The following is a 57,671-nucleotide window of genomic DNA, read 5'->3' on the forward strand; positions in this document are numbered from 1 at the left end:
TGGCCAGGACAATGCCGTGAACCCGCATGCAAACGCGCATGTCTGCTTCGTCGATGCCCTCGAACAATTCTCGGCGCAACTGCGTGGCGATGGTCTCGATCTGTTCGATCAACGGTCGGGCCGGGGGGCACAACACGATTTTCTTGGCCCGACGGTCTTCCGCCACGGCCTGGCGCTGGACCAGCCCCTGGGTTTCCAGGCTATCGAGCAAGCGGGCCAGGGTCGGCCCCTCGACGCCGACGCTCTGGGCCAGTTCGCGCTGGGTCGGCGCCTGTTCGAAACGGGCCAGGTGCAACAGCACCAGCCATCGTGCCTGGGACAGGCCCATCCCGGCCAGGCGGCGATCCAGCTCGGCACGCCAGCCACGAGACATTTGCGCCAGTTGCATGCCAAAGCGGTGTTGATCGGTTAACGACATAAAAAAACTCATCAGATCTGAAATAGAGAAAAACTAATTATTAGTCAGCTAAGCATGAGCTTCGGATTCAAGCAAGGCTCGTTCCGCACTGAATCGTTAAAGGAAGGTAACTGACTGATCAGACTTCAAATTCCGATTGCAACGCAGCCCTGACACAGTACAGGACCCCTTCCGGTACCCGACCGGCAAACAGCGCGGCGACTTCCGATACCGACGGCAATTCGCCCTCGCCATCCAGGAAGGCGTCCTGCACCTCGCCCAGCAGGTCCTCAGGCAGGTCCAGCGCCTGCTCCAGCGACAATTGTTGCTGGCCGATGGCGTCGGCCAGCATGGTGTAGACGTTCTTTTCCGAGCATTGCAATTGCCCGGCGATCTGCAGCGGGGTCATGCCAGCCCGGGCCAGGGTGATCAATTCGTGACGGACATCGGCCACCGCCTTCGGCGCCTCGGCCCCGCCACCCAGCACCTGGAGGAAAGCCTCGCCGTATCGCTCCAGCTTGCGTGCGCCCACACCGCTGACCCGGGCCATTTCCGCCAGGGAGGTGGGTTGGCTGCGCAACATTTCCAGCAACGTCGAGTCGGGGAAGATGACATACGGCGGCACGGCGTGCTCCTCCGCCAGCTTGCGGCGCAAGGCGCGCAAGGCTTCCCATTGATCGCGCTCCTCGCCCCGCACCAGTTGGCTGGCCTGGCTCTTGCTGCTCTTGACCGCCGTCGCCGGCTTGAGATCACGCCGCAGTTCAAGGGCCACTTCGCCCTTGAGCAAGGGCCGGCAACTCTCGCTCAGGCGCAGGCCGCCATAGCCTTCCAGGTCGATATCAGCCAGGCCGCGCGCCACGAGCTGGCGGAACAAGGAGCGCCATTCACTTTCGCTGCGGGCCTTGCCTACACCGAACACCGAAAGATGCTGGTGACCGAAGTTGCGGACCTTCTCGTTGTCCTTGCCCAGCAACACGTCCACCAGGTGGCCGACGCCATAGCGCTGGCCGGTGCGGAAAATTGCCGACAAGGCCTGGCGGGCCGGCTCGGTGGCGTCCCAGGTCTCCACGCCGTCGACGCAATTGTCGCAATGCCCGCACGGTTGGGGCATGTCTTCGTCGAAATAGGCCAGCAGGGTCTGGCGGCGGCAACGGGTTTCCTCGCACAGCGAGAGCATGGCGTCGAGCTTGTGTTGCTCCAGGCGCTTGTGCCGCTCATCGCCTTCGGAGCCTTGCAGCATCTGCTTGAGCATCACCACGTCTTGCAGGCCGTAGGCCATCCAGGCATCGGCCGGCAAACCATCACGCCCGGCACGCCCGGTCTCCTGGTAATACGCCTCGAGGGACTTGGGCAGGTCCAGGTGCGCGACGAAGCGCACGTTGGGCTTGTCGATGCCCATGCCGAACGCCACGGTGGCCACCATGATCAGGCCTTCCTCGTTGAGGAAACGCTTCTGGTGGTAAGCCCGCAGGTCGTTGGGCAGGCCGGCGTGATAGGGCAATGCCGGGAACCCCTGGTCACAGAGGAACGCCGAGACCTCATCGACCTTTTTACGCGACAGGCAGTAGACGATGCCGGCATCGCCGCGCCGCTCGCCGAGGAACGCCAGCAACTGCTTGCGCGGCTGCTCCTTGGGCACGATGCGATAGAAGATATTGGGCCGGTCGAAACTGGACAAAAACCGTTCGGCGTCCTGCAGGTGCAGGCGCTGGACGATTTCCTCGCGGGTACGCTTGTCGGCGGTGGCTGTCAGGGCGATGCGCGGCACGTCGGGGAACAGCTCGGCCAGTTGCCCCAGTTGTAAGTATTCGCGGCGGAAATCGTGGCCCCACTGGGACACGCAATGGGCCTCGTCGATGGCGAACAGCGCCACTTCCAGGCTCTGCAGGAACGCCAGCATGCGCGGCTGTACCAGGCGTTCGGGGGCCAGGTACAGCATTTTCAATTCGCCGCGCTTGATTCGCGCGGCCAGGTCACGCTGCTGTTCGGGGCTCAGGGTGGAGTTCAGCGAAGCCGCGGCAACGCCCAGTTCCTCCAGCGTCGCAACCTGGTCATCCATCAAGGCGATCAGCGGCGAAACCACCACCGCCAGGCCATTGCGCAACAACGCCGGCACCTGGTAGCACAAGGACTTGCCGCCGCCGGTGGGCATGAGCACCAAGGCATCGCCACCGCTGGCCACGCGCTCAATAATGGCACCCTGGCGGCCACGGAAACTGTCGTAGCCGAAGATGTCCTTGAGGACGCGTTGAGCCTGTTCGAGCATAGAAACTCCAAAAATCACCGAAACATCCCTGCAAGGCTGGCTCAGAATCACAAACGCTGTGCCGGCAAATCGTAAGCGCGCATTTCGATCCGCCGGGACGCCGCAGGGCATCACAAAACGCGGCAGTATACCCGAGGCCTTCGTTGCAAAGGGTGATGCTGACCAGAGGTGTTCAAGCCACTGAACCCGTGCAGAAGGCAAATACACCACGCGGCTGGCCTGGGCGCTCAAGAAAGCCTAGAATTCCTGCATTGTTTATTCCCCCAAGGTAGCCCGTAATGTCCTTCGCTGAGCAACTGACCCGCCTGCAAGTCTTCCTCGACGCCGATGAGCTGCACGAAGAGGCGCTGGATTACGTGGCCGCTCATGGCTATCTGACCGCCCTGTCGATCTGCTCCGAGCAAGTGCCGGATCGTGAATGGATCGATGCCCTGTTCGCCGAAGAGCCACATTACTCCGACGAAGCCCAACGTACCGAGATCGAAGCCACGCTGGTCGGCCTCAAGGCCCATATCGCCCGTCAACTGGCCTCCGACGAGGAGTTCGAGCTGCCGTGCGAACTGGACCTGGGCGACGAACCGGACGATTCGGAGCTGCGTGGCTGGTGCATCGGTTTCATGGAAGGGGTCTTCCTGCGCGAAGCTGCCTGGTTCGAGACCGCCGAAGAGGAAGTCAGCGAAATGCTGCTGCCGATCATGGTCGGTTCCGGCCTGTTCGACGAGCAACCGGAGTTTTCCGACATCGCCGCGGACGCGAACCTGATGGATGACATGATCGTCCAGATCCCCGAAGCCCTCACTGCTTTGTACTTGCTGTGCAACGCCCCGGACGAGAAACCGGCGATCCTCAAGCCGCGCCATCACTGAGTGCCCGGGTGTCGACGCCCATTGGCAACCGTCCGCTGATCCTGCGTTACGTTCTGCTGGCCATCGGCTGGCTGAGCGTAGTGCTGGGGGTCATCGGCATCTTTCTCCCGGTACTGCCCACCACGCCTTTCCTGCTGCTGGCTGCCGGCTGCTTTGCCCGCAGCTCGCCGCGTTTCTACCAGTGGCTGGTCGGTCATCCTCGTCTCGGCCCGTGGATCCGCGACTACCTCAGCGGCAACGGCATCCCGCTCAAGGGCAAGGTCTACGCCATCGGGCTGATGTGGGCGAGCATTCTCCTGTCCTGCTACCTGGTGCCACTGCCGTGGGCGCGGGGGTTCATGTTGACCAGTGCGGTGTTGGTGACGGTTTACATTCTTCGACAGAAGACGTTGCGCAAACCTTGAAGACACAGACCTTGTCGTCAACAACGCCGCACCTGCCGGCAAGGCCTGTGGGAGCAAGGCTTGCCCGCGATAGCGATCTCAAGGATGCCATCGCGAGCAAGCTTTGCTCCCACAACCCGAAGGACTACTCCCTCCAGTCACAAAACCCGCCATCTCCAACCAGGAAATGACGGGTTTTGCCGTTACAACTCACCTCACACCGTGTCCACCTTCAACGAGTGATCATTCAACATCCCGTTGATGATCGTCGCCGTATCCGCCCCACCGACCAGACCGCCGGCCCCGGGCGTGACGCCGTAATGGCTGGCGAGGTTGACGCCGGCCAGATCGATGGTCTGGTTCGGCGTAGCACCGGCGGTGGAACTGACGTCGATGCTGGTCATGACCGACGCACCGCTGCCGGTGACGGTAAAGTGCAGGTAATCATCCAGCGACGCCGTGCTGCCGCTTTCCCCAAGCAGCAATTGGGACAGATCGAGCTTGTCCACACCGGGCGTGAAGTCGGTGATCACATCGTGGCCACTGTTACCCGCTTGCCATTGGAAGGTATCGGCGCCACTGCCGCCGGTGAGGGTGTTGTTGCCCAAGCCACCGATCAGCAGGTCGTCGCCGCCGCCACCGTTAAGCACATCATGGCCCAGGCCACCGTCGATACGGTTGTTGGCGCCGTCACCGGTGAGGGTGTCGTTGAAGTTCGAGCCGACGAGGTTTTCGATAGCGGTCAAGGTGTCGGTGCCCGCCCCAAAGGTGTTTTGTGCGGCCAACAACCCCAGATTAACGGTGACGCCAGCCGTGGCGTGGGCATAGCTGGCCGTGTCGTTGCCGGTGCCGCCATCGAGCAGGTCATTGCCCGCACCGCTGTAGAGCAAGTCATTGCCCGCCCCGCCGTGCAAGGTGTTGTTGCCTGAACCGGCGCTGAGGATGTCGTTGCCGTCGCCAGCGTTGAGGGTGTTGTCACCGTTGCCGGCCAACAGCACATCGTCCCCGCTGGTGCCCGTCAGGGTATGACCGGCCTGGTAGGTGATATCCACTGCCGCGCTGTCGCTGCCGCCGTGGTTGTCGCTGGCGGTGTAGGTGCCGTGGTAGTCCGGCGTGCTGTCCTGGGCGCCCGCGTAGTTGACGGTCAGGGTCAGTTGATAGTTTTCCGCGCCATTGACGTTGCCATTGCCCGGGTTGGGGATGTTAGTGACGTGGATCTGGTAATCGCCATCGGCCGCCGCAGTGAACGAGGCCCCGTCGGCGATCGCGATGAACGGCCCGCCGTTGAGTGAGTACTCCAAGGTGATATGCCCGGCCGCCAGGTTGTGGTCCAGGGTCAGGGTTTCCCCCTGCTTGAGGCTGATGTTGAGCCGGTCTTCATCGTTGGCGTTGTTGTTGGACACCATCCCCAACGCCCCGCTGACCACCAGCATCGCGGTCATGCTCGCGGCATTGGCGACGAAGGCGCTGCGGTCGAGGTTGATGGACTGCACATTGTTGCCGGTGAAGCTGACCGTTCCGGTGCTGCCGGTAAAGTCGCCACCCTTGACCGTCCAACCGGTGTTGAAGCTGGTCGGCGCGGCAGTGAGCGGATCGCCGTTGGCGTCGCTGTCGTTACCCAGCAGCAGTTCCCCCGGCACCACGATATTGCCCGACAGCACATTGGTGATGACGTTGTCGTCCACTGCCACGGGCGGGCTGTTGGGCACGACTTTGATGACCAGGTTGGAATTCGCCAGGTCGCCGTCGTTGTCGCTGACGGTGTAGCCGATGCTTTCGGTGATCAACGTGCTGGTGGTGGTCTGGGAGGTGTAGCTGTATTCGCCGGTGTCGAGATTCATCACCAGCGTGCCGTCATGCTCGGTGGCAATGCTCAGGGTGTTATTGAGGGTATTGAAGGTGCCATGGTCGGCCCCGCCGCTGACCGTCAACGCGCCCTGCCCGCCATTGGCGGTCGGGTCGTAGCTGTATGTGGTGCCGTCGACCACCAGGCTCTTGACGAATCCCCCGTCGGCGTCGAACGAGCCGCACTCGCCTGACAGGCTGCCAGTGACCGGCACCCCTTGCACAGTGCCGGAGAGCACCGAGTTGAGCTGGTTCAAGTCGGTGACCACCACTGCGTTGGTGTCGGTGTGGGTGCTGCCGTCGTAGGCCAGCGGGTCGAGGTTGGCATTGCTGACACCGCTGCCCAGGCCGATGGCGTAGTTCTTGATGCCGTTGGCGTCGAGGAAAGCTTTCCAGGCCGTTTCATCCGCCGCACCGGTTTCCTGGCCCGACGTCGGCTTGCCGTCGGAGAAGAAGTAGCCGATGTTCTGCGCCCCGGTCAGTTGCCCGGAGGTGACGAACGCGGTCTTGGCCGCCGCCACCGCCGCATCGTAGTTGGTGCCGCCACCCGCCGTCAGGCTGGTGAGCAGCGTCTTGGCGGTCGCTACGTCGACCCACACCGAAGTCTGGTCGGTGGCACTGCTGCTGAACGTCACGAGCTGGACTTTCACCTCGCCCAGGTCATCGTATTTGTCGAGCAAGGCGCTGATGGCCTGTTTCGCCAGGTCCAACCGCGACAGCCCCTGTACGCCGGAAGGGTCGGCCATGCTGCCGGACACGTCGAGCACGATCAGCAGGTTCGAATCGACCTCCACGGCCGCCACCGAACGCTCGGACGCAACGGCGCTGGGCACGTCATCGACAATGCTCACCACCAGGCTGCCGCTGGCCTTGTTACCCAAGGCATCGGTGGCCTCATAGGTGAAACTTTCCGTCAGCACGTTCTGGCCGTCGTTGGCGCCAGGGGTCGTGGTGGCCGGCGAGGTCAGCGTGTAGGTGTACGTACCGTCGGGGTTGAGCAACAACTGGCCGTGGGCACCGGTGGCACTGCCCACCAGGGTATAAGTCAGCGCCCCGGTGGCGCCGGTCACCGAACCTTCCAGGGTGCCGGTGGCGGTTTCGCCGCTGGCATTTGGATCGCTGCCAGTGACGGTGGCGGGCGCCAGGTCCTGGCCGTCCTGCTTCAAGTCGAGGGCTTTTTCGTAGACTGTCACGTCCTGGTCGGTTTCGGCGACGAGGCAGCTATTGTGCACGTCGATGGTGATGGTCGTGGTGCTTTCATCGCCATCGGCGTCGCGCACGGTGTAGGTGAATACATCGGTCGCGCCGGGCGCTCCCACGGCGTCCGGATTGCTGTGGTAGACGGCGTTGCCATTGGCGTCCAGTGTCAGGTAGCCGTAGGCGCCGTTGACCTGGCTGTCCAAGCCGCCGACGGCGGAGGTCGACGTGTCGTTGCCGGCGCGCACGCCGATCACCGCGCCACCGTCGGCGCCGAGCACGTCGTTGTCCAGCACATTCCCGCTGACCGTCCCGCCCTCCACCACCGAAGCGCTATCGCAGTAGGCGGTGGGCGTGTCGTCAACGATGTTGATGACTATGGTGCTGGTGGCCGTGTTACCCAGCGAGTCCGTGGCCTGGTAGGTGAAACTTTCGCTCACGACATTCGAACCATCGTTGGCGTGGGGCGTGGTCGTGGCAGGCGACGTCAGGGTATAGGTATAAGAGCCGTCCGGGTGGAGCGACAACTGGCCGAAGGCGCCTGTGGCACTGCCCACCAAGGTGAAGGTCACCGCGCCCGACGCCCCCGTCACCGCCCCCGCGAGGCTGCCGCTGGCGGTTTCGCTGGTGGCGCTCGGGTCGCTGCCGGTGACGGTGCCAGGGGCCAGGTCTTCACCGTCCTGGTTCGGGTCGAGGGCTTTTTCGTAGACCGTGATGTCGCGGTCGGCTTCGGCGACGAGGCAGCCATCGTGCACGTCGATGGTGATGGTGGTCGTGCTTTCATCGCCGTCGGCATCGCGCACGGTGTAGGTGAACACATCGGTGGCACCGGGCGCACTGACGGTGTTCGGATTGCTGTGATAAACCGCGTTGCCGTTCGCATCCAGGGTCAAGTAGCCGTAGGCGCCATTGATCTGGGTGTCGAGACCGCCAATCGCCGAGGTTGAGGTGTCGCTGCCAGCGCGCACACCAATGACGGCGCCGGTCACGGCCGGTCCGTCGGCGCCGCCTACGTCGTTATCGAGCACGTTGCCACTGACCGTTGCGCCTTCGTTCACCGAGGCGTAATCGGCATGGGCGGTGGGCAAGTCATCGACAATATTCACATCGAGATTGCCCGTGGCGGTGGTGCCATTGTCATCGGTCGCGACCACCGTGAAATGTTCGCTGAGGCTGTTGGCGCCGTTGCCACTCGGATGGGCTTCGTTGTCCAGCAAGGTGTAGCTGTAGCTCACCACGCCAGTGGCGGCGTTGTAACCGGTGATGGTCAGGGTGTTGCCCAACGCGGTGGTGATGGACTGAGGGAAACCGGCGAGCACACCGCCCGTGACCACGTTGATGCCGCCAACGCTCAAGGTCTGCACGCCGTCCAGCGCGGTGACGGTGAAGGTGCCGCTCTGAGTCAATGCCGAGGCATCCGGGCTGCTGCCGTCGCTGAGGTGTTTCTCCTGGACGGTCAGTTCACCGCCTTCGCTGTCGAGGCCGGTAATGATCACCGGATCGTCGTTGTTGTGGATTTGCAGCACCAGGTTCGCCGTGCTGGTGTCGCCGTCGGCATCGGTCAGGGTGTAGGCGAAGGTTTCGCTGCCGCTGCCTCCGCCGTGCAGGCCTTTGAAATCGACGTTGGCGGTGTCGAGGGTGTAGGTGTAGGAACCGTCGGCGTTCAGCACCAGGGAGCCGTAAGTGCCGGTGAAGGTGCCCGGCGTGACGGGACCGGAAGCGATCTGGTCGGCGCCTTGGGTGTCGTTGGTCAGGACGTTGCCGGTCAGGGTCAGGTGGCTTTCCGACGCAGTGCTGGCGTTGCTGTCGTCTACGGCTTTGGGCAAGTCATCGACGATGTTCACATCGAGATTGCCGGTGGCGGTGGTGCCATTGTCGTCAGTCGCGACCACCGTGAAATGTTCGCTGAGGCTGTTGGCGCCGTTGCCACTCGGATGAGCTTCGTTGTCCAGCAAGGTGTAGCTGTAGCTCACCACGCCAGTGGCGGCGTTGTAACCGGTGATGGTCAGGGTGTTGCCCAACGCGGTGGTGATGGACTGCGGAAAACCGGCGGCCACGCCGCCCGTGACCACGTTGATGCCGCCAACGCTCAGGGTCTGCACGCCGTCCAGCGCGGTGACGGTGAAGGTGCCGCTTTGGGTCAATGCCGAGGCATCCGGACTGCTGCCGTCGCTGAGGTGTTTCTCCTGGACGGTCAGTTCACCGCCTTCGCTGTCGAGGCCGGTAATGATCACCGGATCGTCGTTGTTGTGGATTTGCAGCACCAGGTTTGCCGTGCTGGTGTCGCCGTCGGCATCGGTGAGGGTGTAGGTGAAAGTCTCGGTGCCGCTGCCTCCACCATGCAGCGCGACGAATTGCGGGTCGCTGGTGTCGAGCGTGTAGGTGTACGTGCCGTTGGGGTTGAGCACCAAAGTGCCGTAGGTGCCGGTGAACGTGCCGCCGATGATCGGCCCGCTGTCGGGGCCGGTGGGGATACGGTCGGCGCCCTGGTGGTCGTTGGGCAATACATTGCCGGTGAGGGTGACCAGGGTTTCCGAAGCGCTGCTGGGGTGGCTGTCGTCGATTGCCTGGGGCACGTCGTCGGTGATGTTGACGTCCAGGGTGCCAGTGGCGGTGTCGCCGTCGGTGTCGACCGCCACGATCGGGAACTGTTCGATGATGCCGTTGGCACCGCCGCCTGCGGGATGGGTCTCGGCGCCCGTGAGGGTGTAGCTGTAGCTGACCACCCCAGTGGCCGGGTCGTAGCCGGTGATGGTCAGCGTGTTGCCCAGCGGCGAAGTGATGCTTTGGGGGAAGCCTGTGGGCACGCCGCCCGCAATCACGCTGATGCCACCGATGCTCAGGCTGCTCAGCCCGTCAGAAGCGGATACGGTGAAGCTGCCGCTTTGCACCAGCGCAGCCGGATCGGGCGCCGAACCGTCGGCCAGGTTGGCCTCATGGGTGGTCAGTTCGCCGCCTTCCACGTCGACCCCGTCGAGGGTCACAGGGTTATCCGGCGGAGTCACCGGCGGCACGGTATTGTCGTCGCCATTGTTGTCCGGCTCAGCCGCCAGGCGCAGGTCGGGGAATTCAGGTACCCCATTGAACCCGGCCGTGGGGAAACCGATGTGCGGTTCGACCCGACCGCCGACTTCCTCCAGCAACACAAAGCTGTGCCCACCGCCCAGGCCACCGGGGGTGTTTCCCGCCCCTGGGCCTGCAGCCGTGGCTTCGCCGGCCTGGGTCGGGTCAGCGCCAGCGGCAATGGCTTGTTGCAGTTTCTGCACATCGGTCAGTTGCGCATCACTGGGCGTCGCCGCGTCGGGCGTATCGACATGAGGTGCCTGGTTGGCGAGCAACTGCGGGGTCAGCGTCAGATCGCTTTCACGCCCCAGCGTCAATTCATGGCCGTTGTTCAGATGTACGGCCACGGCGCCTTCGGCACCGGTGATCAGGTGCTCGCCGGCATACAGCCGATCACCTTCGACCAAGGGCCGCCGCAGACCGCCTGCCGCCTCTGCGAAAACCTGCCCCACCACTTTGCTGACGGTACCGATGAGCGCTGCCATGTGCATTTCCTCCGCTGCCAACCGCAGTCGGCACCTGTCTGGGTGAAGAAACCGTGCTCAGGATGGCGCCAGGAAAGCTGGAAAATCTGCCAGTTTTCGCGGGGCTGGAAGGCGCTAGCCATTCGCCACAATGACAAAAAACCGTCACCAAAACCCCGTTCCCATGTTGCCCTTTCGGCACATCTCCACATCGTTCGAAAATTTCCACAGAACTTTTATTGACGCCTAAAAGCCGTCAGAACCCGCAGATTCAAAGGCTTTCGTCCTGAACAATGTGCCGCTTTTTTCCAAGCACATAAGTTTTTTTCGACATAAGTCTTATGAAAAATTCTTCTTAGGTTTCCCGCAGGATGTTCTTAGCTGTGTTGTTACAAGGTTGAAACGGTTTCGACCCTAAATACGACAATTTATTGACGACAACTCAGCACTACCTACCTAAGGAGATGTACCCCATGCGCGTTCTACACCCCCTTTGCAGCGCGGTTCTGTTGGCCACGGCCTGCTCTTGCGCACAGGCCATGTCCTTGACCGAAGCGATCCAGAGCACGATCGCCACCCACCCGGAGTTGGCACAGCGGGTGGACAGTCGCCGGTCGGCCAATGAAGACGTCAAGGTCGCCCGGGGGGGCTTCTTCCCGTCAGTGGATTTGAACGCCGGCTATGGTCGCGGCTACACCGACAACCCCAATACCCGCGCATTGGGCAATCACCACACCAATATCCTGACGTACACCCAGTCGGAGCTGCGCCTGCGGCAGATGATCTTCGACGGGTTCAACACCGCCAATGAGGTGGAGCGCACCAAGGGCGTGGTCAACTCCCGCGCCTATTACGCCCAGGGCACCGCCCAGGACCTGGCACTGCGCACCATCGAGGTCTACCTGGAGGTGCTCAAGCGCCGCGAGCTGGTGACCCTGGCCAAGAACAACCTGCAAGCGCACCTGCGGGTCAACGACCAGATCGGCCTACGCACCCAGCGCGGTGTAGGCAGCACCGCCGACGCCGACCAGTCCAATGCCCGCCGGGCCCTGGCGGAAAACAACTACGACACCGCCGAGGTGGACCTGGCCGACGCCGAGGCCAACTTCTATAGCGTGGTCGGGCGCATGCCCGATGAGCTGGAAGCGCCCCCCTCGACCAAAGGGGAAATCCCCGCCGACCTGCGCGAAGCCCAGCAAAGCATGGTGGACAACAACCCTTACCTGAAATCGGCCCAGGCCGACATTCAGTCCGCCGAGAGCCAGTACGAAGTGGCGAAGTCACCGTTCTACCCGCGCTTCGATGCCGAAGCGGCGGTGGGCGCCAACAACAACATCGGCGGTGAAGAAGGCCATGACAACACTTGGCGGGTGGGTATCGTGATGAACTACAACCTGTTCCGCGGCGGCAGCGACAAGGCGCGCCTGGCCTCCAACGCCCATCAGATCAACCAGGCCACGGACATCCGCAACAACGCCCTGCGCCAGCTCAACGAAGACACGCGCCTGGCCTGGAACGCGATGCTCAATGCCCGTAAGCAGACGCCCACCGCCCGCGAATACGCTGAGACCACCGCCCGGGTACGCGCCGCCTACCAGGACCAGTTCGGCCTCGGCCAGCGCACCCTGCTCGACCTGCTCGACAGCGAGAACGAGCTGTACAACGCCAACCGTCGCTACACCGAAGTGCGCTACACCGAGGAGTTCTCGATGTACCGGGTGCTGGCGAACATGGGCCAATTGTTGAGCAAGCAGCGGGTCGTGCTGCCGGCCGACACAATTGCCCAGACCGAGGTCAAGAACCAGGCACGGCTGCCCGAACTGAAGTAGCCCCCGAAAATGGGAGTGAGCCATTGTGACCAGCATGGAACCCACAAGCCCCGGCGCCGACCCGCGGCTGAATTTCGATGACCCCTTGCTGGATGGCTTGTTGATTCTCTGCAAACTCCATGGCGCGACGGCCAGCCGCGCCAGCCTCAGCGCCGGGCTCCCTATGGCGCACCAACGCTTGAGCCTGGACCTGCTGCCACGCGCAGCGGCCCGGGTCAGCTTGCAGGCACGGGTGCTGCGTCGCGAACTGACGGCAATCTCGCCGCTCAATCTGCCGGTCATGCTGATCCTGGCCGGGGGCCGTTGCGCGGTGTTGCGACGCTGGGGCGAGGACGGCCAGGCACTGATCCTGCCCAGTGAAGCCGATGGTGGCGAGCAATGGGTCAGCCGTGAAGAACTGGCCGCCGACTACAGTGGCCAGGCCCTGTTCGCCCGGCCACGCCATGAACTCGAGGATCTGCGCACACCCTTGGTGCCACGGGTCGAGGCGTGGTTTCGCGACACCTTGAAACTGTCGCGCTGGCTATACAGCGACGCGATCCTGGCGAGCTTGCTGATCAACCTGCTGGGGCTGATGGTGCCGCTGTTCGTCATGCAGACCTACGACCGCGTGGTGCCGAACCAGGCCACATCGACTCTGTGGGTGCTGGCCGTGGGATTGCTGATCGGTACCGGTTTCGAACTGGTGCTGCGGGTGGTGCGTGCCCACCTGCTGGACACCGCCGGCAAGAAAACCGACGTGATTCTCTCCGCCACTCTGTTCGAACGCATCACCGGCATGGCGATGAAGGCCAGGCCGGCGACCATCGGCGGCTTCGCCCAGAGCATCCATGACTTCCAGGGCCTGCGCGAGTTTCTCACCGCCGTGACCCTCACCAGCCTGATCGACCTGCCCTTCGCCGTGCTGATGCTGCTGGTGATCGGCCTGCTCGGCGGCTGGCTGGTGGTGATTCCCGTGGTGGCCTTCCCCATCACCATTGTCCTGGCGATGATCATCCAGGCACGCCTGCGCGACACCGTGCAAAAAAGCCTGGCCCTGGGCGCCCAACGCCAGGCCTTGCTGATCGAGACCCTCAGTGGCCTGGAGACCCTCAAGGCGTGCAGTGCCGAGAGCGAACGCCAGCATCAGTGGGAGAGCACCCACGGCGCCCTCACCCGCCTGGACAGCCACGCGCGCAACCTCTCGGCGCTGGCGACCAACGGTACGTTGTTCCTGCAACAACTGGCGGGCATGGCGACCATCGTCGCCGGGGTCTACAGCATCATCGCTGGCAACCTGAGTGTCGGGGCACTGGTGGCCAGCTACATGCTCGGCAGCCGGGTGCTCGCACCGCTGGGCCAGATCGCCGGCCTGATCACCCGCTACCAACAAGCCCAGCTCACCATGCGCAGCACCGACGCCCTGATGGCGCTGCCCCAAGAGCGCGATGCCAGCCACAGGCCGCTGGATCACACCCAACTGCAAGGCGCATTGGACGTCACCGGAGTGACCTTTCACTACAACGGCCAGAACACCCCGGCGCTGACCAATATCAGCTTCAGCCTCAAGCCCGGCGAACGGGTCGGCATCATCGGTCGCAGCGGCTCGGGCAAAAGCACCCTGGCGCGCCTGGTGATGGGATTCCATGAACCGCAGGAGGGCCAATTGCTGCTGGACGGCCTGGACCTGCGGCAGTTGGACGTCGCCGACCTGCGCCAACAGATCGGTTATGTCGCCCACGACCTGCCGCTGCTGGCCGGCAGCCTGCGGGACAATCTCACGCTAGGGGCGCGCTACATCAGCGACGCGCGCATGCTGGAAGTGGCGGAACTGACCGGCGTCACCGAACTGGCTCGCCAGCACCCGCAAGGCTTCGACCGCCCGGTGGGCGAGCGCGGGCAACTGCTGTCGGGCGGCCAGCGCCAGGCGGTGCTGCTGGCCCGAGCGTTGCTGCTCGACCCGCCGATCCTGCTGCTGGACGAGCCCACCAGCGCCATGGACAACAGCAGCGAAGACGTCCTGCGGCAAAAACTCCACGCCCGCGTCCAAGGCAAGACCGTATTGCTGGTCACCCACCGCACCTCGATGCTGAGCCTGGTGGACCGGCTGCTGGTGTTGGACAACGGCCGGATCGTGGCGGACGGGCCGAAAGAGGCGGTGATCGAGGCGTTGCGCAAGGGGCGGGTGGGGGCTGGAACGGTGTAAACCGTTCTAACGTCAGCACAACCTGTGGGAGCAAGGCTTGCCCGCGATACAGGCGCCTCGGTTCCAGCGAGACCGCACTCGCTTCATCGCGGGCAAGCCTTGCTCCCACAGGTAACCCTGCCAAGCCACAAGAATGTATTCGGTTTTATTTTTTCTAACCAACGGGTACCGCCCCATGTCCGCTCAAACGCCCGACCCAGTCGCCCGCAGCTACTTCGGCAGTTTCAGCAAAAGCGCCGAGAGCGAGTTCATGCCGGAAACCGCCGGGGCCACGTTGCAGGACTCGCCCCGCCGCTCGCGGATCACTGTCTGGCTGGCCGCCGGATTGATCGTCACCGGCTTGGTCTGGGCCAAACTGGCGGTCTTGCAGGAAGTGACCACCGGCGAAGGCAAGGCGATTCCATCCAGCAAGGTCCAGGTGATCCAGAACCTGGAAGGCGGCATCGTCACTGAAATCTTCGTGCGCGAAGGCCAGATGGTGAACAAGGGCGACACCCTGCTGCGCCTGGACGACACCCGGTTCCTGTCGAACAAGGGCGAGAGTGAGGCCGACCGGTATGCCTTGATGGCCCAGGTCGAGCGCCTGTCGGCAGAAGCCGAGGGGCGGCCGTTCCAGGTCTCCGCCGAAGTCACCAGCAAAGCCCCGCAAGTGGCCGAGGGCGAGCGCTCGCTGTATGAACAGCGGCAACGGCGCCTGGCGAGCGAGCAACGGACCCTGACCGAACAGTTGCGGCAAAAAACCCAGGAGCTGGCGGAGTTTCGCTCCAAGCAAGGCCAGTTCAGTTCCAGCCTGGCCTTGTTGCAGGAAGAAATGAACATGTCAGCGCCATTGGTCAGCACGGGCGCGGTATCCCCGGTGGAGATCCTGCGACTCAAGCGCAGCGCAGTGGAGATCCGCGGCTCGCTCAATGCCACCACCCTGGCGATCCCACGGGCCGAATCGGCGATCAACGAGATCAAGAGCAAGATCGACGAATCGGAACAGACCTTCCGCTCCGACGCGGCCAAGGACCTCAACGAGAAACGCACGGAACTGTCGAAAATCACCGCTTCGAGCATCGCCATCGACGACCGCGTGTCCCGCACCACCGTGGTCTCGCCGGTGCACGGGGTCATCAAGCAATTGAAGGTCAACACCATCGGCGGTGTGGTGCAACCCGGCAGCGACATGGTGGAAATCGTGCCCCTGGAAGACAACCTGCTGATCGAAGCCAAGGTCCGCCCCCAGGACGTCGCTTTCCTACACCCGGGCCAGAAAGCCATGGTCAAGTTCAGCGCCTATGACTACACGATCTACGGCGGGCTGAGCGCCAAGCTCGAACTGATCGGCGCCGACACCATCACCGACGACAAGGGCAACAGCTTCTACCTGATCCAGGTGCGCACCGACAAGAATCACCTGGGCGGGGATGTGAAACCCTTGCTGATCATCCCGGGGATGGTGGCGACGGTGGACATCATCACCGGGGAGAAAAGTGTGCTGGATTACTTGCTCAAGCCGGTGTTGAAGGCGCGGACCGAGGCGATGCGCGAGCGGTGATCCGGACTCACCTCAACCCTCCATGGTTCTTCTGATAAGTCTGCTCCCCCATCGCCGCAATCTGGCCCTCGATCAACGCTTCGAAGGGCCGCAGCAATGGCTCGAAGCTCGTCGGTGCCTCAAGGGTTTGCAACGCCTGGACGATCGCCTCCACCGTCGACAACGCCCCCGGCCCCGGTGCCTTGCGCAAGCGGTAGCGCGACACGCCGCCTTCGGCCAGCGTCACTCGCGGCAATGCCGCCAACAACGGGTTGAGGTGCAGCAACTTGCGCGCCTTGCGCCAAGTGCCGTCGGGCACCACCAGCAGCAACGGCTCGTCGCTGGGCCCATAGGCGTGCAGCGGCTGCGCATCGTCTGCCGGGAACAACAAGCGCGCCCGGTAACCCGGCTGCTGGAGCAACCGGGGCAAATCCTCGAACACCTCCCCCACGATCAGCTCGGCATTCTGCAGCCCCAACGCCGCCAGCCGGGCCGTGTTCAAGGCGTGGTTCACTTCGCTGGGGTGCTGCAACAACAAGACCTTCGTGCGGCTGTCGAGGCTGGGGATCAACGGGCACAGGCAATGGCTTTGCGGCCGGTGGCAGCGCGGGCAGTGGATTCGGGACATGACGGCACCTCAGGCCTGGTTGAGCTGCGCCTTGAGCAGGTCGCGGAATGTCTGGATCAGCGGCTCGCGGCTGCGGCCACGGCGCATGATCATTGAAAACGGTGCCTGATAGCCAAACGTCGCTGGCAACAGCACGCGCAAATCGCCCTTGTCGACCCAGGCCTGGGCATAGTGTTCGGGCAAGTAGCCGATGTAGGCACCGGACAGCACCAGGATCAACTGGGCCTCCATGCTTTCCACCGTCGCCGCGCTGTGCTTGAAGCCGTGGCGGGCCAGCTCCGCCTGGCTCCAGTAGCCGCGCCCGACCATGCGTTGCTGGGTGATGACGGGGGCGGGAATGCGCCGCTCAGTGAACAACGGGTGGCGATTGCTGCAATACAGCCAGTGCTGTTCGCGGTACAGCGGCATGTAGACCAGCCCACTCATGCGCGTGGAAAACGCGCCGATGGCCAGGTCCAGGCGGTTGTCCTGCACGCCCAGTTGCAACTCATAGGGGCTCATGACCGACAGGTGCAAGTGCACCGCCGGATGCTCCTGGCTGTAGGCGCCGATGGCTTCGGCGAGCGGCAGGGCCTTGTCGCTGACGGTGGAGTCGATCACGCCCAGGTTCAACGTACCGCGCAACTCGCCCTTGAGCGCTGCGGCGTACTGCTCGAACCCTTCGAGTTCGCCCAGCAGGCGCAGGGTTTCCTGATGGAACAGCTCACCCTTGCTGGTCAGGCTGAAGCCGCCTCGGCCACGGTGACAGAGCACCAGGCCCAGGGCCGACTCGAGCTGGCTCATGTAGGTGCTGATGGCCGACGTGGACAGGTTGAGTTCCTGCTGGGCATTGGCAAACCCCTGGTGCCGGACCACGCTGGCGAAAATGCGCAGCAGCTTCAGGTCGGGTAGAGCGTTGGCCATTGGGGTGTCTCCATACAGGCGGGTCACTGCAAACTTTGTGGCAAGAGGTTTATCTGTGGGAGCAAAGCTTGCTCGCGACAGGGGCACCTCGGTTTCAGAAGGAACCGCGTTGAATTCATCGCGGGCAAGCCTTACTCCCACAGCTTCCATCCATCGTTCTGGAGTCTATCGGCCCGCCCGTCATTAGTTTAGAAAAATCTGAACTAACTATTTGCCGCCAGGGATTCTTCAGCCCAACGGCTTTTCGCAGAATCGGCCCCTGATAAATAAAACAACGATGAGGCCCTACCCGTGGACAAGATTCTTCACCAGCCACTGGGCGGCAACGAAATGCCGCGCTTCGGCGGCATCGCCACCATGATGCGACTTCCCCACTTGCCCAGCGCCGCCGGCCTCGACGCGGCCTTTATCGGCGTGCCGCTGGACATCGGCACCTCCCTGCGCGCCGGCACCCGCTTCGGGCCCCGGGAAATCCGCGCCGAATCGGTGATGATCCGCCCCTACAACATGGCCACCGGCGCCGCGCCATTCGACTCGTTGTCGGTGGCCGACATCGGGGACGTAGCGATCAACACCTTCAACCTGCTGGAGGCGGTGCGGATCATCGAGGCGTCGTACCACAAGATCCTCGAACACAACGTCATCCCGCTGACCCTGGGCGGCGACCATACCATCACCCTGCCGATCCTGCGGGCGATCCACAAGAAACATGGCAAGGTCGGCCTGGTGCACATCGACGCCCACGCCGACGTGAACGACCACATGTTCGGCGAGAAAATCGCCCACGGCACCACCTTCCGCCGCGCCGTGGAGGAAGGCCTGCTCGATTGCGAGCGCGTGGTGCAGATCGGCCTGCGGGCCCAGGGCTACACCGCCGACGACTTCGACTGGAGCCGCCGGCAAGGCTTTCGCGTGGTCCAGGCCGAAGAGTGCTGGCACCATTCCCTGGCACCGCTGATGGCCGAAGTGCGAGAGAAAGTCGGTGGCGGCCCGGTGTACCTGAGCTTCGACATCGACGGCATCGACCCGGCCTGGGCGCCAGGTACCGGTACCCCGGAAATCGGCGGCCTGACCACCATCCAGGCGATCGAGATCGTGCGCGGCTGCCAGGGCCTCGACCTGGTCGGCTGCGACCTGGTGGAAGTCTCGCCACCGTACGACACCAGCGGCAACACCTCGCTGCTGGGCGCCAACCTGCTGTACGAGATGCTTTGCGTACTGCCTGGCGTGACTCATCGCTGAGGTGCGCCCATGAACGATCGAGAGCAAGTCCTCACGGCCGCCGCTGAACTGGTCGCAGCCTTCGCCCGCAACGACCGCGACGCCTACTTCGGCGCGTTCACGGCCGACGCGAGTTTTGTCTTCCACACCCTGCCACAGTCCCTGCTGTCACGCGCTGCCTACCAGGCCGTGTGGGACCGCTGGCGTGACGAGGACGACTTCGAGGTGCTCTCGTGCACCTCGAGCAATGCCTTCGTCAGCCTGCAAGGGGACGTGGCGGTGTTCATCCATGACGTGGCCACCGAGCTGCGCCTGCAAGGGGAGCTTCACTTTAGCCAGGAGCGCGAAACCATTGTGTTTCGCCAAGAACAACAAGGCCTATGGCTGGCCTGTCACGAACATTTGTCCGCAATGCCGGAAGGGCTGCCAATCCCTTAGCCAAACAGGCGACGCCCACACTCGATGAGCGCGCCCCAATGATCGGAGCAGATCATGCATAACAATAACGACAACAGCCTTACGCAAATCGAAACCTTCGGCGTCGAGCAGATTCCGGACTACGAACGAACCGCCGGCCCGGGCGATCTGTTTCGACTGATCTTCGGCGGCGCCAACACCTTCGCCACCGCCGTGCTCGGCAGTTTCCCGGTGCTGTTCGGCCTGTCATTCCAGGCCGGTGCCTGGGCGATTGTGCTGGGGGTGTTGCTGGGTTCGATCATCCTCGCCCCCATGGGCTTGTTCGGCCCACTCAACGGCACCAACAACGCAGTGTCTTCCGGGGCGCACTTCGGCGTACACGGGCGAATCGTCGGCTCGTTCCTGTCGCTGCTGACCGCCATCGCGTTCTTCTCGCTGTCGGTGTGGAGCTCCGGGGATGCGTTGATCGGCGGCGCCAAGCGCCTGGCCGGTGTACCGGAAACCGACCTGAGCCTGGGCCTGGCCTACGGCCTGTTCGCCCTGCTGGTCTTGACGGTGTGCATCTACGGCTTTCGCTTCATGCTGTGGGTCAACCGCATCGCCGTGTGGGCCGCCAGCCTGCTGTTCCTGTTGGGCATCCTGGCCTTCGCGCCGACCTTCGACAGCCAGTTCGCCGGCACCGTCGGCCTCGGCCAGCCGGGTTTCTGGGCGGCGTTCATCGGCGCGGCATTGGTGGCCATGAGCAATCCGATTTCCTTCGGTGCGTTCCTCGGCGACTGGTCGCGCTACATCCCGCGCGACACCCCCAAGCGGCGCATCATGCTGGCGGTGATCGCCGCGCAACTGGCGACATTGATCCCGTTCCTGTTCGGCCTCGCCACCGCCACCATCGTGGCGAGCAAGGCGCCGGACTACATCGCCGCCAACAATTACGTGGGCGGCCTGCTGGCGGTTTCGCCGAGCTGGTTCTTCCTGCCGGTGTGCCTGATCGCGGTGATCGGTGGCATGTCCACCGGCACCACGTCGCTGTATGGCACCGGGTTGGACATGTCCAGCGTGTTCCCACGGCTGCTGTCGCGGGTCAAGGCCACATTGCTGATCGGCGTGCTATCGATCGCCTTCATCTTCATCGGACGCTTCGCCGCGAACCTGGTGCAGAGTGTGTCCACATTCGCCGTGCTGATCATCACCTGCACCACGCCGTGGATGGTCATCATGATCATCGGCCTGCTGGTACGCCGCGGTTTCTACTGCCCGGACGACCTGCAAGTGTTCACCCGTGGTGAAACCGGTGGGCGCTACTGGTTCAGCCACGGCTGGAACTGGCGCGGCCTGGGCGCCTGGATTCCCAGTGCGCTGGTGGGGCTGTGCTTCGTCAACCTGCCAGGGCAGTTCGTCGGCCCACTGGGGGAGCTGGCCGGCGGCATCGACATCAGCCTGCCCGTGACCCTGGGCCTGGCCTCGGTGGTGTACCTGGTGCTGTTGGGAGTATTTGCGGAACCGGCGGCGGTGTATGGACCCGAGGACCCGCGTAGCAAGGGAGCGGAGCCCATCGATAAGCCAGTGCTCAGACAAACCGCCTGATCCAGGGCAAACCGTGGCGAGGGAGCTCGCTCCCTCGCCACACAAAAAAAAGATCGCAGTCTTCAGCCGTCTCGCTTGAAACGGTCGAAGACTGCGATCTCTCCAATATCCTGGGGTGTATTTACCGGCGGCGCGGCTGGCGGCGACGTTGCTCGTCATCGGTGCGAATCGGGACCGGTTGCATGGGCGGCTCGATCAAGCCTAGCGCGACACCCAGGTCATGAAGCCAGTTCTGGATTTTCTCTTTCATCGTGGTGCCCCCTCAAGGGTGGTGCGAGCGGCAGAATGCTCTGGCCCCTTCGCTGTGATAATAGTCCGATGTCCTGCGCAATGCTCGTCTCAGTTTGCAATGATCTGTTACTAAAATTGAGCCAAATCCAAAAGCTCCAGTTCAAGTCGATCGTTCGACTGGGCAGCTCAAGCCGATTGCGCCACCCGCCCAGAAGCTTGCGGCCAAGCCCGCTGTTGCAACTCGATCCAGGCGTTCAAATTCGCCCCGACCATGCCTTTGCGCCACATCAACCAGGTGGTCGCGCTGGCGAACGGCTCGGCCAGCGGATGGGCCGTCACCCGCTCCCGGCCCGGCAGGCTGGCGAGCATCGACTCCGACATCAACGCCACCCCGGAGCCGGCGATCACACACGCCAGCATCCCTTGGTACGACTCGATCTCCATGGCCCGGCCCATGGTCGCGTGGTCGTGGGAAAACCACGCCTCCAAACGCATGCGGTACGAGCAACCGCGGCGAAACGTGAAGACTGAGCGGCCCTGCACATCCAGCGCACTGCGCACCGGCGGGTGATCGGCCTCGGCAATCAGCACCAGCCGCTCGTCACACAATGGCACGCCGTCCAGCCCCGCCAGTTCCAGCGGCCCGTCCACCAGCGCGGCGTCCAGGCGCCCGGTGAGCAAGCCTTCCAGCAATTCGCCGCTGGGCCCGGATTGCACCTGCAGATTCACCGCCGGATACGCCCGGTGATAGGCGGCCAGAAGGTCCGGCAAGTGAATCGCCGCCGTGCTGTACATCGTGCCCAACACGAACTCACCGGCCGGTTGGCCGCCCTGCACGGCCGCATAGGCCTGGTCGTGCAAGGCGAACAGCTTGTTCGCATAGTCCAACAGTACTTTTCCCGCCGGCGACAGTTGCAAGCGCTGACGCTCACGCAGGAAAAGGTCCACGCCCAATTGCTCCTCGAGCTGCTTGAGGCGAGTCGACAAATTCGACGGCACCCGATGCAGACGCTCGGCAGCCCGGGTGATGGAACCTTCCTCGGCCACCGCCTGGAAAATCCGTAACTGGCTGAACTCCACGACATTCTCCAAAAAAGAACAAGTTACTCACTATTATTCAATTTTAATGAAAGTCAATCGATTCTAGCCTGACGGTCATCGCCTCAACGCTGGAGAACGACCATGTCACCCCTGATCCGCCTGCTCGCCAGTTTCATCGCCCTGATGATGGCCATGGGCATCGGCCGCTTCGCCCTTACGCCCCAGTTACCTCATTTGATCGGCGAAGGTCAGTTGGACTTGACTGCCGCCGGTCTGGTCGCTGCCGCCAACTACCTGGGTTACTTCCTCGGCGCGCTGGACGCCATGTTTGCCCGTCGCCCGCAACAGGTGCGCCGACGTTTGCTCGGCGGCCTGTGGCTGTGCGTATTGCTGACCCTCGCGTCCTTCTGGGCCTGGGGTTTCTGGCCGCATCTGGCGCTGCGCTTCGGCACCGGCGTGGCGAGCGCCTGGGTGCTGGTGATGATCACCGCCCTGAGCCAACCCTTGGCCGCGCAGGCCGGACGACCTCGACTTGGCGCGTTGGTGTTCGCCGGGCCAGGGTTGGGGATTTTCCTGACGGGCTTGCTGGCCCTGGGTTCGAACCTGCTGGGCCAGGCGTCCGCCACCCTGTGGCTGCTGTATGCCGGCGTGGCGCTGGCGATGTTACTGGTGATCCTGCCGATTCTTCCATCCCCTGTCGCAACCCTGGCCGTCGCCGCGCCGGCCGCGCCCTCCCCGACGCGCGGCATCGCCCGGCTCGGCGTGGTGTACGCCTTGTATGGCGTGGGCTACATCATCCCGGCCACGTTCCTGTCGCAAATGGCGACGGCGCAGTTTCACGGGCAATGGCAGGCCGACCTGTTCTGGCCCTGCTTCGGCCTCGCCGCGGCCCTCGGCGTGCTAGTGGTAAGCCGGCGCCGGCCGCACCCACACACCACCGGTCGTTGGTTGATCGCAACGTTGTGGCTGCAAGCGGCCGGAGTATTCACCTGCCTGTTGAGCAGCGGGCCAGGGCTGGCGCTGGGGGTCATCCTGTGCGGCGCGCCTTTCCTGGCCTGCATGCAACTGGTGATGCAGCGTTCCCGGGAACTGGCGCCCCACGCCACCCAACGCAACACCGGACTGCTGACTGCCTGCTTCGCGGTCGGCCAGCTCAGTGGGCCGCTGCTGGCGGCGCTGAGCAGCCATTTCAGCGGTGGGCTGCAACCGGCGCTGATCGTTGCCGGCAGCGGTCTACTGCTAGCCGGCGGCTTGTTGCTGCGCCCAGCCAGACAGGGCGCGGTGAGCCCTTGCGCCCAGGCCGCCCTGCGTTGATCAGGCCTGGCTGGCAGGGCTGAACGCTTTGTGCACCTGCGCGGCGGGCTCGCGTCGCGCCAAGACGAAATACAACGCACCGCCGAGGAAGCAACCGGTGAACCAGGCGAAATTGGCCATCGGTTGCAACAGCGGCGTGAAAGTGATCGCCACGCCCATCAGCGTCGCCGGCACCAACGCCTTGACCGCCGTCCAGTGGATGCCGCCGCTGTAGTAATAGCGCCCGCTCGGCCCATCATTGAACAGCGACTCAACGTCGATCTGCTGCTTTTTGATCAGGTAGTAATCCACCAGCAAGATCCCGAACAGCGGGCCGATGAACGCGGCCAGCACGTCCAGGGTGTAATGGATCACTTCAGGGTTGTTGAACAGGTTCCACGGCGTGATGAAAATCGACGCCACCGCCGCGATCATGCCGCCGGCGCGCCAACTGACCTTGCTCGGTGCGACGTTGGCGAAGTCGAAAGCCGGGGAGACGAAGTTGGCGACGATGTTGATGCCGATCGTGGCGGTCACGAAAGCAAAGGCCCCCAGCAGCACGGCCACATCGTTGTCGATGCGCGCCACGGTGGCGATCGGGTCATGGAGCATTTCGCCGAACACCGGCAAGGTCCCGGAAACAATCACCACGGTGACCAGCGAGAACGCCAGGAAATTCACCGGCAGCCCCCAGAAATTACCCCGGCGCACGTCAGACATGCTCCGGCAGTAACGGCTGAAATCGCCGAAGTTCAAGGTTGGACCGGAAAAGTACGACACCACCAGGGCCGTCGCGACGATCACCTGGCCGAACGCCTGCCAACCGGACAAGGACTTTTCCGCCAGGGTGAAGCTGATGTGGCTCCAACCCGCCTTCCACACGATCCAGCCGGCCAGCAGGAACATCACCGCATAAACCACCGGCCCGGCCCAGTCGATGAAACGGCGGATAGACTCCATGCCCGTCCAGAACACCAGCGCCTGGACGAACCACAGGCTGAGGAAACCGAACCAGCCCAAGTAGGACAAACCGGCAAAATGCGCCGTTGCGTAGACTTCCATTGAAGGAAAAAACCGCAGAACCACGATGATCAGCGCACTGGACGCCAGGTACGTCTGAATTCCGTACCAGGCCACGGCGATCAGGCCACGGATCACCGCAGGAATATTCGCCCCGAACACCCCGAACGCCAACCGGCAGATCACCGGATACGGCACTGCCGCTTGCTGGCTCGGCCTGGCAACCAGATTGGCGATCAGTTGCACGATGCAGATCCCACCCAACAAGGCAATCAACACCTGCCAACTTGCCAGGCCCAACGCGAACAGGCTGGCGGCAAACACGTAGCCACCCACGCTGTGCACATCGCTCATCCAGAACGCGAAGATGTTGTACCAGTTCCATTTCTGCGGCAGCGGGCCCAGGTCCTCGTTATAGAGGCGGGGGCTGTAGCCGTTGGGCAATTGCTCGGACATTGCGGGGGCTCCTTTTGAGTACCGCCGTGCCCCCGCGTCAACTGCTCACCATACTGCGCACGGGAGCCGGCATGGTTTGTATACGAACCACTGAGCAGAATGCATGCCATAGGAGAAGAATCTGAGACAAACCGGGGAGTGCGGCGAAGGAGAACAGCGAGCAGAAAGGGGGATACGCCCATGAACAGGGCACGAGCGCATGCTAAAGGTGCATAATTTTGTATACAGCTTAGGTCAATCTGGTGGGAGCAAGGCTTGCCCGCGATGAAGACGATGCGTTTTTAGGTACCGCCCTGTGGCGAGGGGATTTATCCCCGCTGGGGCGCGAAGCGCCCCCTAATCCCTCCACCTCAATATGCCAGACAGATTAAGTCGACTGGCTTGGGGTTGCTTCGCAACCCAGCGGGGATAAATCCCCTCGCCACAGAAAGTCTGTTTCCACAGACCCAACCATCCAATCAAAATCAGCTCAATTCGATCCGATCCGCATGAATGACAATCTGCCCACTCTTGTACAGCGCACCAATGGCCTTCTTGAAGTTGCCCTTGCTCACGCCAAACAGGCTGCTGATCAAGGCCGGATCGCTCTTGTCACTGACCGCCAGCGTGCCGTTGTTCTCGCGCAACTTGGCGAGGATCTTAACGTTCAGGCTGGAGGCGGCTTCCTGGCCGACCGGCTGCAAACTCAGGCTGATCTTGCCATCCGCACGGACTTCCTTGATGAAGCCCTTCTCCTGCCTGCCGGCGCGCATGAACTTGAAGATTTCGTTCTTGTGGATCAGGCCCCAGTGCTTGTTATTGATGATTGCCTTGAACCCCATGTCGGTGGCTTCGGCGACCAGCAAATCGACTTCCTGCCCTGGGGTGTAGTTGGCCGGCGTCTTGTCCAGGTGGCGATCCAGGCGCGCCGTGGCGGTGATGCGGCGGGTGCGCTTGTCGAGATAAACATGCACCACGCAGTAATCGCCGACGCTCAGTTGACGCTTTTCTTCGGAGTACGGTAGCAACAGATCCTTGGGCAGGCCCCAATCCAGAAAGACCCCGATGCTGTTGATCTGCACCACTTTCAGGCTGGCGAATTCACCCACCTGGACTTTGGGCTTTTCAGTCGTCGCGAGCAGTTTGTCGTCGCTGTCCAGGTAAATAAAAACATTGAGCCAGTCTTCATCTTCACTGGGAATATCCTTGGGGATATAACGATTGGGCAGCAAGATCTCGCCATCCGCACCGCCATCCAGATACAAACCGAAGTCCGTGTGCTTGACCACTTGCAAACTGTTGTAGCGCCCGATTAAAGCCATGTCCTGATACCCTCATTGCGAGGGCGGCATTCTACCCGGTTTTACCAGGCGATTCGTTGCGCAGCGCTTGATTTTCCGGACGCTTTCGATCGGACGGTGACCATTCGTCAGGCAGCCGACAGCTAGCGTCTTTCGGGGGCGGCGTTGGATCCTATCCAGCGTTGTTATTTAAAACAGGGGTTTAGGGCAGCCTGAGGGCTTGAAGTGCTAAATATTCCAGCCTACTGAAAATATCCAAAGGGATATTGGCCCAGCATCGGTCAGGCATTTACTGTACGATGCACGGCCGATTAATTATCCATAGGTTAATGGCCGCCATGCGCGTAAAAGCATCCCAAAGCAAAGCAAAGCCAGCCCCTGCCGTTGAAACCAGCGAATCAATCAATGACCAGATCGCTGCGTTCCTGAAATCCGGTGGTGAAATCCAACAAATCGCCAAAGGCGTCAGCGGCCAGACATTCGGCCCCTCCAAACAGATCAGCCTCGGCAAGAAGTAACCTTCGCTGCCGGTCCCAAAGCGCTTTGAGCTTCGAAGCGCTTGGACTGCCCCCCTCCCCGCCCCATTTCACCTGAATCGACGAACGGCCTTCCTTGCCAGGTATTGGCCGCTATCCTTTTTAGCCCAAGCCTTCCGATTTTGTGTTCGTTCCTGCTACTCGCGACCGATGGAGTGCAGCATGCGCCTCCCCATTGCCTTGCTGACGATCAGCCTGCTGTCGAGTCCACTGGCCCACGGGCAGGTCTTCCAGCGCGAGCTCGGCGACTTCGACCTCAAGCTCGGCACCAGCCCAAGCCGCAGCATGGCCCAGGGCCTGGTCACCCCCTTGAGTACCGGCTCATTCCATGGCGGCCTGGACCTGAGTCACGACAGCGGCTGGTATGTGGGCCAATGGTCCCCCAGCGCCGGCCTGTCACCTTCCACCGACCTGGAGGTCGACTCCTACGCGGGCTTTAAACACCCCTTTGACCAGACCCTGGGTTACGAAGTCGGCCTGATCCACTACAGTTACCCCACGCTCGACACCTCTGACAGCCAGGAACTCTACGGCGGCCTGACCGTGCTTGGCAGTCGTTTCGGCGCAGCCTTGAGCAACGATCCCGACAAACAGAACAGCACCCTGTTCGCCGATCTGGGTGGCAACGTGCCGTTCGGCATCGGCATCAGCGCCAAATACACCACCCACCAGCTCAACACCCCAGTCTCGGTGGAGAACGGCTATGTAGGCAGTTTCAGCGACTGGTCGTTGAAAATTTCCCGCCCCTGGATGGGCATCGACCTGGACCTGATCTACAGCGATTCCAGCCTCAGCGGCAGCAGTTGCTCGGCCTATTCCGGCCACAACAGCGAATGCGACGGGCTGTTGACCCTGAAGATGGCCCACCCTTTTTACTAAGCGTTACGTATTTAACCATCTGAACTGCCGCCCGCCTGCCATGCTCAAACAAGACACCTACGTACTCGCAAGGACTCGCTCATGTCGCGCTGGTTATCACGCACCGCCATGCTCATCGCCCTGCTGCTGGCCTTTACCGCGTGTAGCCGCATCGGCCTGGCCTACCGCAACCTCGACCTGATCATCCCCTGGACCCTCAACGACTATCTGGAGATCAACGGCGAAAAGAAAGACTGGTTCAACGAACGCCTCAAGGAACACCTGAGCTGGCATTGCACCACGCAGTTGCCCGGCTACCTGGACTGGCTCGATCGCCTGAAAATCATGGTGCAAACCAACCGGGTGACCGACCAGGCGCTACAAGAACGCACCCGGGAAGCCAAGGCCGCCATCGCCGAAACCGCCAGGCAAATCACCCCCTCGGCCATCGAGTTGCTGCAAGGCCTGAACGATGACCAGGTCGATGACATGGACGCCGCGTTCGTCAAGGACCAGCGCAAACGCCAGCAGCAATACCTCAAGCCGACGTTGCAGGAACAGATCCAGGAGCGCAGCGCGCGCATGGAGAAACGCCTCAACGACTGGCTCGGCCCGCTCAACATCGCCCAGCGCCAACGCGTTGTGGCCTGGTCCACCGCCCTGGGCGACCAGAACCAGCAATGGATCGCCAACCGTGCCCACTGGCAGAACCAGTTCAGCGCCGCCGTGGCCCAACGCCACAACCCCGACTTTCCCCAACGCATCGAGCAGTTGCTGGTCAACCGCGAAAGCCTGTGGACCCCCGCCTACCGCGAAGCCTACGACAACACCGAAGCCCAGGCCCGCAGCCTGCTGGTCGACCTGATGGCCGACAGCACCGAACCCCAGCGCGAACGGCTGCTGAAGAAAATCGACGGGGTGAAGAAGGATTTCAGTGATTTGAAGTGCCTGAAAGCAGCGCGCTCCTGAAATCACTGAAATCCAATGGGTGGGGCGTATAACCGTCAGGCAATCTGCGCCTTCGAAGCCAGATCATCAAAGGTGAACTCATCCAACGCATCCTCCTGCTCATCCAACACCTGGCGCGGATGATCATTGCCCGGGATGCTGCTGTCGATCAGGCTCAACAGCCGAGAACCACGAGGCGTCAGCCTGAAATTCTCGCCGTTACCGCCCTCTTCCTCCGGCCGAGGTTCAATAAACCCACGCTCGAGCAGCAACTTTTCGTACTCCCCGGCAACCGTTTTCAGATGATCGAGGTTCTCGATCGCCTCGCCCTCAGCCGCCTTCGCCGCCGCGTACTGTTCCGCATACGGCCGTGGGGTAAAACTGTGGCCGGCGCCGTTCTGCACCTCGTGCAACAACCGTTCGATCAAGTCCCAGTTATAAGTCGTCATCCTGGTCCATCCTCCAAAGAGTGAGAGGCCTACTTAGGGTGTGACCGAGGTGCCACGCCACCGTTCAGCCAGGCTTCCAGGCGGACCGTCTCGCCAACCGACCAACGGTCTGTCGAATTCATTCAGGGTCAGACGACCACTGTTGAACCCCCTGCCTCCAGGAGAAATCACCATGAACGTAGAGAATCATCCAGTCGTCTCACGGGAAGAATGGCTCAAAGCCCGCCAACAACACCTGGCCCACGAAAAAGCCTTCACCCGCGAACGCGACAAACTCAGTGCCGAACGCCGAGCCCTGCCCTGGGTAAAAATCGACAAACCCTACCGCTTCCTCGGCCCCAACGGCGAACTGAGCCTGGCCGACCTGTTCGGTAGCCACAGCCAACTGATCATTTACCACTTCATGTTCGGCCCCGGCTGGAAAGAAGGTTGCCAGGGCTGCTCCTTCCTTTCTGATCACATCGACGGTGCCAACCAACACCTGGCCCACCACGACGTCGCCGTGGTCGCGGTGTCCCGCGCCCCGTTCGCCGAATTCCAGTCATTCAAGCGCCGCATGGGCTGGGCCTTCGACTGGGTCTCTTCAAACGGTTGCGACTTCAACTACGACTTCGGCGTCAGCTTCAAAGCCGAAGACACCGCCGCCGGAAAAGCCACCTACAACTACGAAAAGACCGACACCGCCGAAGGCGAACTCCCCGGCCTGAGCGTCTTCTATCGCAACGAAGCCGGCGAAGTCTTCCACACCTACTCCACCTACGCCCGAGGCCTGGACATGCTGGTCGGCGCCTACAACTTCCTCGATCTCACGCCCAAGGGCCGCAACGAAGACGAGATCATGGATTGGGTAAGGCATCACGATAAGTACGAGGACGCCAAGCCTCACAGTTGCTGCCACGGTTGATGCTGGGTTGCTCACCCACCACCCAGTCGAGCAAAGCCCCCCTGTGGCGAGGGGGCTTGCTCCCGCTCGACTGCGCAGCAGGCGCCTGCTTTGCCTTGATCTAACGCTACGCGACAGGCTTGATGTAATCGGGAGAGCTACGGGGCAGTAACAGAACCAAGACAATGGGCGACTTTCCAGTCGCCCACTTCATCGCATTAACCTGCTCATCGCCGATGGCCCTGCTGGGCTTGCATGTATTGGCGAAGAAGCTGATTGATGCGTGTCTGATAACCCGCACCCTGCCCCTTGAACCACTCCAGCACATCGGCATCAAGGCGAATAGTCACCGCCTGCTTTACTGGCACACGCAGCTCGGCGCGACGGAAGAAATCTTCATCCAATTCGGGGATATCGCTGGTATCAATGTCCGCGTCACTCAACTTGGCCAAGCGCTCCCAGTCAGTTTTCGACGTTTTCGACATAACGTATGGCCTCCTGCTTAGTGGCTTTTCGGGCGGAGATGATGCGGATCACATCGCCCCGCCGCTCGGTGTACACGACCACGCCAATCAACGCTTTGATCAATCCGATAGTGATCCAGCGCTCTTCACCGTAATCCATTCGGCCATCATGCAAAGCCAGCATCGGATGCTGAAAGATGTCCGGCACGTCGTTGAAGTCGATGCCGTGCTTAAGAATGTTGGCCCGGTTCTTGGCTTCGTCCCATTCAAATAGCATGGGACCCTCTGTACTTACTTACGTACATACACAGTACTCCCCTCTGCAGAAATACACAGCCCTTGCTAGCTCAATGAGATGGCCATCGGATCACTAGCGACATTGGAGACAACCCAGAAGACGCAACCGTATTCGGTGCAGGACGCCTCTTTACCGAAGATTACTGTCGTAACCGTCCATCCAAAATCAGACGCATCCCGTAAAAAAGTGCGAAAAGTCCTGTACAGAGGTGGAAACCTCCTGCGAGTCGCAGGGGAGGAAATGGGAACTGGGCCCATCATTACGACGAATACGAAGCCAAGCCCCATAACATGACAGCTACCATGGCTGATACATAAACCAATCCGAGTCGAGTACCGTTCCCCGTGGCGAGGGAGCTGGCTCCCGCTCGACTGTGCAGCAGTCGCCTGCTTCACCTGAACCAAAGCCGACAGTCGCAAGATCAAAGTTCCTACATGAAGCTCGGAAAACGGTGTCTTGTGGCTCAAGATCGGGTCGCCCTATAGTTCTTCGTCGCCCAAAAAGGCGTCCGGGTTTGGCGACCCGCTCTACAGAGAGACTCATCAACTTTCGAGGCTCTTACCATGATCAGATACATGCCCATCACCGGCATCGACTGCACCCCCGCAACCCTGCTCATCGATACCGAAGCTCCACTCGACGTCCTCTTCGAAACCGCCGACTACCGCATCCGCACCGTGACCCAATTGCTGGAGAACATCGCGTTCCGCTCGGACATCAGCTCCGACACGGTGGTGCTTTCCGACTTCTGCAAAATGCTGACGATATCGCTGCGCGATGGGTGTGATGTGATGGATGTGATTGGGCGGCGGTTGCGAGAGCAGGCGGCGGAGTAATGAAAATGGGCGGCCTGTGGTCGCCCGTTTCGCATCAGCAAACCTGATCAGAGACCAGGTGCATTCGTAACAGACACACTACATCAGGGCGGTCAGGCGGCGAGAATGGAGCGCGGGCAGTGCTTGGGCGAGTGCATTGTGTAAAAATTGGATGGTTTGCATGAGTCGGGATCTTACTTTTGTGTGGTGTAAACCAAGCTGCCGACTCATGCAAGCTTCTTCAATATTCCAACTTCTTGATTTCATGTAGGAAAAACTGGGAATTCCTCAGGGACTGCCAAACCAATTAACGCTCTATCAAACTAATGGGAACCTTTGCCTGCTTAAACAAATAAACCTTCTCCACAGGACAGTCAGGATATACCCATTTAGCCCAATTCTTGACGATCCATTCCCTTGAAATTTCTCGAGTTCCTGATAAACGGCTTTCAATAGGTAGGCGCACCACCAAAAGCCCCGCCTTATTACCTGAAGCAACAGCAATAGAATGCCCGTACTGATCATCGGGAATATCAATAACCATGAAGTCTACAATTTCCTCATATGGCCATCGGGCGGGGAGTCGGAATATCTGCCCTCGAGTTATCACTGAAGCCAAACTATCGACTAATTTAATGCCTTCCATTACTTCACCCTCAAATCATGCCCGCCAGACTCATCCTTTGAATCAGGGACAGCAACTAAATCAAAGTAAAACTCGCTAATGTGCTTTCCTGTTTTGCCACTCACTTGCTCGAGCCTACCATGTTGGGTATCCAAAACAAAAAAAGGGGACCAAAAAAAGGGGACAGATTTATTTTCCAGCCTTAGCCCGCGGCCGCCCCTGTCCTCGCTGCTCTACCCTCACACCAACAATCCGCTCTACCTCATCTACGAAACGGTCTGTACCCGTCAATTGGCCTCTTTGCAAAGCGTCGCGGATCAATTGAATTTGATCAGTCGGAATGGCTTGGCGTACAAATTCCTCATACCGACGCCGCCGCTCCATCGAGGTATCCCCCAGGGCCAAGAAACATGGATCAGCGTCTAACCAGCATCTACCAGCCCCATCACCTACCCGACTTCGATAGCTCGACCATGCATAGTCTGCGATATCGGCGACCATGCGAGCACGTACAGGATTCATTTCAATGTAACGACTACAAGCAAGCAAATATGAATCTGAGTGCACCACACTGGACTTGTAACGACTTTCCCACAAGGTACCTGAACGCCCTTCCAAGCGATTTCGATAGCGCGTCGCACGGGCAGCCAGTGCTTTCATTAACTGCCCCAGCCCAGCGGTCGATTCCCCAGGAGCCAGCAACAAATGGACATGATTCGTCATCAGGCAATAGGCGTAGACCTTCACCCCGCATGCATCTTTTAGCTCCCGCAGATCGGAGAGATACCGCTGATAATCTTCTGCCGCCGCAAACACCACCTGCCGATTATGGCCGCGTTGTACTACGTGATGCGGATAATTCGGTAAAACAATACGTCCCATTCTGGGCATATTTGGTTCCTCCATCCGTGGAAGCTTTCAGCGTAGCAGAGGATTGAAAAATAAATCTGTCCCCTTTTCTGGCGTTACCCCGAACGTATCCTTTAGCTCGCATAGATCAGATAGATAGCGCTCTGTCGGTTATGGCCGCGCTGTACTACGTGGTGCGGGTAGTTCGGTAAAACAATACGTCCCATTCTGGGCATATTTGATTTCTCCATCCGTGGAAGCTTTCAGCGTAGCAGAGGATTGAAAAATAAATCTGTCCCCTTTTCTAACACCGGGAAGTGCTTGAGCGCGCGCGTGGTGTAAGAATCGGATGGCTTGCATGGGGCGGGATCTTGTTTTGTGTGGTGCAACACAAGCTGCCGACTCATGCAGGTCACTTCAATACCCCAACTTATTGATTTTTCGTAAGAAAATTCGGGGTTCCCTCAGGGTCTGCCCCCTTTCTCCGCTCCTAGTTACCATATGAAGAAAGAAATCTACCGGCCATCACGCCTTCCACGGAAGAACCGGCCGCCAGTACAGCCATCTCATCCACCGAAATAAAGCTTGAACCTAAACACTCATAAAAACCTGTTTGCAAAACAGTTGATTTTACCGCAATAACACCAAACTCCTCATGCGCGCTTTCAAAGGCAACCCAATCACACGCACCATTACATAAAACAATTGGATAACCAACTGTTCCACTAAAAAAATCTTCTGATTTCTTGCTCAACCAAAAGGCATCCCTATCGACATCACTTCCATCAATGGAAAAACAGGAGCCTGCTAAAGGCTCACCTCCTGAAAATTTTATAAAAATATCCGAGTTAAAACTAGCAACACTCTCCGAAATCAACTTCGCAAAAATATCAACAAAGCAAATCAACGGCCTCTCAAAAAACCAATACGAGAAATCGCCACCGACAAATACATTCATCGGCAAATCTTTATCAAAATTAATAAGCCCTGACAGCTTATCAAGAAAACAAAACAACTCCTCACGCTCAACTTTCAGAATAGTCATCATTACTCCCCTGAAAATCTAATTTTTACCGCCGGTCTTTTCTGGCCATCTATAGTTAATGACGCCGAAGGTTGGCCAGTGGACGTCGACGAGGGATAAAAACGGTATGTCTTTTCACCATTTGTTAACACAGTGACTGAGCCATCCTGAGAGATTGTTTTCTTATAGCCACTAGACTCCAGAGTTTTTATGGCACTCCCCGGAGTAATATTGGCCTCAATTTGTCCTGCACTATTTCGAGTAGCCTTCGGCAAAAACTCAATCGCTGTTACTTCTGCGCCAGCTACCGCACCAAGCCGCCTCGCCAACAAAGCCCTTAATACCGCAGGCGCTCCTGTCAGCGCAAGCGCAGCATCCAGGTCCCAGGTGACATCATTGATGCTACCACCAACGACGGTTGAAACCCTTTGCACCAAGTCATCAAACTCGTCGCGGCTGCTGGAGACTCCAGCGATTTCCCTTAGATAAGTGACAGCGTCTTCACCAAATTGCTCTCTCCAGGCCGTGGGAATGATTTCCGGGTCATTGGCCCAATTAGTGTTGCTAGACCATTGAGAAGCTGTATTGAACAAGCCGGAGTCAACAAACTGAGTCGTCGTCGCCTGAAATGCATGCACCTCAGCACCGTTGGCAACGATAGTGCGCCCGTCGCTCCAGGTAAGCGCAGTGTTTTGGGCTGCTAAGGCCTGGATGCTTTGGGTCGCTGTTAACAGATCTTGGGCAAGCCGCTGACCTTCAGGGTTACCGGGAGGGAAACTGTCCACAAGCGCCTTCAACCGCGCCTTTTCCGTAGCATCCACTTGAGCGTTGGCAGCAAGAAGTAGGACATCTTCCCAAGACATATCCGATCTGGGCTTGCCTAATTTCTCTTCGAGAGCCTTGGCCTCATCGGCAAGCGCTTTCTTCTCCGAGGAATGCAACAACCGGTTATAAGAGGTTGCACTCCCCGCCACCCACGACCCGGTCTGAAGGCTCTTTGCATCCCCACCCTGCGCGGCAGCCGCAAGCACGCCAATCAACTGGGAATTCATCACCAGCAGCTTGTCTCTCTTCTCCTTGGTCATCTCGCTGTACTGCTTGGCCAAGGTATCAACCAGCAACTCGTTGACACCCGCCGCCAAAGCACCAGTCTTGAAATCACCGCCAGCAGCCTCAGCAGCCAGACCACCCATCACCGCGTGCAAACCAACCTTGGCAAGGCCGCCTTCCTTCAGGTCGTACTTCTCACCGATGTCCCCTACCAGGTTGAACCCCGCCGCTGCGAAGGTATTAGCAAGGCTGCTCCGCAGGGCATTGTCGAACTGGCTGTCCCCACCAAGCGCCCGGTCCAGCAAGGTTGACGTGCCGTTCTGCAGCAGTTGGTTGGCGCCAAAGCGGCCAATGCCCTCCAGGCTCGACAGACCACCCTCGGCCACGACTTTGCCTGCGTTAGGCAAAGCGCCTTCCACCGTGGTGGTGGTATTGGTCATTTTGTCGAACAAACCGGCGGTCAATCCCGCTGTAACACCGGACACAAAATAGCCACGCAGGGCATCCGAGGAAGTCACATCGTTGAACACCGCCCCCAGGTTCCCACCGTTGTTGATAAAGCTGATGGTGGCGTTGCTCGCCGCACCCGTTGCGATAGCCGTGAGCGCCACGTTCGCCCAACCTGCGGCCACAGTTGAAGTGGCCACTGTGCCACCGACTACTGTCGATCCGGCCACTGTTCCGGCTGCCATCGCAGTGCCTGAGCCAGCGGTGGCTCCGGCCATTCCCCCAATCAACCCGCTGGCGGCACCTGCGGTGAAATAGACCACCAGAATCGCAACGATCATTTGCACAGCCGGCCCCATGCCGGAGTGGCTGTACTTATAAGAGTCGTGGACTTCCTTCACCTGCCGCCAATCCACATCGCCGCTCTTCTCAACTTCCGCCAGCCACGCCAGTTGCGGGTCCGCGTCAACCATGGCTTGGATCGTCTGGTGAACGGTCTTTTGATCGACTTGCTTGATGTCGATTTTCAGCCCATCAACCGCTTTGATCACCAAATCACCCTTGGCAATCATCTGGGTCTGACGCAAGGTTTCGTCGGTACTGCCCTTGCCCGACATCGAACTCCAGGCCATGCTGGTGTTGCTTTTTGCGTGGTCCTCCTTGTGCAGATCCTTCACGGCTTCGAAGGTAATCGAGCCACCACTGTCCAACGTGATGTCCTTGCCGCTGTCGAGCTTCGCCACCTGATACCGCTGATCACCACCACTCTTGAGCGTCAGATCTCCCCCCGTCGTGATCTCGCTCCCGATGTTCTTCACATCTGTCACTTCATCACGCTGGGTCTTCTTGCTCCCCCAACTCCCCTTCTTCTTCTCGTCGAACAACGAATAGTCGCTGTTCTGCGCGGCCAACAACTGAAGCTTCTCCCCCGCCGCCAGATAGGCCTCATCGCCCGCCGTGATGCGGCTGGACACCATCGTCAGGTTCTTCTTGGCGTTCAGATCAACAGTGCCACCCGCAGTGATTTCGGACTTGACCTGACTGACATGGTCTTCCTGCACCGTCAGTTTCTTGCTCTTGTACAAGAAGTGCTGCTCATCCGCCGCCGAGCTGATGGTGACGTTCTCGGTCGCGGTCATGTCGATATCGCGCTTGGCGTCGATCTGGCTGGCGATGACATTGACGTCATGACCGGCCTTCACCGACAGGTCTCGTCCGGCGCTGACCTGGGCGCCGTATTGGGTGATGGTGCTGCTGTTGCGGTTGACGTCACGTATCAGGCTGTCGACGGTTTGCGCGGCGACGAGGTTGACGTTGCTTCCGGCGGTCAGGAGCAGGTCGCGGCCACTTTTCAGTGCGCCGCCGATGTTGTTGATGTCATGTCCCGCCGACAAACTCAGGTCATTGACGGCTTCGATGCGTGCGGCGCTGTCGGCGAAATCCTTGCGGTCCTGGACACTGCCGTAAGCAATATTCGACGAGGTGACTGTCCGTTCGTTGACCACATCACCCAGCAACGCGGTGGCCGAGACATCCCGGCCGCTGATGATGCCGCCGGCCTTGTTGATCACGTTGCCACCGGCCAGCAGATCGAGTCGATCCCCGGCTTGCATAAGCCCGCTGTTGACCAGATTCTCGCCCGCTGAGGCCGACAGGTTGCGGGTCGCCTTGAGCGTGCCGACGTTGTCGAGGTTCTTACCGGCGATCATCGTGGTGTCGCTGCCCTGGATCAACGCACCGTTGGGCGCGAGGCGGTTGTTGGCATGGGCCAGGTACAGCACCGGGACCAGGACTTGCTCGCCGTTGACCTCGGCGTTTTCCATCCAGACGATGTCGTGGGTCAGGGCGGCGACTTGTTCGGAGGTGAGCGACACGCCGACGCTTAGGTTGAGTTCGTTCTTGCTCGCGATCGCGTTGTTCATCAGGTACCGGAATTGATCCTCGTTGGAAGTCAGTCCGTTGATGAATGCCTGGCCGGTACGGGCGACCACGGCCTGCTGAATCAAGGTTTGCTCGTAAAAGCCATCACCCAGACGCTTGGCGCTCTGGTCCGGGTCGTAGCCGAGGTTTTGCAGCAGGTAGTCCGAGCTCATGAATTGCTTGAGGTTGGTGAGCACCGGGTTGGTTTCGATCAGGTATTTGTGCGGGTTGGCCGCCACGGTGGTGCTGGGCAGGCCTTGAACGCGGTTGAGCGTGAACCCGGTGGTGACGCCAGGGACAGTACTCAAGTCCTGGATTGGACCAATGGGCTGCCCTTGTTGGCGCTGAGTCGTGGTCAGGCTGGCGGAACCCAGGGTCCAACTTTGCGAGTCGCTGTTGGCCGGCGAGCTACCACCCTGCCCGCTCAGGCGGAACAGGCCGTTTTGCCCACTGGGCAAACTGAAGCCTGGCAGGCTCAACGGGTTGACCTGCTGCTGGGACAGATCCGGTGACAGTTGGCGATTCAGCAGCACCACAGAGGGCTGGGTCGCGCTGTAGACACTGGTATTGGCCGAGCGATCGGTCACAGTGGCGGCAGTCTTCTGAACCACCAGATTGCTAATGTCGTTGGAGGCCGTGAGTTTGACCGCACCACCCGCCTGGATGATGGCCGCCGCAACCGACTGCCCGTCGCCCTGCACAGTGATGGGGTCATTGATGCCATAGAACAAACGAGGATCAAATTTACTGACCAGTTCCTCGAACGCCACCGGATCGAATGGCCCCGTGCGCGGATGCAACCTGTTGTAGGCCGCAACGTCATCAATCAGTTGGTAGAAATATTCACCGGTTATCCAGGTACCCGCGCCCACTTCATGGCCGGATGTTCCGGAAGCCGAGAGTGCAGCCTGGTTGGTGATATTGGCGCTGGTGATGGTCAGGTCGTTCGAGGCCGATACCAGGCTGTATTGGTTCTGGAAGTCCGTGCTGTTGACGGTCAGGTCGTGCCCGGAGACGAGGGTCGCCATTGGCGAGTCTGTGCTGACGGTGCTCTCGACAGTCTGATAGATAAATACCGGGCCCCGCACGCGCGGGCTCTCAGGCCCATCGCAATGCTGCACGCACCAGATGGTCATGTAGCCGCCGGTGACCTGCTGCTCCATGCTGAACTTGTCGCGCTTATTGATGACGCTGCCGGCGGCTAAATTGATATCACCTCCTGCCTGGATGCTGCCGGAGCTGTTGAGTACGCTTTGTGCCGAACTGCCCGCCTCGACGCCGGTCACCAGGAGCTTGCCCAAGCTGTAAACGTCGGCGTAGTGGTTGGTAAAGACACCCGTGCGCAGCTTCATGTCCCGCCCACTGAACAGGAAGCCACGGCTGCCGTCTGGGGCCTGGTCATTGAGCAGCGCCGGTGCGATCACCGTGAGGTCTCGGGACGCCGCGATTGCGCCATAGTTGGCCACGCTGGCAGCCGATACCGTCATATCGCTGGCCGAGGACAATTGGCCGTAGTTGGTCAACTGCCCGGCAATGTCTACATTCGTCGTCGCGCCGCCAGCGATGCTTGCCGCGTTGCCCAGGTTCAACTGCGCGGCGCCCACGGTCAGGTTACCGAGACTGGTCAGTCGACCGTTTCCGGCATAGGTCCCGTCAAGCGTCAAACTCAACGTGCCGTCGCTGGCAATCAAGCCATCGTTGCGCCAGTTGCCCCCGCTGCCCACCAGAGCCGTCGTCGCCAGCAACTGCCCGCTGGCGGTCTGCGTAAAGTTAGCGACATTGATATTCAGTGTGCCGGCTTGCAGCACGCTGCTGTTGGTCCAGCTATCAGCACTGAGCGTCAACGCCCCCCGGGTGACAAAGCTGCCACCCGCGTTGATGACATTGTTGGTGGCAATACCGAAGTTGCCGCTCCCGACATGCAGGACGCTGCCACCGGTATTGAGCAGGCTACCAACACCGAGGCTCAAGTCGGTGTTGGCCGTTTCCAAAGTACCGTTGCGGTTATCGAACAACCCACCAATCTGAAATTCCGTCTTGCCACCCGCCCCCAGCGCCCGCAATTGCCCGGTCTGGTTATCCAGGCTGGCCGCCTTGATCGCCAAGGTGCTGTCACTCTCGATAATGCCCAACCGGTTGTTCAACGCCCCGGTCAAATCCAGATCGATCTGGCTGCCGGCAATCTGGCCGTCGTTGTCGCCACTGTTGTCGAAATCGTTGGCCGTGACGCTGACTTTACCTTTGGCGTACAACCCGCCATTGCGGTTGTCGAAGTTGCGGGTGGTGACGCTGGCATCGCCGGTCTGGGCCGAGATGCGCCCGCCGTAGTTGTCGAGGCCGCCCAGGGCGATGAGGTTCAGGCGTTGGGCCTGGGTGATGCCACCTTGGCGGTTGTTGTTCAGGTCGTAGCCGTTTTTCAGCACGCCGGTGAGTTGGGTGGTGAGCAGACCCTGCAGGCTGGCGAGCACGCCGCCACGGTTGTCCAGGTGGCGGGCGACGACCAGCAGGTCGCCGGCCTTGGCCTGGAGGCGGCCGCTCTGGTTGTCGATGTCGTTGGCGACGGTCAGGGTCATGGCGCCCTGGCTTTGCACGGTGCCCTTGCCGTTGGTGAGGCTGGCGGCGTTGATCTGCACGTCGCCGTTCTGGCTGTAGATCAGGCCGTCGGCGTCGTTCTGCACCGCGCCAGTGGCGGTCAGGGTGAGTTGATCATTGGCCGCGACGGTGCCGCGATTGCGGTTGTCCAGGCCAGCGGTGAGCAGGGTCAGCAGGCCCTGGCTGGCGATCTGGCCGCCCTGGTTGTCGATCTGCGTGGCGCGCTCGACCCGTAGCGGGCCGACGCTGGCGAGTTTGCCGTTGGTGTTGGTCAGGGCGCCGAGCAGGTCCAGGGTCACGGCGCCGTTGCCGATCAGTTGGCCGCCGGTGTTGTCCAGGTTGGTGCCGGTGAAGCTAAAAGCGTTTTGGGCGTTGACGGTGCCACCAGCATTGCCGAGGGTCATGGCGTTGATGACCAGGGCGTTGCCACTGTCGATCAAGCCGCCCTGGGCATTGTTCAGCAGGCCGCCGCTGACGGTCAGGGTCTGGTCGCCACCGCTGGAGAGAATGCCGCCGCCGTTGTCCAGGCTGGCGGCGCTGACGGTCAGTTGTTTCTGGCCCACCAGCGCGCCGGCATTGCCGTTGAGCAGCGCCCCGCTGAGGGTGGCGCTGACGCCTTCATCGCGGCTCGACAGGGTGCCGCTGTTGCGGTTGTCCAGGCTTGCGGCGGTCAGGTCCAGGCCCTTGAAGCCGGACATCAGGCCGCCCTGGTTGCTGACGTCGCGGGCACCCACGGTCAGCACGCCGTTGCTGATGAGTTGACCGGCGCTGTTGTCCAGGTCGCGGGCGCTCAGGTTCAGGCTCTGGCTGCTGGAGATTTCGCCGTGTTGGTTGTTCAGGTCCCGCAGGTGCTTGAGGCTGATCAGGCCGGTGGTGGTGATCAGGCCGGCGTTGTTGTTCAGGTCACCGGTGGCGGCACCGAAATCGATGGCGATGGCGCTGCCCAGCAGCGAGCCTTGTTGGTTATTCAGGCCGCTGGTGTTGATGCTCAAGGCTTCGGTGGCGCTGATCAGCCCGTCGCCCTGGTTGTTCAGTGGGCCCGTGAGTTTCAGATCAAGGTTGGCGCGGCTGGTCAGGGTGCCGCCGCTGTTGTCCAGGCTCGCGGCTTCGACGTCCAGCGCAGCGGCGGCGATCAGGCCCTTGAGGTTGCTCAGGGCATTGTCGATGCGCAGGGTCAGGGCCTGGTTGCTCAGCAGTTTGCCGTTGTCGTTGTCCAGGCTTTGCGCGGCCAGGGTGAACGCCTGGGCGCTGGAGATTTCGCCGCCGGCGTTGTTGACGCCCTTGAGGTTCTTGAGCACCAGCAGCGGTGCGTTGATCAGGCCGTTCTGGTTGTTGAGCTGGCCCTGGTTGAGGTCCAGGGTCAGGGCGGTGTTGCTGAAGAGTTGGCCGCCTTGCTGATCCAAGTCGGTGACGCTGGCGGTCAGGATCCCGTTGCTGGCGATGCGGCCGCCGTCCTGGTTGGTGAGTTTCTGCGTGGTCAGGTCGAGGCTGGTGCCGCCGCTCAGGTTGCCGGCCTGGCTGTTGTCGAACGCGCCGGTCTCGACGAGTACCGCCTGCTTGCCGCTGATGGTGCCGTTATTGCGGTTGTCGAGGCTGGCGCTTTTGACGGTGAGGCCGGCGTCGGTGACGATTTCGCCGCCCTGGTTGAGCAAGGCTTCGCCGAGGTTGAGACCCAGTGCGCCGGCACTGGAGACGCTGCCCAGGGTGTTGGTCAGGTTGGCTGCTGTTACCGTCAGCGTGCCTTCGCTGCTGATCAGGCCGGCGACGTTGGTCAAGGCGTTGTCGAGGCGGACATCCAGGCCTTGATGGGCGACGAGACTGCCGCCGCTGTTGTCCAGGCTTTTCCCGATGACCGTGGTGGTGCCGGTGCTGAACAGCAGGCCCTGGGTCTGGTTGACGATTTCCGTAACGTTCAGGCCCAGGTCGGTACCGGCCAGGACCTTGCCGTTGTCGCTGTTGTCCAGCCGAGCAGCCTGTACATCGACCACACCTTTGGCGCCGACACTGCCTTGCCGGTTATCGAACAGACCGCCAATACGCGCGGTCAGGCCACCATCACTGACCAAACTGCCTTCGAGCGTGTTGTCCAGACTCGCGGCCGTGACCGTCAACATCGCGCCGGAACCCAACACGCCGTTCTGGTTGTTCAGCGCCCCGATCAAACCGATGTTCAGCGCCACGTCGCCAGTGAGCTGGCCATCGCTGTTGTCCAGTGTGGTGCCGGTGACCTGGGTGGTTGCGGCGCTGGAGATTTCGCCGTTGTGGTTATTCAACTGCCCGACTGTGGCGGTGAGGTTGCCAGTGCTGCTGACCACGCCTTGGGTGTTGAGCAGTGTGTCGGCGGTCACGGCCAGCGTTTTGTCGCTCAGTACCCGGCCCGTGTTCTGGTTATCCAGGGTCCCGGCTTTGACCGTGGCGGCCTGTCCGGCGCTCAGGGTCCCGCCCTGGTTGTTCAGGGTCTGCGCCACGGTGGCGGTGAGGTTGCGGCTGGCGATCACGCTCTTGCCGCTGTTGTTGAGATTCTGCGCGGTGAGGCTGACATCGCCCGTGGCATTGCGGGTGTTATCGGCATTGACCCCGGCTTCGATGATGCCGCTGTTGGTCAACTGCCCGCCGCTGTTCAAGCTGATCTGGTCGCGCGCGGCGATGCTCTGCCGCACATCCAGCGCGCCGCTGGTTTGCACATTGACGCTGGCGCCATAGACCGCGCCTTGCACGTTGGCACTGGCCGCCTTGACGTTGACCGCGCCGCTGGCCGAGGTGTCGGCCAGGCTCAAATGACCGTTGGCGTCGAGCTGGATATCACCGCCGCTGGCGATCAGTTTGCCGTCCAGCTTCACGCCGACACCGGCCTCGGTGCCCACCAGTTTGATGGCGCCGGCGTACATGCCGCCCAGGGCCGAAGAGTCGATGGCCAGTTGCGGCTTGGCGCTGCCGTCGTCGGCACGGGCGGTGGCGTTGAGGGTGCGGGCGTCGACATCGTTGCGACCGGCGACGAGGGTCAGGTTCCTGGCCTGGATTTCGGCGTTGATCCTGGCGCTGCGGGTGATGATTTCGAAGCGGTCGACGTTGTTGGCGTTCAGGCCTGCGCCTTCGACGGCGACGCTGCCCTGATCGACTTGGTAGCGAGTCAACTGGCCGTTTTCCACCACCGGTTTGCCGGTGGTCAGGGTCGCCTGCGGGGTGTTGATGAAACCACAGCCGTTGCAGGTGATGCCGTAGGGGTTGGCGACGATGACATGCGCCGACTGCCCGGCCACTTCGGTGTAGCCACGCAGTTGGCTGGGGTTGCCGCCGTTGACTTCGTTGAGGATGGTGGTGGCCGCCGTACCCTGGAGGTTCGGGTTGCCGAGGATGATCCCGCCCAGTTGGGTGGTCTGGGTACGGGAGGTGGCGTTGTTGAGGATGACGCCGTTGCTGCCGACGTTGTAGTCGCTGAACTGGTTGTGGGACAGGCCGCTGCCATTGGGCTTGGCGATGTTGACGATGGGCACGCCATTGCCCGCCTGACCGAGCGAAGTACCCGAACCGTTGACCGCAATGCCGTCCGCCTGGGCCCACATCGGTTGCCAGAACATGACGTTGGCCAACAGGAACGCCAGGCCGCGCTTGGGCATGCCGCAGAACAGGTCGCGGTTTTTGTGGGCAGCAGAAGGTTGGCGGTCGTCCATGTTCAGGTCTCGTTGCAGCAAGAATTAGAGGAGTACATCCATCCGGAAATAGATCGGCGCTTCGCGCTCGGTCAGGGCATCCGGACGCTCCAGGGAATGGGCGAAAGTGACGCTGGCGCTCAGGTGCTCACCACGGGCAAACAACTCCAGCGAGTTGCTCGACATGCGCCCGTGCTGATTGCCGTTGTAGCGGTCACCGCGAATCACACCCTGGTCATAGCCGAGGCTGGTGCCGTATTCGGCGAACACCGGGCGCAGCCAGGCCAGGGAGATTGGCCGGCTCCAGCGCAGGTCGTTGCGCCAGTAGCCACCGCTGTCGCCGGACAGCGACTGGTCCTTGTAGCCACGCACCGACGATTGCCCGCCCAGGCTCATGCGTTGCGGGCTGAACAGCACGTCTTCGCTGCGCTGGCCGGTCATCAGGCTGCTGAAACTGAAGGATTCGCCCCACAGCTGGAACGGTTGCAGGTAGCTGAGGGTGGCGGTGTATTTGCGGTAGCGGGCGTCGGCCTGGCCGGGCTTCGGATCGTTGTCGCCCTGGGCATCGAAGGCGCCGATGCCTTGCTGCACTCCCCCGTCCAGGTTGACGAAGGCACTGCCGACACGGCGGCCATGGTTGATGCCGAACTGGGTTTCGCTGAGGCGGTTACTGCTGGTTGCCAGCTTGCTGTCTTCGATGAAATTGTTGGTGCGCAGGTACGAAAGACCCGTGTTGAGGGAGGTCTTGCTCAGGGCATCGCGATGGATCACCCGCTCAACGCGCAGCTGATGGTTCTGGCTGTCGCCGGTCTGCTTGAAATTGAATCCGTTGGCGGCAATCTGCGAGCGGTATTCGCTCTGGCTGTAGGTGTAGCTGACGTTCCACCAGCCAAACGGCAGGTTGTAATAGAGCATGGCGTTTCGAGAGGTGTGCTGGTGGTCGGTCATCGCGTCATGACCGCCGCGCAACATCAACTGATCGGCCAGGCCCAGCGGACTGTCCCATTCAAAACTGCTACCCCACTGCTGCTCGCCCGTGCTGCGCTGACCGTCGTTGCTGCGCGACAGCCCGGCACGCCAGGGCTTTTTCGGTTCGTTGGTAACACGCACTTCGCTGCCGCCGACATTCTGGCCGGGGGTCAGCTCCATCTTGGCCTGGTTCGACGGCAGGCGATTGAGCTGGTCGACCATCTGCTCGATCTCTCGCAGGTTGACCAAATCACCGGCCTCACCCGGAAATGCCATGACCAGCTCACGGTCGGAGAGTTTGCTGTTCTCGGCGCCCTTCAGGCCTTCGAGCCGGCCCTCGACCACCAGCACTTGCAGATGGCCGCTGGACAGGTCCTGTTGCGGCAGATAGGCGCGGCTGGTGACCAGGCCCTTTTCGATATAGTGGTCGGTGATGACCTTGAGCAACTCGTTGAGCTGCGGCACGCCCAGGCACTGGCCGATGTAAGGTTTGAGCAACGCCTCGCGTTCGCCGACGGAAAGACTGTCGGCGCCTTTGAGTTCGATGGTCTTGATCGGGAAGCAACGGCTATCGGCCGGTGCGGTCGGCGGGGTCGGCTTGGCCTCCTGGCCGGGCAGGTCCTTGAGTTCTTCCAGCCGCCTGCGCTGCTCTTCGAGCAAGCGGTTCTGGCGCTCGCGGATGAGATCCGTGTCACCGGGCGTGGGGGCTGCGTGAGCAAGCGTCAGCGGAGAAAGGCACAGCAAAGCCACGCACAACCTCGCCCAGAGGGCGGGTGAGGACATGTTCGATCCCTCGAGCGGAGTGATATCAAAATAGCGGCGCGATGTTAGATGGCCATCATTTTGACGTCAATTAAATAGTCGGGCTTCAAGGCTATCGACGGGACCGTCGGTCTGAAATCAGGCGTCTTCCGCAGTTGCAGGCCATGGACCTGGAGACGGCGAGCAAGGATGTGCCGGACAAGTGCCAGTTGATCAATGAGCGTCTGCAAGAGTTGAAGGAGGCGCAGAAGAAGGTGGGGTGACTGCTGACGCTGGGGGCGAAACGCCCCCCGCAAAAATCTGAGTTTCAACTTTGGATTGTGGAAACCGCCATCATTGGGGCCGCTGCGCCCGAGGCGTCGGACCGCCCCAGCGGAAGTAATCTCCCTCGCCAGGGGGGCTATGTTTGCCTGCTACTTGCCCGCCTTCTCAATGGCGTCCTTATTCTGAGGACCGAAAGAATATTTCTGGGCCCTTTCCTTCATCGTGCGCGGATCCGGCAAACCTACGGTCTCCGGGTTCGCAAAACCGGTTTTGCCATTACCGAGCATGGGATTGATAGCATCGAACAGAAAACTGAAACCTTGTTTAAGCGAGCTCTGGGCAATGCCGTGACACCCCATGCAACCGCCCATGGTCAGGTTTTGAGTGCTGTGGTCATAATCCGGCACCTTGATGTTCACCTGGTCGCGCGCGTTGGTCAGGGTATTGTCACTCCGAATCGGGAATACATTGCTCCCCCGAAACAGCTGTATCCCCGGCTGGCTGCTTTCGACCATGATATTGGCCAGGTAGTAATCCGGATCGGTTTGAGTGCTCGACGGAATAGCCTGCACGCCTTTAAGTCGATAATGCTTCCAGACCGAATTGTTGAATTCACTGCTGCCGTCCATGAGCTGTTTGACCTGGTTGTTCACCGCTTCAACTTCGGAATAAACGGTCAGCGGTTGCACCACACGGATCGGGCCGGCCTGTCCCTCGGGAATCCCGTTACTGTTGGAGTAGACGGGCGGACTCAGACTCGCATTAGCGACGGGCCCTGCCTTCGGCAAAGGCACCGTATAGGTTTTGTTGCCGTCAGAGAAAGTCGCGGTCGGGGGATTTTTTGTAGTATCGAGACCGGGGTAGGCAATCTCGTTGTAGTTGGCGATGTAGTAAAGGCCGGTCGGCGACTTGCCATCGGACAAGGTCAGGGCATCCTCGTGCTCGAACGTGGCGAATATGAAAGTCGGGTAGTTGGGCGTCTTGTGGATGATATGCAGGGCGACCAGCGCGTAGTCTTCATTGTGCGCCACCGGCGCATCGTCCTTGCCCTGATAGGTCACCACCGTCGCCGTATGGTAGCGCCCGCGATTCTGCACCGGAATGTCTGCCAGCTTACGCCATGCCGCCTTGACCTCCACCGCGCCATCGGGCAGCACAACATGATCCGGATAACTGCTCAGGGTTCTCGCGTATTCGTAGACGACGGGGTTGGCCTTGGCCTCAAACAGGATCTGGCTGTCCTGCGAAGGCGCATAGTCGTTTCCGGTCTTGGCCACATTTGGCGGGTTGACCGGGAAAAATATTGCGTTCTGCCCTATCTGGGTCGCCTCGTCCAGATTGTTGTAATGGGTATAGGTGGCGCCTGCCGCCAGAGGTGCACCGTTGGGGAAGTTGATGTAGCTGTATTGCGGGTCGGAACCGAACGGACGGATAGGACCGCCTGCGGAGTTTTTTTGCTCTTTTGCCCCCGGAAACATCTCGGTACGGTGAGCAAAGGTTTGCCACAACAAGGGATTGGGAGATTGTGAGACCTTGCCCGAATCGGCAAAGCTGCTGCCGGGATTGCCGACGCCACGGTTAGCCGGCAACGGGGTCTTGGCCGTATTGTTCAGGGCGAAAAAGCTCCGCCAGGCGAAGGTTGCATAGTCGGTATGGCTGAGACCCGTTGCCAGGTCCGCAGGCAGCTGCGGGTTGTCCGCAGTCAGATCGCTTGTGGTAATGGCATAGGAAACGCCCAATCCCGGCGCGCTCGTCAAGGCCCCGAACGACTTGGAAAAATAAGGGCTCCAGTTGACCCCGTCGGTTGAAGCAAACGTATTGGCGCCACTGCTGATAAAAATGCGCTGTCCGATCATTGTGGCACGGCTCAGGAGAAGCTCATTCGCTATACCCGACAGCGTTTGCTCATCGCCCCAATGACTACCGCGGTCGTAAGCGCGCACGGCTAAATGGCCGAGATCATAGGAGTAGTAAAGCAACAGCTCGCCGTTATAAGCCACCGGCACGATGCTCAGGACCCTGTAAGCGTTTGCCTTGAACCCGAAAGTTGGCTGGCTCCACTGTAGCCCATCGTCCGAGGTCACATAGTAGACAGTGTTATCGTCCTCCTCGCAGTAGAAGACAAACAGTTTCCCGTTGTACACCACAGGACTGTTATAGGCGGCATCATCGGAGGCCGTGACAGGGTTAACGTTGGACCAGCTCACGCCATCTTCGGAACTGATGCTGTTTATTTGAGCCTGGTCGGTAAAAGTCAGTACCAGCTTTTGCTTGAACACCGTTGCTGAAACATTACCCAGGATATTGGCGACGGGGATCGACTGTGGAGAAGACCAATTATTTCCCTCCACCGAAGTGGAAAAATAGATATGAGCGGAATCACTGTCACTGATCCAGAACATATAAAGCTTGCCTTTGAACGATTGCACCACGGGTGTAAACAACCCAACCGAAGTGGCTGGCACGCTGCTGGTTGCAGACGGTGCTCCATTGATGGCATCAGGACTGTCGAATACATCCACTTCGATCCCCACACCTTGTTGAGGAGTGGCAATGATCACACTTTCCGCATAAGTCGATGAGACCGCGAACACACTGCACAGGCACAACATCAGGCGACTGAATACCGCTCTAAGGGTCATGGCGTTCATTCCTTTGAATAATCCTTTGCCAAGGAGCGACCCAGCATTGCAGGCGCAACGCTACCGGTCGTTTTTCCATGGTAGACGACTGTTTGATATCAGCCAGGATCATTCTGGGCCCCTGGACTTGGAGACAGTTGGCTGTTACCAGGTCATGCACGCCAGCTTCTGTGGCGAGGGATTTATCCCCTCGCCACAGGTTCATCGTTTTTCTTAAGTGAACAGCATTAGACTCAAGGTCCGGTTTCTTCAAGTCCTAACGCGCAATCACTCCGCCGCTGGCGCTGCCGGCTTGCGGCGCTTGAGCGGGGCCATGCCGTCCTTGCTGACCAGCGCCGGGGCGTCGGTTTTCGGGCGGTTGGCGGTCTTGCGCTTGGTGGGAGTCTTGGCGGCGGACTTCTTCTTGTCGCCCTTGGCATCGACCTTTTTCTTCTTCGCGCCGACGGCCTTGCCCGAAGCCTTGACCTTTTTCGGTCCGCCGTAGGTGCCTTTGACTTCCTTGATGGTGCGGCGCTCGAAGCTCTGCTTGAGGTAGCGCTCGATGCTCGACATCAGGTTCCAGTCGCCGTGGCAGATCAGCGAGATCGCCAGGCCATCGTTTCCGGCGCGACCGGTGCGACCGATGCGGTGTACGTATTCGTCGCCGCTGCGAGGCATGTCGAAGTTGATCACCAGGTCCAGGCCTTCCACGTCCAGGCCGCGGGCGGCGACGTCGGTGGCGACGAGGATTTTCACACTGCCCTGCTTCAAGCGATCGATGGCCAACTTGCGATCTTTCTGGTCTTTCTCGCCGTGCAGCACGAACGCCTTGTATTCCTGAGCCACCAGACGACCGTAGATACGGTCAGCCATGACCCGGGTGTTGGTGAAGATAATGGCTTTTTCGTAGGTTTCGTTAGCCAGCAACCAGTTCACGATCTGCTCTTTGTGCTGGTTGTGGTCAGCGGTGATGATCTGCTGGCGGGTGGTGGCGTTCAGTTGGCTGACCGCGTTGAGCTGCAGATGCTCAGGGTTGTTCAGCACCTTGGCGACCATCTCCCGCAGGCCCGAACCACCGGTGGTGGCGGAGAACAGCATGGTCTGCTGGCGGCTGGCGCATTCGTCCACCAGGCGTTGCACGTCTTCGGCAAAACCCATGTCCAGCATGCGGTCGGCTTCGTCCAGCACCAGCACTTCGACTTCCTTGAGGTCGAGGTTACCGGCGTTCAGGTGCTCGATCATCCGCCCCGGCGTGCCGATCAGGATGTCCGGGACCTTGCGCAGCATGGCGGCCTGGACCTTGAAGTCTTCACCGCCAGTAATCAGGCCGGACTTGATGAAGGTGAACTGCGAGAAACGCTCCACTTCCTTCAGGGTCTGCTGGGCCAGTTCACGGGTCGGCAGCAGGATCAGGGTCTTGATGCTGACGCGGATCTTGGCCGGGCCGATCAAGCGGTTGAGGATCGGCAGCACGAACGCGGCGGTCTTGCCGCTGCCGGTCTGCGCCGTCACCCGCAGGTCACGCCCCTGGAGCGCGAGCGGAATAGCCGCTGCCTGCACCGGCGTGGGCTCGACAAATTTAAGCTCGGCCACGGCTTTGAGCAGGCGTTCGTGCAGGGCGAATTCGGAAAACACGGGGGCGACCTCGAAGATAGGCAAAAAAACAGCTGCATAGGGTAACGGTTTCGAGCGCGCAGGCCGAGTTTCTTTATGCAAACGGCGACAATCAGTGGCTTTTTTTAACCGCCAGCCGTCATCAACGGTCACCTGGGCAGGCTTAAATGCTCTAATCGCCCGTCGCATCTTTATAGAAGAACCGTTTTCACCATGGACATCAAACAGCTCTGGCTCGACTTCCAAGACCTCTGGGGCGCCCTTGACAAGCATCCGCTCCTGCATTCCGGCCTGGCCCTGGCGGTGCTGCTGGTCATCTCCCTGGTGCTCGGACGCGTGGCCCGCTACCTGATCCTGCACGCGGCCAAGTTACTGGGACGCCAGCCTGCCTTGAACTGGATCAACGACCTGCGCCAGAACAAGGTCTTCCACCGCCTGGCGCAAACGACACCGTCACTGATGATCCAGTTCGGCCTGCACCTGGTGCCCGGGCTGGGCAAGACCAGCCTGGTGTTCCTGGGCAATATCGCCACGGCCTTCACCGTCCTGTTCATGGTCCTGGCCCTCAGTGCCCTGCTCAACGCCCTGCTGGATGTCTATGCACGCACCGAGCATGCCCGGACCCGTTCGATCAAAGGCTATGTGCAACTGACGAAAATGGTCCTGTATGTGTTCGGCGCGATCATCATCGTTGCCACGCTGATCGACCGTTCGCCGCTGTTGCTGCTGTCGGGCCTGGGTGCGATGTCGGCGGTGATCCTGTTGGTCTACAAGGACACCCTGCTGTCATTCGTCGCCAGCGTGCAATTGACCAGCAACGACATGCTGCGGGTCGGCGACTGGATCGAGATGCCCCAAGTCGGCGCCGACGGTGACGTGGTGGACATCACGTTGCACACGGTCAAGGTGCAGAACTTCGACAAGACCATCGTCTCGATCCCGACCTGGCGCCTGATGTCCGAGTCGTTCAAGAACTGGCGCGGCATGCAGCAAGCCGGCGGCCGACGGATCAAGCGCAGCCTGTTCATCGACGCCAGCGGCGTGCGCTTTTTGCACGACGAGGAAGAACAGCGCCTGACCCAGGTTCGCCTGCTGACCGACTACATCAGTCGCAAACAGGTCGAGCTCAAGGCCTGGAACGAAGCCCAGGGCAACGTCGCGGCCATGTCGGCCAACCGCCGACGGATGACCAACCTGGGCACCTTCCGCGCCTATGCCTTGGCGTATCTGAAAAGCCACGCCGAAATCCAACCGAACATGACCTGCATGGTCCGTCAGCTACAGACCACCGCCCATGGCATCCCGCTGGAAATCTACTGTTTCACCCGCACCACGGCGTGGACCGACTACGAGCGCATCCAGGGGGATATTTTCGATTACCTGCTGGCGGTGATGCCGGAGTTCGGCTTGAGTCTTTATCAGCAGCCGAGCGGCATGGATTTGCGTTCGGGGTTGCTGCCGGCGGTGTTGGGCGGGAGTCTTGTTCTGGAGGGGCAGAAACAGGTGGTCTGAATACACCGCTAACCCCTGTGGGAACCGAGCTTGCTCGCTCCCACAGGGGTTGCAGCTGTCTGCCGGTTACTTGGCCTGACGTTGCGGTGCCTTGTGCACCATGGTGTAGGCGTAGTCCACGCCCATGCCGTAGGCGCCGCTGTGTTCCAGGACCAGTTCCATCACCGCCTCGTAAGTCTCTTTGTGTGCCCAGTCACGTTGGTATTCCAGCAGCACTTGTTGCCAGGTCACCGGCACCGCGCCGGCCTGAATCATCCGCTGTACCGACATGTCGTGGGCTTCTTTGCTGGTGCCGCCCGAGGCGTCGGTGACGATGTACACCTCGTAGCCTTCGGCCAGTGCTTCCAGTGCCGGGAAGGTCAGGCAGACCTCGGTCCACAGCGCCGCGATGATCAGTTTCTTGCGCCCGGTGGCTTTCACCGCGTCAACCAGCGCCTTGTCTTCCCAGGAGTTCATCGAGGTGCGCTCGATGGGTTTCTGATCCGGGTGAACTGCCAGCAATTCAGGCCAGATGTAGCCGCTGAAGCTTTCGGTTTCGACCGAGGTGTAGATCGTCGGTACGTTGAAGATCTTCGCCGCTTTGGCCAGGCCGACGGTGTTGTTCTTCAAGGTCTGACGGTCGATCGACTGCACGCCGAAGGCCATTTGTGGCTGGTGGTCGATCAGGATCAGGGCGGAGTTGGTTGGGTTCAGCAGTTCGCGGTTAGACATGGCGGTTTCCTTTTTAATGTCGTTAATTCAATGAGTTAGGTAAGTCTTGGTGGCCTTCGTCGGTGTTGTCGTCGGCATGGGTGCTACTTTAGGGGCTGGCACTTGAAGGGACAATTACCTAAAATCGAGAATCATTGATTCTAAATAAGGGACAATCATGGATCGCATCGAATGCATGCGCGCGTTCGTCGTCACGGTCGGCGAGAACGGTTTCGCCGCGGCCGCACGGGCCATGGACGTGCCGAGGTCGAAAGTCAGCAAGCAGATTCAGGCGCTGGAAGAAGCGATAGGCGTGCAGTTGCTGCAACGCACCACACGCAGCCTGCATCTCACCGAAGCAGGCGCGGAATATTTCGAAGCGGCCAGGGAGGTCTTGGCGGCGCTGGATGAGGCCGAGCAGCGGGCCCGGGACGGGATCGGTGAATTACGCGGGGTGTTGCGAGTCAACGCGCCGATGTCGTTCGGCCTGCGGCGGCTGGGCAAGCTGATTCCGCTGTTCCATGAAAAGCATCCGAACATCGAGCTGCAAGTGGTGCTCAGCGACCAGCAGGTCGACCCGGTGCGCGGTGGTTTCGACGTGACCATTCGCATCGCCAGCATGCCCGACTCGACCATGATCGCCCGGCAACTGGCGCCGGCGCCGCGCATCATGGTCGCCGCTCCTGCCTATCTCGAGCGCGCCGGCGTCCCGCAGACGCCCCAGGACCTGCGCGCCCACCAGTGCCTCAACTACGGCTACCTGCAAAGTGGCGTGAGCCTGCAACTGTGCAATGGCAAGGAGACTCAACGGGTCAATGTCACCGGCCCGTTGCACGTCAACAACGGCGACTTGCTGGCCCAGGCCGCCGAAGCCGGGATGGGCATTGCGTTGCTGCCGGACTTCATCGTCGAAGACGCCCTGGCCGCAGGGCGCCTGGTGCCGGTCCTGTGCGAGTGGCAGGCGCCGGCCATCAGCATCAATGCGGTGTATTCGTCAGCCCGGCGCCTACCACAGAAGACCCGGGCCTTCGTCGAGTTCCTGGTGGAGCAATTGGCGGCTAGATAGCCGATGACCTGCGCAGGCCCAACCGACTGATCCACACCGCGGCCAGGATAACGCCGCCACCGAGGAACAACCGCCCCAGATCCTCGTGCTGGTTCCAGATCAACAGGTTCACCAGCAGCCCCACCGGCACATGCAGGTTGTTCATCACCGCCAACGTCCCGCCATGGACCAGGCATGCCCCCTTGTTCCACCAGTACAGCCCCAATGCAGTGGAGACGAGGCCAAGGAATACCAGCACACCCCATTGCAGCGGAGCTTCGGGCCAGAAGTTGGCCTTGCCGAATAACAGGAAGGCCGGTAATGCCACCGCCAACGCGCCAAGGTAGAAGTAGCCGAAGCGTCGGTAATGCGGCAGGTTGCTCGGGTGGCGGGCCACCAGGTGTTTGTACAGCACCTGCCCGGCCGCGTAGGTGAAGTTGGCCAGTTGCAGCAGCAAAAAACCCATGAAGAAATCCGGATTGATCCGGTCGTAGCGAATCACCGCCGCACCGGCCACGGCCACCAGTGCCGCGATCAGCGCCCAGGGGTTGAAGCGGCGGTTCAGCGCGTCTTCGATCAGGGTCACGTGCAGCGGCGTAAGAATGGTGAACAGCAACACTTCCGGCACCGTCAGCACCCGGAAGCTCAGGTACAGGCAGACGTAGGTCACGCCGAACTGCAACGCGCCGATCAACAGCATGCCGCGCATGAACGCCGGTTCCACCTGGCGCCAGCGGGTCAGCGGGATGAACACCAACCCGGCCAGCAGCACCCGCACCAGCACCGCGAAATAACTGTCGACATGTCCGGCCAGGTACTCGCCGATCAGGCTGAAGGAAAACGCCTGGATCAGCGTCACAAAAAGTAGATAGCCCATACCGCCCCTCGTTTCGAATGGCGGCGACGATAGCGGGTTTTGCGGGGAGTCGCGAACCTTTAAGCCCTTTTCAACAGGCATCGAAGGGGGAATCCCAGGCAAAAAAAAGCCCGATCTCGCTAAAGCGTTCAATCGGGCGACTGCACTCAGGAGCAACAAGTGCAAAGGGAGGTTCGATGCGCGAAACAGTCTGAAGGGAAATGCCAGGCCACTAAACCACCTGGCGATTAGCCGAAGATTAAGACTCAGGCCACCTGGGACAGTTTGGCGTTGGCCTGATTCAGGCCTTTTTCCTGGAAATCGCCCCCCAGGTTCATGCCTTCGGCGTGGATGAAGGTCACGTCGTGGATGCCGATGAAGCCCATGACCTGACGCAGGTAGGGTTCCTGGTGATCGGAGCTGCCGCCGGCGTGGATGCCGCCGCGGGCGGTCAGCACGAAGGCGCGCTTGCCGGTCAGCAGGCCTTGGGGGCCGGTGGGGGTGTACTTGAAGGTCACGCCGGCACGCAGCACGTGGTCGAGCCAGGCTTTCAAGGTACTGGGAATGGCGAAGTTGTACATCGGCGCGGCCATCACCAAGACGTCGGCGGCGAGCAATTCATTGGTCAGTTGGTTGGAGCGCTCCAGGGAGGCGTTCTCGATGTCGTTGCGCTGCTCGGCAGGCTTCATCCAGCCACCCAGCAAATGGGCATCCAGGTGCGGCACCGGGTTGATGGCCAGGTCACGGACGCTGATTTCGTCGGCCGGATGCGCCGCTTTCCATTGGCTGATGAAGGTCTGGGTCAGTTGACGGGACACCGAGTCTTGCTGGCGGGCACTGCTTTCGATGATCAGAACGCGGGACATGGTTTGTAGGCTCCATCTGAGAATGTTGTCAGTCGATGGAGTGAAGGTTAAGCGCTAGCCAATCGATGAAAAAGCGCAAATAATTGCTGCAAAACATCGATTTTTTCGTTTAGATGCGGAGCAAGCGCTACGTGGCTTGCTCCGCTCCGGTTATTTCGGCTGGCAGGTCAGCTTGATGCGCAGCTTGATGATGTTGCGGTTGAACTTGGCCGTGGCGTTCTTGAACTTGCCGGCGGCGACTTCGATCCTCCGGGTGCGCGGCGCTTCGGGGCCATTGTTGAAGACCACGGTGCAGGCCGCATCGCTGCTGCCGTAGTTGTTGACCTGGATGGAGCCGATGTCGGCGTCGGTGTCATAGGCGTTGTAGTCGATGCTCAGGCCGTTGAGGTGTTTTTCCACCTCGATCGGGTAGGCAAACGCAGTCAGTGGCAACAAGGCCAGCACCACACAACAGATCTTTTTCATTCGGCAGTCTCCAGCAGGGGATCGCCAGCTTAGGACAAGAGGAGCTCGATATGAAAGCGCCCCGCGTGACCCTTGATCAATGGCGAACCCTGCAAGCCGTGGTGGACCACGGTGGTTTCGCCCAGGCCGCCGAAGTGCTGCATCGCTCCCAGTCGTCGGTGAGCTACACCGTAGCCCGCATGCAGGATCAACTCGGCGTGCCGTTGCTGCGCATTGACGGGCGCAAGGCCGTGCTGACCGAGGCCGGCGGCGTGTTGTTGCGCCGTTCGCGGCAACTGGTGAAACAGGCCAGCCAGTTGGAAGACCTGGCCCATCACATGGAACAAGGCTGGGAAGCCGAGGTGCGGCTGGTGGTCGACGCAGCCTACCCCACTGCGCGCCTGGTGCGGGCGCTGACGGCGTTCATGCCCCAGAGCCGCGGCTGCCGGGTGCGCCTGCGGGAGGAAGTGCTGTCGGGCGTTGAAGAGGTCCTGCTGCAAGGCGTCGCCGACCTGGCCATCAGCAGCCTCAGCATCCCCGGTTACCTGGGTGCGGAACTGAGCGACGTGGAGTTCGTCGCCGTCGCGCATCCCGAGCACGCCTTGCATCGGCTCAACCGCGAGCTGACGTTCCAGGACCTGGAAAGCCAGCTGCAAGTGGTCATCCGCGACTCCGGTCGCGAGCAACCGCGCGACGTCGGCTGGCTCGGCGCCGAGCAGCGCTGGACCGTCGGCAGCCTCGCCACCGCCGCGACCTTCGTCGGCAGCGGCCTGGGCTTTGCCTGGCTGCCTCGCCACATGATCGAGCGGGAATTGAAGGAAGGCACGCTCAAACGTCTACCCTTGGACCAGGGTGGCAGTCGCAACCCCAGTTTCTATTTGTACTCGAACAAGGAAAAACCCCTGGGCCCGGCCACGCAGATTCTCGTCGAACTGCTGCGCACCTTCGACACCGCACCACTGGACACGCCGTTCGCCGCCCCTGAACAAGCCTGACAAGGACTTCGCCGATGGCCTATTTCGAACATGAAGATTGCAACCTGCATTACGAAGAATACGGTCATGGCACGCCCTTGTTGCTGGTCCACGGGCTGGGTTCCAGCACTCGGGACTGGGAAAAGCAGATCCCAGTGTTCTCCAATCATTACCGCGTGATCGTCGTAGACGTGCGAGGACATGGACGCTCGGACAAACCACGCGGGCCCTATAGCATCGAAGGCTTCAGCGCCGACCTGATCGCCCTGATCGAGCATCTGGACCTGGGCCCGGTGCACCTGGTGGGCTGGTCCATGGGCGGCATGATCGCCTTTCAACTGGCGCTGGATGAACCCGGGCGGGTCAAGAGCCTGTGCATCGTCAACAGCGCGCCCGAGGTCAAGGTCCGTACCCTCGACGATATCTGGCAATGGTTCAAGCGCTGGAGCCTGATGCGCATCCTCAGCCTGGAAACCATCGGCAAGGCCCTGGGAGCCAAGTTGTTCCCCAAGCCAGGACAAACCGATTTACGTCTGGAAATGGCCCGACGCTGGGCAAAAAACGACAAACGTGCTTATCTCGCCAGCTTCGATGCCATCGTCGGCTGGGGCGTTCAGGAACGACTGTCGCACGTCACCTGTCCAACCCTCGTCATCTGCGCCGACCATGACTACACCCCAGTGGCGCTGAAAGAAGCCTATGTAAAACTGCTGCCCGATGCGCGGCTGGTGGTCATCGCCGATTCACGGCACGCTACTCCGCTGGACCAACCCGAACGCTTCAACCAAACGCTGCTCGATTTTTTGACCGAAACCGATTCCACCACCCAGGATCATTGACCCCATGCTGAAAAAACTCGCCCTCGCCGCCGGTACCGCATTGTTCGCCGCCAACCTGATGGCCGCGCCAGCGCCCCACGTGTTGCTGGAAACCAGCAACGGCCAGATCGAAATCGAACTGGACCCGGTCAAGGCCCCGCTCAGTACCAAGAATTTCCTCGAGTACGTGGACAGCGGCTTCTACAACAACACGATTTTCCACCGTGTGATCCCCGGCTTCATGGCCCAGGGCGGCGGTTTCACCCAACAGATGCAACAAAAAGACACCAAGGCGCCGATCAGGAACGAAGCCAGCAACGGCCTGCACAACGTACGCGGCACCCTGGCGATGGCGCGCACCTCCGACCCGAACTCCGCCACCAGCCAGTTCTTCATCAACGTCGCCGACAACGCGTTCCTCGACCCGGGCCGTGACGCTGGCTACGCGGTGTTCGGCAAAGTGGTCAAGGGCATGGACGTGGTGGACATCATCGTCAACTCGCCCGCCACCACCAAACAAGGCATGCAGAACGTGCCAATCGACCCTGTGCTGATCAAGTCGGCCAAGCGCATCGACTGAGTCACGGCACACGGCAAGCCTGGGCGGCGACGGCAGTCCCGCGCCGCCCATAGCAAAAGGAGAGCCCCCAACCGGGGCATTGACCGATGGTTTATCGCCGTTTCGAAAAACTGATCGACATCTTCCGCGACGCCCCGACCCCGGCCCCGCCGAACCGCGT

Annotated in this window: 43 protein-coding genes and 1 pseudogene (2 of these 44 running past the window's edge); 20 read left to right on the forward strand and 24 right to left on the reverse strand. The window is 60.9% G+C overall.

The window, feature by feature from the left end; all coding sequences use genetic code 11:
* Positions 1-418 carry the 5' portion of a MarR family transcriptional regulator gene (locus N4Q37_RS03795; RefSeq protein ID WP_260955498.1) on the reverse strand. It extends 17 nt beyond the left edge of the window, so only the first 418 of its 435 coding nucleotides appear in the window; it begins with the start codon at positions 416-418; its stop codon lies beyond the left edge, outside the window.
* A 118-nt stretch (positions 419-536) separates the two neighbouring features.
* Positions 537-2,663, reverse strand: a complete 2,127-nt coding sequence (gene recQ, locus N4Q37_RS03800; RefSeq protein ID WP_260955500.1) for a DNA helicase RecQ — start codon at positions 2,661-2,663, stop codon at positions 537-539.
* A 278-nt stretch (positions 2,664-2,941) separates the two neighbouring features.
* Between recQ and N4Q37_RS03805 the strand changes: the two genes are divergently transcribed.
* The gene (locus N4Q37_RS03805; protein WP_260955502.1) at positions 2,942-3,529 is read left to right on the forward strand and encodes a YecA family protein; all 588 of its coding nucleotides are present in this window, start codon (positions 2,942-2,944) and stop codon (positions 3,527-3,529) included.
* 8 nt (positions 3,530-3,537) lie between these two features.
* Positions 3,538-3,933 (forward strand): YbaN family protein, encoded by a 396-nt coding sequence (locus tag N4Q37_RS03810; RefSeq protein ID WP_260955504.1) that lies wholly within the window; start codon positions 3,538-3,540, stop codon positions 3,931-3,933.
* Between the two features lie 194 nt (positions 3,934-4,127).
* On the opposite strand, the gene N4Q37_RS03815 is transcribed toward N4Q37_RS03810, so the two are convergent.
* The gene (locus tag N4Q37_RS03815) at positions 4,128-10,502 is read right to left on the reverse strand and encodes a retention module-containing protein (protein ID WP_260955505.1); all 6,375 of its coding nucleotides are present in this window, start codon (positions 10,500-10,502) and stop codon (positions 4,128-4,130) included.
* A gap of 452 nt (positions 10,503-10,954) precedes the next feature.
* Here N4Q37_RS03815 and N4Q37_RS03820 point away from each other — a divergent pair, with 452 nt between their 5' ends.
* The 3 genes from N4Q37_RS03820 (at position 10,955) to N4Q37_RS03830 (ending at position 16,035) form a co-directional block, all read left to right on the forward strand.
* Positions 10,955-12,310 carry a TolC family outer membrane protein gene (locus N4Q37_RS03820; protein ID WP_260955507.1) on the forward strand — a complete coding sequence of 452 codons (1,356 nt, stop codon included), beginning with the start codon at positions 10,955-10,957 and terminating at the stop codon, positions 12,308-12,310.
* 25 nt (positions 12,311-12,335) lie between these two features.
* Complete coding sequence (locus tag N4Q37_RS03825) at positions 12,336-14,495, forward strand: type I secretion system permease/ATPase (RefSeq protein WP_260955509.1); 2,160 nt, start codon at positions 12,336-12,338, stop codon at positions 14,493-14,495.
* A 175-nt stretch (positions 14,496-14,670) separates the two neighbouring features.
* Positions 14,671-16,035, forward strand: coding sequence for an HlyD family type I secretion periplasmic adaptor subunit (locus N4Q37_RS03830; RefSeq protein WP_260955510.1), 1,365 nt, complete (start codon positions 14,671-14,673; stop codon positions 16,033-16,035).
* A gap of 7 nt (positions 16,036-16,042) precedes the next feature.
* Here N4Q37_RS03830 and N4Q37_RS03835 read toward each other — a convergent pair whose 3' ends face one another.
* On the reverse strand, positions 16,043-16,642 hold the full coding sequence (locus N4Q37_RS03835) for a tRNA-uridine aminocarboxypropyltransferase (RefSeq protein ID WP_260955511.1): 600 nt from the start codon (positions 16,640-16,642) through the stop codon (positions 16,043-16,045).
* Positions 16,643-16,651: 9 nt separating this feature from the next.
* The gene (locus N4Q37_RS03840) at positions 16,652-17,545 is read right to left on the reverse strand and encodes a LysR family transcriptional regulator (RefSeq protein ID WP_260955512.1); all 894 of its coding nucleotides are present in this window, start codon (positions 17,543-17,545) and stop codon (positions 16,652-16,654) included.
* Between the two features lie 291 nt (positions 17,546-17,836).
* On the opposite strand from N4Q37_RS03840, the gene speB reads away from it, so the two are divergent.
* Genes speB through N4Q37_RS03855 form a run of 3 tightly spaced genes read left to right on the forward strand, consistent with a single transcriptional unit; the run spans position 17,837 to position 20,767 of the window.
* The gene (speB, locus tag N4Q37_RS03845; protein WP_260955514.1) at positions 17,837-18,787 is read left to right on the forward strand and encodes an agmatinase; all 951 of its coding nucleotides are present in this window, start codon (positions 17,837-17,839) and stop codon (positions 18,785-18,787) included.
* A gap of 9 nt (positions 18,788-18,796) precedes the next feature.
* A complete protein-coding gene (locus tag N4Q37_RS03850; RefSeq protein ID WP_260955516.1) occupies positions 18,797-19,204 on the forward strand; it encodes a YybH family protein in 408 nt (135 codons plus the stop codon).
* A 51-nt stretch (positions 19,205-19,255) separates the two neighbouring features.
* A complete protein-coding gene (locus N4Q37_RS03855; protein WP_260955644.1) occupies positions 19,256-20,767 on the forward strand; it encodes a purine-cytosine permease family protein in 1,512 nt (503 codons plus the stop codon).
* 121 nt (positions 20,768-20,888) lie between these two features.
* Here the strand turns inward: N4Q37_RS03855 and N4Q37_RS03860 are convergent, their stop codons facing one another.
* Positions 20,889-21,017 carry a PA1414 family protein gene (locus N4Q37_RS03860; protein ID WP_003198971.1) on the reverse strand — a complete coding sequence of 43 codons (129 nt, stop codon included), beginning with the start codon at positions 21,015-21,017 and terminating at the stop codon, positions 20,889-20,891.
* Positions 21,018-21,184: 167 nt separating this feature from the next.
* Positions 21,185-22,078: a putrescine utilization regulator PtrR gene (gene ptrR, locus N4Q37_RS03865; protein ID WP_260955519.1), complete on the reverse strand. Its 894-nt coding sequence runs from the start codon at positions 22,076-22,078 to the stop codon at positions 21,185-21,187.
* 102 nt (positions 22,079-22,180) lie between these two features.
* Here ptrR and N4Q37_RS03870 point away from each other — a divergent pair, with 102 nt between their 5' ends.
* Entirely contained in the window at positions 22,181-23,353 is a 1,173-nt protein-coding gene (locus tag N4Q37_RS03870) for an MFS transporter (protein WP_260955521.1), read from the forward strand.
* On the opposite strand, the gene N4Q37_RS03875 is transcribed toward N4Q37_RS03870, so the two are convergent.
* Together N4Q37_RS03875 and N4Q37_RS03880 are read right to left on the reverse strand one after the other, a co-directional pair.
* Complete coding sequence (locus N4Q37_RS03875; RefSeq protein WP_260955523.1) at positions 23,354-24,808, reverse strand: NCS1 family nucleobase:cation symporter-1; 1,455 nt, start codon at positions 24,806-24,808, stop codon at positions 23,354-23,356.
* A gap of 464 nt (positions 24,809-25,272) precedes the next feature.
* A complete protein-coding gene (locus tag N4Q37_RS03880; protein WP_260955525.1) occupies positions 25,273-26,109 on the reverse strand; it encodes a CvfB family protein in 837 nt (278 codons plus the stop codon).
* A 308-nt stretch (positions 26,110-26,417) separates the two neighbouring features.
* Here N4Q37_RS03880 and N4Q37_RS03885 point away from each other — a divergent pair, with 308 nt between their 5' ends.
* The 3 genes from N4Q37_RS03885 (at position 26,418) to N4Q37_RS03895 (ending at position 28,451) form a co-directional block, all read left to right on the forward strand.
* Complete coding sequence (locus N4Q37_RS03885; protein WP_260955526.1) at positions 26,418-26,606, forward strand: hypothetical protein; 189 nt, start codon at positions 26,418-26,420, stop codon at positions 26,604-26,606.
* Positions 26,607-26,786: 180 nt separating this feature from the next.
* Positions 26,787-27,503: a TorF family putative porin gene (locus N4Q37_RS03890; RefSeq protein WP_260955528.1), complete on the forward strand. Its 717-nt coding sequence runs from the start codon at positions 26,787-26,789 to the stop codon at positions 27,501-27,503.
* An 81-nt stretch (positions 27,504-27,584) separates the two neighbouring features.
* Positions 27,585-28,451, forward strand: coding sequence for a DUF6279 family lipoprotein (locus N4Q37_RS03895; RefSeq protein WP_260955530.1), 867 nt, complete (start codon positions 27,585-27,587; stop codon positions 28,449-28,451).
* Positions 28,452-28,486: 35 nt separating this feature from the next.
* On the opposite strand, the gene N4Q37_RS03900 is transcribed toward N4Q37_RS03895, so the two are convergent.
* Positions 28,487-28,879, reverse strand: coding sequence for a transcriptional regulator (locus tag N4Q37_RS03900; RefSeq protein ID WP_260955532.1), 393 nt, complete (start codon positions 28,877-28,879; stop codon positions 28,487-28,489).
* 172 nt (positions 28,880-29,051) lie between these two features.
* Between N4Q37_RS03900 and N4Q37_RS03905 the strand changes: the two genes are divergently transcribed.
* Positions 29,052-29,783 carry a DUF899 domain-containing protein gene (locus tag N4Q37_RS03905; protein WP_260955534.1) on the forward strand — a complete coding sequence of 244 codons (732 nt, stop codon included), beginning with the start codon at positions 29,052-29,054 and terminating at the stop codon, positions 29,781-29,783.
* A 206-nt stretch (positions 29,784-29,989) separates the two neighbouring features.
* On the opposite strand, the gene N4Q37_RS03910 is transcribed toward N4Q37_RS03905, so the two are convergent.
* Positions 29,990-30,247 (reverse strand): BrnA antitoxin family protein, encoded by a 258-nt coding sequence (locus tag N4Q37_RS03910; RefSeq protein WP_260955536.1) that lies wholly within the window; start codon positions 30,245-30,247, stop codon positions 29,990-29,992.
* Entirely contained in the window at positions 30,225-30,503 is a 279-nt protein-coding gene (locus N4Q37_RS03915) for a BrnT family toxin (protein WP_260955538.1), read from the reverse strand. Before N4Q37_RS03915 ends, N4Q37_RS03910 begins: the two co-directional genes overlap by 23 nt.
* 584 nt (positions 30,504-31,087) lie before the next feature.
* On the opposite strand from N4Q37_RS03915, the gene N4Q37_RS03920 reads away from it, so the two are divergent.
* Complete coding sequence (locus tag N4Q37_RS03920) at positions 31,088-31,360, forward strand: hypothetical protein (protein WP_260955540.1); 273 nt, start codon at positions 31,088-31,090, stop codon at positions 31,358-31,360.
* Positions 31,361-31,646: 286 nt separating this feature from the next.
* On the opposite strand, the gene imm45 is transcribed toward N4Q37_RS03920, so the two are convergent.
* From imm45 to N4Q37_RS03960, 8 genes and pseudogenes are all read right to left on the reverse strand, one after another.
* Positions 31,647-31,985 (reverse strand): Imm45 family immunity protein, encoded by a 339-nt coding sequence (gene imm45, locus N4Q37_RS03925; RefSeq protein WP_260955542.1) that lies wholly within the window; start codon positions 31,983-31,985, stop codon positions 31,647-31,649.
* Positions 31,986-32,153: 168 nt separating this feature from the next.
* Complete coding sequence (locus tag N4Q37_RS03930) at positions 32,154-32,855, reverse strand: transposase (protein WP_260955544.1); 702 nt, start codon at positions 32,853-32,855, stop codon at positions 32,154-32,156.
* A gap of 75 nt (positions 32,856-32,930) precedes the next feature.
* Positions 32,931-33,049, reverse strand: a pseudogene (locus N4Q37_RS28045) (transposase); the annotation flags it as partial.
* A gap of 254 nt (positions 33,050-33,303) precedes the next feature.
* Positions 33,304-33,858 carry a hypothetical protein gene (locus N4Q37_RS03940; protein ID WP_260955546.1) on the reverse strand — a complete coding sequence of 185 codons (555 nt, stop codon included), beginning with the start codon at positions 33,856-33,858 and terminating at the stop codon, positions 33,304-33,306.
* Positions 33,859-33,860: 2 nt separating this feature from the next.
* Positions 33,861-43,517 carry a two-partner secretion domain-containing protein gene (locus N4Q37_RS03945; protein WP_260955547.1) on the reverse strand — a complete coding sequence of 3,219 codons (9,657 nt, stop codon included), beginning with the start codon at positions 43,515-43,517 and terminating at the stop codon, positions 33,861-33,863.
* Positions 43,518-43,541: 24 nt separating this feature from the next.
* Entirely contained in the window at positions 43,542-45,248 is a 1,707-nt protein-coding gene (locus tag N4Q37_RS03950; protein ID WP_260955549.1) for a ShlB/FhaC/HecB family hemolysin secretion/activation protein, read from the reverse strand.
* 392 nt (positions 45,249-45,640) lie between these two features.
* On the reverse strand, positions 45,641-48,142 hold the full coding sequence (locus tag N4Q37_RS03955; protein WP_260955551.1) for a sialidase family protein: 2,502 nt from the start codon (positions 48,140-48,142) through the stop codon (positions 45,641-45,643).
* A gap of 258 nt (positions 48,143-48,400) precedes the next feature.
* Positions 48,401-49,747 carry a DEAD/DEAH box helicase gene (locus N4Q37_RS03960; protein ID WP_260955553.1) on the reverse strand — a complete coding sequence of 449 codons (1,347 nt, stop codon included), beginning with the start codon at positions 49,745-49,747 and terminating at the stop codon, positions 48,401-48,403.
* A 192-nt stretch (positions 49,748-49,939) separates the two neighbouring features.
* Between N4Q37_RS03960 and N4Q37_RS03965 the strand changes: the two genes are divergently transcribed.
* Positions 49,940-51,238: a mechanosensitive ion channel family protein gene (locus tag N4Q37_RS03965; protein WP_260955555.1), complete on the forward strand. Its 1,299-nt coding sequence runs from the start codon at positions 49,940-49,942 to the stop codon at positions 51,236-51,238.
* Positions 51,239-51,304: 66 nt separating this feature from the next.
* On the opposite strand, the gene N4Q37_RS03970 is transcribed toward N4Q37_RS03965, so the two are convergent.
* Positions 51,305-51,949, reverse strand: coding sequence for a hydrolase (locus N4Q37_RS03970; protein WP_260955557.1), 645 nt, complete (start codon positions 51,947-51,949; stop codon positions 51,305-51,307).
* Between the two features lie 157 nt (positions 51,950-52,106).
* Between N4Q37_RS03970 and N4Q37_RS03975 the strand changes: the two genes are divergently transcribed.
* Positions 52,107-52,994, forward strand: coding sequence for a LysR family transcriptional regulator (locus N4Q37_RS03975; RefSeq protein WP_260955558.1), 888 nt, complete (start codon positions 52,107-52,109; stop codon positions 52,992-52,994).
* On the opposite strand, the gene N4Q37_RS03980 is transcribed toward N4Q37_RS03975, so the two are convergent.
* The 3 genes from N4Q37_RS03980 to N4Q37_RS03990 form a co-directional block, all read right to left on the reverse strand.
* Complete coding sequence (locus N4Q37_RS03980) at positions 52,987-53,850, reverse strand: carboxylate/amino acid/amine transporter (RefSeq protein ID WP_260955561.1); 864 nt, start codon at positions 53,848-53,850, stop codon at positions 52,987-52,989. The genes N4Q37_RS03975 and N4Q37_RS03980 overlap by 8 nt on opposite strands.
* 245 nt (positions 53,851-54,095) lie before the next feature.
* Positions 54,096-54,695, reverse strand: coding sequence for an FMN-dependent NADH-azoreductase (locus tag N4Q37_RS03985; protein ID WP_260955563.1), 600 nt, complete (start codon positions 54,693-54,695; stop codon positions 54,096-54,098).
* Positions 54,696-54,845: 150 nt separating this feature from the next.
* Positions 54,846-55,160: a 3-phosphoglycerate kinase gene (locus N4Q37_RS03990; RefSeq protein ID WP_260955565.1), complete on the reverse strand. Its 315-nt coding sequence runs from the start codon at positions 55,158-55,160 to the stop codon at positions 54,846-54,848.
* A 50-nt stretch (positions 55,161-55,210) separates the two neighbouring features.
* On the opposite strand from N4Q37_RS03990, the gene N4Q37_RS03995 reads away from it, so the two are divergent.
* From N4Q37_RS03995 to N4Q37_RS04010, 4 genes are all read left to right on the forward strand, one after another.
* On the forward strand, positions 55,211-56,134 hold the full coding sequence (locus tag N4Q37_RS03995; RefSeq protein WP_260955566.1) for a LysR family transcriptional regulator: 924 nt from the start codon (positions 55,211-55,213) through the stop codon (positions 56,132-56,134).
* Between the two features lie 14 nt (positions 56,135-56,148).
* Positions 56,149-56,952, forward strand: a complete 804-nt coding sequence (locus N4Q37_RS04000; RefSeq protein ID WP_260955568.1) for an alpha/beta fold hydrolase — start codon at positions 56,149-56,151, stop codon at positions 56,950-56,952.
* Positions 56,953-56,956: 4 nt separating this feature from the next.
* Positions 56,957-57,511, forward strand: a complete 555-nt coding sequence (locus N4Q37_RS04005) for a peptidylprolyl isomerase (protein ID WP_260955570.1) — start codon at positions 56,957-56,959, stop codon at positions 57,509-57,511.
* Positions 57,512-57,597: 86 nt separating this feature from the next.
* Positions 57,598-57,671, forward strand: the 5' end (the start) of a protein-coding gene (locus tag N4Q37_RS04010) for an ABC transporter ATP-binding protein (RefSeq protein WP_260955572.1). It continues 1,759 nt past the right edge of the window; 74 of the gene's 1,833 nt are visible here — the first part of the coding sequence; its start codon is at positions 57,598-57,600; the stop codon falls past the right edge of the window.

Origin of the sequence: Pseudomonas citri (assembly GCF_025336485.1) — a bacterium.
Taxonomy (GTDB): Bacteria; Pseudomonadota; Gammaproteobacteria; order Pseudomonadales; family Pseudomonadaceae; genus Aquipseudomonas; species Aquipseudomonas citri.

Excerpts from the sequence above, each read along its gene's own strand:
- recQ (WP_260955500.1), bottom strand. The coding sequence starts at position 2,663 with ATGCTCGAACAGGCTCAACGCGTCCTCAAGGACATCTTCGGCTACGAC.
- N4Q37_RS03805 (WP_260955502.1), top strand. The coding sequence starts at position 2,942 with ATGTCCTTCGCTGAGCAACTGACCCGCCTGCAAGTCTTCCTCGACGCC.
- N4Q37_RS03815 (WP_260955505.1), bottom strand. The coding sequence starts at position 10,502 with ATGGCAGCGCTCATCGGTACCGTCAGCAAAGTGGTGGGGCAGGTTTTC.
- N4Q37_RS03820 (WP_260955507.1), top strand. The coding sequence starts at position 10,955 with ATGCGCGTTCTACACCCCCTTTGCAGCGCGGTTCTGTTGGCCACGGCC.
- N4Q37_RS03830 (WP_260955510.1), top strand. The coding sequence starts at position 14,671 with ATGTCCGCTCAAACGCCCGACCCAGTCGCCCGCAGCTACTTCGGCAGT.
- N4Q37_RS03835 (WP_260955511.1), bottom strand. The coding sequence starts at position 16,642 with ATGTCCCGAATCCACTGCCCGCGCTGCCACCGGCCGCAAAGCCATTGC.
- N4Q37_RS03840 (WP_260955512.1), bottom strand. The coding sequence starts at position 17,545 with ATGGCCAACGCTCTACCCGACCTGAAGCTGCTGCGCATTTTCGCCAGC.
- N4Q37_RS03850 (WP_260955516.1), top strand. The coding sequence starts at position 18,797 with ATGAACGATCGAGAGCAAGTCCTCACGGCCGCCGCTGAACTGGTCGCA.
- N4Q37_RS03860 (WP_003198971.1), bottom strand. The coding sequence starts at position 21,017 with ATGAAAGAGAAAATCCAGAACTGGCTTCATGACCTGGGTGTCGCGCTA.
- N4Q37_RS03870 (WP_260955521.1), top strand. The coding sequence starts at position 22,181 with ATGTCACCCCTGATCCGCCTGCTCGCCAGTTTCATCGCCCTGATGATG.
- N4Q37_RS03875 (WP_260955523.1), bottom strand. The coding sequence starts at position 24,808 with ATGTCCGAGCAATTGCCCAACGGCTACAGCCCCCGCCTCTATAACGAG.
- N4Q37_RS03880 (WP_260955525.1), bottom strand. The coding sequence starts at position 26,109 with ATGGCTTTAATCGGGCGCTACAACAGTTTGCAAGTGGTCAAGCACACG.
- N4Q37_RS03885 (WP_260955526.1), top strand. The coding sequence starts at position 26,418 with ATGGCCGCCATGCGCGTAAAAGCATCCCAAAGCAAAGCAAAGCCAGCC.
- N4Q37_RS03890 (WP_260955528.1), top strand. The coding sequence starts at position 26,787 with ATGCGCCTCCCCATTGCCTTGCTGACGATCAGCCTGCTGTCGAGTCCA.
- N4Q37_RS03895 (WP_260955530.1), top strand. The coding sequence starts at position 27,585 with ATGTCGCGCTGGTTATCACGCACCGCCATGCTCATCGCCCTGCTGCTG.
- N4Q37_RS03900 (WP_260955532.1), bottom strand. The coding sequence starts at position 28,879 with ATGACGACTTATAACTGGGACTTGATCGAACGGTTGTTGCACGAGGTG.
- N4Q37_RS03905 (WP_260955534.1), top strand. The coding sequence starts at position 29,052 with ATGAACGTAGAGAATCATCCAGTCGTCTCACGGGAAGAATGGCTCAAA.
- N4Q37_RS03910 (WP_260955536.1), bottom strand. The coding sequence starts at position 30,247 with ATGTCGAAAACGTCGAAAACTGACTGGGAGCGCTTGGCCAAGTTGAGT.
- N4Q37_RS03915 (WP_260955538.1), bottom strand. The coding sequence starts at position 30,503 with ATGCTATTTGAATGGGACGAAGCCAAGAACCGGGCCAACATTCTTAAG.
- N4Q37_RS03920 (WP_260955540.1), top strand. The coding sequence starts at position 31,088 with ATGATCAGATACATGCCCATCACCGGCATCGACTGCACCCCCGCAACC.
- imm45 (WP_260955542.1), bottom strand. The coding sequence starts at position 31,985 with ATGGAAGGCATTAAATTAGTCGATAGTTTGGCTTCAGTGATAACTCGA.
- N4Q37_RS03930 (WP_260955544.1), bottom strand. The coding sequence starts at position 32,855 with ATGCCCAGAATGGGACGTATTGTTTTACCGAATTATCCGCATCACGTA.
- N4Q37_RS03940 (WP_260955546.1), bottom strand. The coding sequence starts at position 33,858 with ATGACTATTCTGAAAGTTGAGCGTGAGGAGTTGTTTTGTTTTCTTGAT.
- N4Q37_RS03945 (WP_260955547.1), bottom strand. The coding sequence starts at position 43,517 with ATGGACGACCGCCAACCTTCTGCTGCCCACAAAAACCGCGACCTGTTC.
- N4Q37_RS03950 (WP_260955549.1), bottom strand. The coding sequence starts at position 45,248 with ATGTCCTCACCCGCCCTCTGGGCGAGGTTGTGCGTGGCTTTGCTGTGC.
- N4Q37_RS03955 (WP_260955551.1), bottom strand. The coding sequence starts at position 48,142 with ATGAACGCCATGACCCTTAGAGCGGTATTCAGTCGCCTGATGTTGTGC.
- N4Q37_RS03965 (WP_260955555.1), top strand. The coding sequence starts at position 49,940 with ATGGACATCAAACAGCTCTGGCTCGACTTCCAAGACCTCTGGGGCGCC.
- N4Q37_RS03970 (WP_260955557.1), bottom strand. The coding sequence starts at position 51,949 with ATGTCTAACCGCGAACTGCTGAACCCAACCAACTCCGCCCTGATCCTG.
- N4Q37_RS03975 (WP_260955558.1), top strand. The coding sequence starts at position 52,107 with ATGGATCGCATCGAATGCATGCGCGCGTTCGTCGTCACGGTCGGCGAG.
- N4Q37_RS03980 (WP_260955561.1), bottom strand. The coding sequence starts at position 53,850 with ATGGGCTATCTACTTTTTGTGACGCTGATCCAGGCGTTTTCCTTCAGC.
- N4Q37_RS03985 (WP_260955563.1), bottom strand. The coding sequence starts at position 54,695 with ATGTCCCGCGTTCTGATCATCGAAAGCAGTGCCCGCCAGCAAGACTCG.
- N4Q37_RS03990 (WP_260955565.1), bottom strand. The coding sequence starts at position 55,160 with ATGAAAAAGATCTGTTGTGTGGTGCTGGCCTTGTTGCCACTGACTGCG.
- N4Q37_RS03995 (WP_260955566.1), top strand. The coding sequence starts at position 55,211 with ATGAAAGCGCCCCGCGTGACCCTTGATCAATGGCGAACCCTGCAAGCC.
- N4Q37_RS04000 (WP_260955568.1), top strand. The coding sequence starts at position 56,149 with ATGGCCTATTTCGAACATGAAGATTGCAACCTGCATTACGAAGAATAC.
- N4Q37_RS04005 (WP_260955570.1), top strand. The coding sequence starts at position 56,957 with ATGCTGAAAAAACTCGCCCTCGCCGCCGGTACCGCATTGTTCGCCGCC.